At 40.6% G+C, this 51,066-nt stretch carries 51 protein-coding genes and 2 pseudogenes; 50 read left to right on the forward strand and 3 right to left on the reverse strand.

Annotation, left to right across the window (positions count from 1 at the left end; genetic code table 11):
- Positions 1-158 (forward strand): annotated as a pseudogene (locus HT697_RS00940) (choline-binding protein A); the annotation flags it as partial.
- A gap of 152 nt (positions 159-310) precedes the next feature.
- On the opposite strand, the gene HT697_RS00945 reads toward HT697_RS00940, so the two are convergent.
- A complete protein-coding gene (locus HT697_RS00945; protein ID WP_173261770.1) occupies positions 311-1,282 on the reverse strand; it encodes an Rpn family recombination-promoting nuclease/putative transposase in 972 nt (323 codons plus the stop codon).
- 147 nt (positions 1,283-1,429) lie between these two features.
- Between HT697_RS00945 and polA the strand changes: the two genes are divergently transcribed.
- Together polA and HT697_RS00955 are read left to right on the forward strand one after the other, a co-directional pair.
- Positions 1,430-4,063, forward strand: coding sequence for a DNA polymerase I (polA, locus tag HT697_RS00950; protein WP_173261773.1), 2,634 nt, complete (start codon positions 1,430-1,432; stop codon positions 4,061-4,063).
- Between the two features lie 84 nt (positions 4,064-4,147).
- Positions 4,148-4,585, forward strand: a complete 438-nt coding sequence (locus tag HT697_RS00955; protein ID WP_000076477.1) for a CoA-binding protein — start codon at positions 4,148-4,150, stop codon at positions 4,583-4,585.
- Positions 4,586-4,615: 30 nt separating this feature from the next.
- Here HT697_RS00955 and HT697_RS00960 read toward each other — a convergent pair whose 3' ends face one another.
- On the reverse strand, positions 4,616-5,626 hold the full coding sequence (locus HT697_RS00960; protein ID WP_173261778.1) for a YeiH family protein: 1,011 nt from the start codon (positions 5,624-5,626) through the stop codon (positions 4,616-4,618).
- Positions 5,627-6,196: 570 nt separating this feature from the next.
- Between HT697_RS00960 and HT697_RS00965 the strand changes: the two genes are divergently transcribed.
- The 41 genes and pseudogenes from HT697_RS00965 to purB all read left to right on the forward strand — a co-directional run bounded on the left by HT697_RS00965 (position 6,197) and on the right by purB (position 44,015).
- Positions 6,197-7,366 (forward strand): pyridoxal phosphate-dependent aminotransferase, encoded by a 1,170-nt coding sequence (locus tag HT697_RS00965; RefSeq protein ID WP_173261782.1) that lies wholly within the window; start codon positions 6,197-6,199, stop codon positions 7,364-7,366.
- Complete coding sequence (recO, locus tag HT697_RS00970) at positions 7,363-8,133, forward strand: DNA repair protein RecO (protein WP_173261785.1); 771 nt, start codon at positions 7,363-7,365, stop codon at positions 8,131-8,133. Before HT697_RS00965 ends, recO begins: the two co-directional genes overlap by 4 nt.
- A complete protein-coding gene (plsX, locus tag HT697_RS00975) occupies positions 8,130-9,122 on the forward strand; it encodes a phosphate acyltransferase PlsX (protein ID WP_050072407.1) in 993 nt (330 codons plus the stop codon). The genes recO and plsX overlap by 4 nt, the downstream gene beginning before the upstream one ends.
- 5 nt (positions 9,123-9,127) lie before the next feature.
- Positions 9,128-9,361: an acyl carrier protein gene (locus HT697_RS00980; RefSeq protein WP_173219484.1), complete on the forward strand. Its 234-nt coding sequence runs from the start codon at positions 9,128-9,130 to the stop codon at positions 9,359-9,361.
- Between the two features lie 284 nt (positions 9,362-9,645).
- Positions 9,646-10,497, forward strand: a complete 852-nt coding sequence (locus HT697_RS00985) for a C40 family peptidase (RefSeq protein ID WP_240147171.1) — start codon at positions 9,646-9,648, stop codon at positions 10,495-10,497.
- Positions 10,498-10,609: 112 nt separating this feature from the next.
- Positions 10,610-11,779, forward strand: coding sequence for an N-acetylmuramoyl-L-alanine amidase family protein (locus tag HT697_RS00990; protein ID WP_173219491.1), 1,170 nt, complete (start codon positions 10,610-10,612; stop codon positions 11,777-11,779).
- 152 nt (positions 11,780-11,931) lie between these two features.
- Positions 11,932-12,066, forward strand: coding sequence for a ComC/BlpC family leader-containing pheromone/bacteriocin (locus HT697_RS00995; protein ID WP_049551059.1), 135 nt, complete (start codon positions 11,932-11,934; stop codon positions 12,064-12,066).
- A gap of 505 nt (positions 12,067-12,571) precedes the next feature.
- Positions 12,572-13,435 (forward strand): GHKL domain-containing protein, encoded by an 864-nt coding sequence (locus HT697_RS10215; RefSeq protein WP_240149828.1) that lies wholly within the window; start codon positions 12,572-12,574, stop codon positions 13,433-13,435.
- The gene (locus HT697_RS01005; RefSeq protein ID WP_173261791.1) at positions 13,432-14,163 is read left to right on the forward strand and encodes a response regulator transcription factor; all 732 of its coding nucleotides are present in this window, start codon (positions 13,432-13,434) and stop codon (positions 14,161-14,163) included. The genes HT697_RS10215 and HT697_RS01005 overlap by 4 nt, the downstream gene beginning before the upstream one ends.
- A 494-nt stretch (positions 14,164-14,657) precedes the next feature.
- The gene (locus HT697_RS01010; RefSeq protein ID WP_033686096.1) at positions 14,658-14,786 is read left to right on the forward strand and encodes a smi_0059.1 family bacteriocin-like peptide; all 129 of its coding nucleotides are present in this window, start codon (positions 14,658-14,660) and stop codon (positions 14,784-14,786) included.
- A gap of 11 nt (positions 14,787-14,797) precedes the next feature.
- Positions 14,798-14,938: a hypothetical protein gene (locus HT697_RS01015; protein WP_173261794.1), complete on the forward strand. Its 141-nt coding sequence runs from the start codon at positions 14,798-14,800 to the stop codon at positions 14,936-14,938.
- 110 nt (positions 14,939-15,048) lie between these two features.
- Positions 15,049-15,231: a class IIb bacteriocin, lactobin A/cerein 7B family gene (locus tag HT697_RS01020; protein WP_000435077.1), complete on the forward strand. Its 183-nt coding sequence runs from the start codon at positions 15,049-15,051 to the stop codon at positions 15,229-15,231.
- 240 nt (positions 15,232-15,471) lie between these two features.
- The gene (locus HT697_RS01025) at positions 15,472-15,672 is read left to right on the forward strand and encodes an SPPN_00645 family bacteriocin-like peptide (RefSeq protein ID WP_001055966.1); all 201 of its coding nucleotides are present in this window, start codon (positions 15,472-15,474) and stop codon (positions 15,670-15,672) included.
- Positions 15,673-15,864: 192 nt separating this feature from the next.
- Complete coding sequence (gene blpU / locus HT697_RS01030) at positions 15,865-16,095, forward strand: bacteriocin-like peptide BlpU (protein ID WP_173219511.1); 231 nt, start codon at positions 15,865-15,867, stop codon at positions 16,093-16,095.
- A gap of 2 nt (positions 16,096-16,097) precedes the next feature.
- Positions 16,098-16,223 carry a PncF family bacteriocin immunity protein gene (locus HT697_RS10430; RefSeq protein ID WP_007284823.1) on the forward strand — a complete coding sequence of 42 codons (126 nt, stop codon included), beginning with the start codon at positions 16,098-16,100 and terminating at the stop codon, positions 16,221-16,223.
- Positions 16,224-16,827: 604 nt separating this feature from the next.
- The gene (locus tag HT697_RS01035; protein ID WP_173219497.1) at positions 16,828-17,415 is read left to right on the forward strand and encodes a recombinase family protein; all 588 of its coding nucleotides are present in this window, start codon (positions 16,828-16,830) and stop codon (positions 17,413-17,415) included.
- 198 nt (positions 17,416-17,613) lie between these two features.
- Complete coding sequence (locus HT697_RS10435) at positions 17,614-18,843, forward strand: CAP domain-containing protein (protein WP_173219500.1); 1,230 nt, start codon at positions 17,614-17,616, stop codon at positions 18,841-18,843.
- Positions 18,844-18,872: 29 nt separating this feature from the next.
- On the forward strand, positions 18,873-19,919 hold the full coding sequence (locus HT697_RS01045; RefSeq protein WP_050261356.1) for a DUF6287 domain-containing protein: 1,047 nt from the start codon (positions 18,873-18,875) through the stop codon (positions 19,917-19,919).
- Between the two features lie 491 nt (positions 19,920-20,410).
- Positions 20,411-20,539 carry a smi_0059.1 family bacteriocin-like peptide gene (locus HT697_RS01050; protein WP_000658223.1) on the forward strand — a complete coding sequence of 43 codons (129 nt, stop codon included), beginning with the start codon at positions 20,411-20,413 and terminating at the stop codon, positions 20,537-20,539.
- Between the two features lie 11 nt (positions 20,540-20,550).
- The gene (locus HT697_RS01055) at positions 20,551-20,706 is read left to right on the forward strand and encodes a hypothetical protein (RefSeq protein ID WP_001004584.1); all 156 of its coding nucleotides are present in this window, start codon (positions 20,551-20,553) and stop codon (positions 20,704-20,706) included.
- 34 nt (positions 20,707-20,740) lie between these two features.
- The gene (locus HT697_RS01060) at positions 20,741-20,935 is read left to right on the forward strand and encodes a class IIb bacteriocin, lactobin A/cerein 7B family (RefSeq protein ID WP_000180815.1); all 195 of its coding nucleotides are present in this window, start codon (positions 20,741-20,743) and stop codon (positions 20,933-20,935) included.
- 236 nt (positions 20,936-21,171) lie between these two features.
- Positions 21,172-21,339: a class IIb bacteriocin, lactobin A/cerein 7B family gene (locus tag HT697_RS01065; RefSeq protein ID WP_173219503.1), complete on the forward strand. Its 168-nt coding sequence runs from the start codon at positions 21,172-21,174 to the stop codon at positions 21,337-21,339.
- A 3-nt stretch (positions 21,340-21,342) separates the two neighbouring features.
- Entirely contained in the window at positions 21,343-21,558 is a 216-nt protein-coding gene (locus tag HT697_RS10230; protein ID WP_240147170.1) for a bacteriocin immunity protein, read from the forward strand.
- 80 nt (positions 21,559-21,638) lie between these two features.
- On the forward strand, positions 21,639-21,818 hold the full coding sequence (locus HT697_RS01070; protein ID WP_173219505.1) for a hypothetical protein: 180 nt from the start codon (positions 21,639-21,641) through the stop codon (positions 21,816-21,818).
- A gap of 78 nt (positions 21,819-21,896) precedes the next feature.
- Complete coding sequence (locus HT697_RS01075; RefSeq protein WP_173219508.1) at positions 21,897-22,103, forward strand: bacteriocin immunity protein; 207 nt, start codon at positions 21,897-21,899, stop codon at positions 22,101-22,103.
- 496 nt (positions 22,104-22,599) lie between these two features.
- Positions 22,600-22,788 carry a hypothetical protein gene (locus tag HT697_RS10235; RefSeq protein ID WP_033680983.1) on the forward strand — a complete coding sequence of 63 codons (189 nt, stop codon included), beginning with the start codon at positions 22,600-22,602 and terminating at the stop codon, positions 22,786-22,788.
- Between the two features lie 268 nt (positions 22,789-23,056).
- Complete coding sequence (comA, locus tag HT697_RS01080; protein ID WP_173219025.1) at positions 23,057-25,210, forward strand: peptide cleavage/export ABC transporter ComA; 2,154 nt, start codon at positions 23,057-23,059, stop codon at positions 25,208-25,210.
- 12 nt (positions 25,211-25,222) lie between these two features.
- Complete coding sequence (comB, locus tag HT697_RS01085; RefSeq protein WP_173219022.1) at positions 25,223-26,572, forward strand: competence pheromone export protein ComB; 1,350 nt, start codon at positions 25,223-25,225, stop codon at positions 26,570-26,572.
- Positions 26,573-26,741: 169 nt separating this feature from the next.
- Complete coding sequence (purC, locus tag HT697_RS01090) at positions 26,742-27,449, forward strand: phosphoribosylaminoimidazolesuccinocarboxamide synthase (RefSeq protein WP_173219019.1); 708 nt, start codon at positions 26,742-26,744, stop codon at positions 27,447-27,449.
- 56 nt (positions 27,450-27,505) lie between these two features.
- Positions 27,506-31,231: a phosphoribosylformylglycinamidine synthase gene (locus HT697_RS01095; RefSeq protein WP_173219016.1), complete on the forward strand. Its 3,726-nt coding sequence runs from the start codon at positions 27,506-27,508 to the stop codon at positions 31,229-31,231.
- Between the two features lie 93 nt (positions 31,232-31,324).
- The gene (gene purF, locus HT697_RS01100) at positions 31,325-32,767 is read left to right on the forward strand and encodes an amidophosphoribosyltransferase (protein WP_173219013.1); all 1,443 of its coding nucleotides are present in this window, start codon (positions 31,325-31,327) and stop codon (positions 32,765-32,767) included.
- Between the two features lie 223 nt (positions 32,768-32,990).
- Positions 32,991-34,013 (forward strand): phosphoribosylformylglycinamidine cyclo-ligase, encoded by a 1,023-nt coding sequence (gene purM, locus HT697_RS01105; protein ID WP_173219009.1) that lies wholly within the window; start codon positions 32,991-32,993, stop codon positions 34,011-34,013.
- Positions 34,010-34,576, forward strand: a complete 567-nt coding sequence (gene purN / locus HT697_RS01110; protein ID WP_173219006.1) for a phosphoribosylglycinamide formyltransferase — start codon at positions 34,010-34,012, stop codon at positions 34,574-34,576. The genes purM and purN overlap by 4 nt, the downstream gene beginning before the upstream one ends.
- Positions 34,573-35,274 (forward strand): hypothetical protein, encoded by a 702-nt coding sequence (locus HT697_RS01115; RefSeq protein WP_001045459.1) that lies wholly within the window; start codon positions 34,573-34,575, stop codon positions 35,272-35,274. Before purN ends, HT697_RS01115 begins: the two co-directional genes overlap by 4 nt.
- Before the next feature lies 1 nt (position 35,275).
- Entirely contained in the window at positions 35,276-36,823 is a 1,548-nt protein-coding gene (purH, locus tag HT697_RS01120) for a bifunctional phosphoribosylaminoimidazolecarboxamide formyltransferase/IMP cyclohydrolase (protein ID WP_173219004.1), read from the forward strand.
- Between the two features lie 121 nt (positions 36,824-36,944).
- Entirely contained in the window at positions 36,945-38,210 is a 1,266-nt protein-coding gene (purD, locus tag HT697_RS01125) for a phosphoribosylamine--glycine ligase (RefSeq protein ID WP_173219000.1), read from the forward strand.
- A gap of 252 nt (positions 38,211-38,462) precedes the next feature.
- Positions 38,463-38,558 (forward strand): annotated as a pseudogene (locus HT697_RS10240) (phosphoribosylaminoimidazole carboxylase).
- 29 nt (positions 38,559-38,587) lie between these two features.
- On the forward strand, positions 38,588-39,076 hold the full coding sequence (gene purE, locus HT697_RS01130) for a 5-(carboxyamino)imidazole ribonucleotide mutase (RefSeq protein ID WP_038806534.1): 489 nt from the start codon (positions 38,588-38,590) through the stop codon (positions 39,074-39,076).
- Positions 39,063-40,136 carry a 5-(carboxyamino)imidazole ribonucleotide synthase gene (gene purK, locus HT697_RS01135; RefSeq protein ID WP_173218997.1) on the forward strand — a complete coding sequence of 358 codons (1,074 nt, stop codon included), beginning with the start codon at positions 39,063-39,065 and terminating at the stop codon, positions 40,134-40,136. The genes purE and purK overlap by 14 nt, the downstream gene beginning before the upstream one ends.
- Before the next feature lie 22 nt (positions 40,137-40,158).
- The gene (locus HT697_RS01140; protein WP_173213937.1) at positions 40,159-42,546 is read left to right on the forward strand and encodes an AAA family ATPase; all 2,388 of its coding nucleotides are present in this window, start codon (positions 40,159-40,161) and stop codon (positions 42,544-42,546) included.
- A gap of 173 nt (positions 42,547-42,719) precedes the next feature.
- Complete coding sequence (gene purB, locus HT697_RS01145; RefSeq protein WP_173261797.1) at positions 42,720-44,015, forward strand: adenylosuccinate lyase; 1,296 nt, start codon at positions 42,720-42,722, stop codon at positions 44,013-44,015.
- Between the two features lie 257 nt (positions 44,016-44,272).
- Here purB and HT697_RS01150 read toward each other — a convergent pair whose 3' ends face one another.
- Positions 44,273-44,989, reverse strand: a complete 717-nt coding sequence (locus tag HT697_RS01150) for a GntR family transcriptional regulator (protein ID WP_049512623.1) — start codon at positions 44,987-44,989, stop codon at positions 44,273-44,275.
- A gap of 346 nt (positions 44,990-45,335) precedes the next feature.
- Between HT697_RS01150 and HT697_RS01155 the strand changes: the two genes are divergently transcribed.
- The 6 genes from HT697_RS01155 (at position 45,336) to HT697_RS01180 (ending at position 51,011) form a co-directional block, all read left to right on the forward strand.
- Positions 45,336-47,123, forward strand: coding sequence for a beta-galactosidase (locus tag HT697_RS01155; RefSeq protein ID WP_173261800.1), 1,788 nt, complete (start codon positions 45,336-45,338; stop codon positions 47,121-47,123).
- The gene (locus tag HT697_RS01160) at positions 47,120-47,596 is read left to right on the forward strand and encodes a PTS system mannose/fructose/N-acetylgalactosamine-transporter subunit IIB (protein WP_000156958.1); all 477 of its coding nucleotides are present in this window, start codon (positions 47,120-47,122) and stop codon (positions 47,594-47,596) included. Before HT697_RS01155 ends, HT697_RS01160 begins: the two co-directional genes overlap by 4 nt.
- A 27-nt stretch (positions 47,597-47,623) precedes the next feature.
- Complete coding sequence (locus HT697_RS01165; RefSeq protein WP_173261803.1) at positions 47,624-48,529, forward strand: PTS mannose/fructose/sorbose/N-acetylgalactosamine transporter subunit IIC; 906 nt, start codon at positions 47,624-47,626, stop codon at positions 48,527-48,529.
- On the forward strand, positions 48,516-49,337 hold the full coding sequence (locus tag HT697_RS01170) for a PTS system mannose/fructose/sorbose family transporter subunit IID (RefSeq protein ID WP_166728240.1): 822 nt from the start codon (positions 48,516-48,518) through the stop codon (positions 49,335-49,337). Before HT697_RS01165 ends, HT697_RS01170 begins: the two co-directional genes overlap by 14 nt.
- A gap of 3 nt (positions 49,338-49,340) precedes the next feature.
- The gene (locus HT697_RS01175; protein ID WP_080976817.1) at positions 49,341-49,745 is read left to right on the forward strand and encodes a PTS sugar transporter subunit IIA; all 405 of its coding nucleotides are present in this window, start codon (positions 49,341-49,343) and stop codon (positions 49,743-49,745) included.
- A gap of 99 nt (positions 49,746-49,844) precedes the next feature.
- Positions 49,845-51,011 (forward strand): SIS domain-containing protein, encoded by a 1,167-nt coding sequence (locus HT697_RS01180; RefSeq protein WP_049512629.1) that lies wholly within the window; start codon positions 49,845-49,847, stop codon positions 51,009-51,011.
- Positions 51,012-51,066 lie beyond the last annotated feature (55 nt).

Raw genomic sequence — 51,066 nt, forward strand, 5'->3', positions numbered from 1 at the left:
ATGGTACATGGTACTATCTTGAAGCATCAGGGGCTATGAAAGTAAGTCAATGGTTTAAAGTTTCAGACAAATGGTACTATGTTGACGGTTCAGGTGCCCTTGCAGTAAATACTACTGTAAATGGTTACACTGTAAACGGAAACGGTGAATGGGTTTAATTTTAGATAGTTGAATCATGACAGGAGAGAAATCTCCTGTTTTTTTGTGGTATATAATCGCGTGAGGGCTTTGTTGGACAGTAGAAAATAAAAAGTGAACAAGACAATATTTCATTCTTGTTCGCTTTTATGTTATTAGTGATTGTATAATCTTATAACAGTGCCTCAAACTCAGCGACGGTCATGCCCAATTGCTGGCTGGCAACCTCGGAAGTCAGGAGACCTTGGCGGACTAGATTTACTAAACCTACTTTTAATCCCTGTTCAAGCCCCTCCGCACGACCACGTTCAAGACCTCGCTCTAGGCCTTGTTCAATTCCTTCTGCTCGTCCTCGTTCAAGGCCACGCTCTAAACCTTGTTCAATACCTTCCGCCCTAGCTGTTTCCAAGGCATAGTCCTGCGCTAACAATGCCTGTTCTTCACGCATACGTAGTTGACTAAACATCTTCCTGTCCTCCTCAGACCAGCTCTTGTAGTCCAGCAGTTGGTCTGCTTGGCTGATAGCTCGCTCAGGTTCTTGGGTAAAGGGTTTATTCCCGAAAAACTCCAACCACGGCTTGCGAACCTCGTCTTTGCTGGTTTCTCTATATTTTTTTAATTCCAAGAATGCCATCTTGACTAGATGGTTTTCTTGTCCATTGTTTGTAATTGTTAAAGCCTCACCTGTCGTGTCCTCGCGCATACTAAAGCTATGGAAAGCCAAGTCATCTTGGAAGTAATTACTATCTACGATAGCAATAGCGTATACTGGGGCAATGTGTTTGTAGCTCTGGTGAGTATCACCTTCTCGTTGGCGAATTTTTTCAAGATTTTGATTGACCTGACTGCACAAATAAGCCCACAGGCGATTGATGAAAAAATTCTGATGATGGACTTGTATTTCGATGATAACTTGTGTCCCATTGTCTAACTCTGCCAATACGTCTATACTAGTGTAAAAATCCTGAGCCGAGTACGGTAGGGAAGGCAAGACATGAATGTTACTCCCCTCCAAAATGGTTACATTTTTGGCTGGTAAATCCAACATATCACGGATAAATTGACAAGTGATTTCTGGATTGCTAAAGATTTTCTTAGCAACCAAATCATTGGTCGGGCTAATGCCCGGATGACGTACAGTCATATTTCTTCTCCTTTCATTATAGCACATTTTTAAATCTAGGTTTACTAGATTCACTGCTACTATCTATTTATTCGGAAAAAGTTTGAAAAATACTTGCTCTAGCTCTTTCCAATGGTATTTTTCCCTGCTTTCCTTTATAATGGGTGTATGGATAAGAAAAAATTATTATTGATTGATGGGTCTTCTGTTGCTTTTCGGGCGTTTTTTGCGCTCTATCAGCAGTTGGACCGTTTTAAGAATGCGGCTGGTTTGCATACCAATGCGATTTATGGCTTTCAGTTGATGTTGAGCCATTTATTGGAGCGGGTTGAACCTAGTCATATTTTGGTGGCTTTTGATGCGGGAAAGACGACCTTCCGTACAGAGATGTATGCGGACTATAAGGGTGGTCGGGCTAAGACTCCTGATGAGTTTCGTGAGCAATTTCCCTTTATTCGTGAGTTGCTGGATCATATGGGGATTCGTCATTATGAGTTGGCTCAGTATGAGGCGGATGATATCATTGGGACGCTGGATAAGCTAGCTGAGCAGGATGGTTTTGATATTACCATTGTCAGTGGGGACAAGGACTTGATTCAGCTGACGGATGAGCATACGGTGGTTGAAATTTCCAAGAAAGGTGTGGCTGAGTTTGAGGCCTTTACGCCAGAATATCTCATGGAAAAGATGGGCATCACACCGACTCAGTTTATCGATCTCAAGGCGCTCATGGGTGATAAGTCGGATAATATCCCTGGGGTGACCAAAATCGGTGAAAAAACGGGTATCAAGCTCTTGCTGGAGCATGGTTCGCTTGAGGGAATTTATGAAAATATTGATGGGATGAAGACTTCTAAGATGAAGGAAAATCTTATCAATGATAAGGAACAGGCCTTTTTGTCTAAAACACTGGCGACTATTGATACCAAGGCACCGATTGAGATTGGTTTGGAGGATTTGGTCTATAGTGGTCCAGATGTGGAAAATCTTGGGAAATTCTACGATGAGATGGGCTTCAAACAGCTCAAGCAGGCTTTAAATGTGTCGTCAGCTGATGTTGCTGAAAGTTTGGACTTTACTATTGTTGACCAAATTAGTCAAGATATGCTGAGTGAAGAATCTATCTTCCATTTTGAGCTTTTTGGTGAGAATTACCATACGGATGATTTGGTTGGATTTGCTTGGTCTTGTGGGGATAAACTTTATGCTACAGACAAGCTTGAACTTTTGCAAGAGCCGATTTTCAAGGATTTTCTAGAAAAAACACCTCTGAGAGTGTATGACTTTAAGAAGGCTAAAGTTCTCTTGAATCGCTTTGGTGTGGATTTGCAAGCGCCTGCTTTTGACAGCCGTTTGGCTAAATACCTCCTTTCGACTGTGGAGGACAATGAAATTGCGACCATTGCTAGTCTTTATGGTCAGACTTATTTGGTTGATGATGAGACTTTCTATGGTAAGGGTGTCAAAAAGGCCATTCCTAAACGTGAGAAATTCTTGGAGCATTTAGCTCGTAAGCTTGCTGTGTTGGTCGAAACAGAGCCTGTTTTGCTTGAAAAACTCAGCGAAAATGGGCAATTAGAGCTTCTTTATGATATGGAGCAACCTCTGGCTTTTGTCCTTGCCAAGATGGAAATTGCTGGGATTACGGTCAAGAAAGAGACCTTGCTTGAGATGCAGGCTGAAAATGAGCTTGTTATTGAAAAACTGACTCAAGAGATTTACGAGTTGGCTGGTGAGGAGTTTAATATCAACTCTCCTAAGCAATTGGGTGTACTTCTCTTTGAAAAGTTGGGGCTACCTCTAGAATACACTAAGAAAACCAAAACTGGATACTCGACTGCGGTGGATGTCTTGGAACGCCTGGCTCCTATTGCTCCGATTGTTAAGAAAATCCTGGATTACCGTCAAATTGCTAAGATTCAGTCTACTTATGTAATTGGCTTGCAGGACTGGATTTTGGCTGATGGAAAGATTCACACGCGTTATGTGCAGGATTTGACCCAGACTGGGCGTCTGTCTAGTGTGGATCCAAACTTGCAAAATATTCCTGTGCGTTTGGAGCAGGGCCGTCTCATTCGTAAGGCTTTTGTGCCTGAGTGGGAGGATAGTGTCCTTCTCAGCTCGGACTATTCACAGATTGAATTGCGCGTTTTGGCGCATATCTCTAAGGATGAGCACTTGATTAAAGCCTTTCAAGAGGGGGCAGATATCCATACTTCGACAGCCATGCGGGTCTTTGGCATTGAGCGTCCTGAGGATGTGACTCCAAACGACCGTCGTAATGCCAAGGCGGTTAACTTTGGAGTGGTTTACGGGATTTCAGACTTTGGTTTGTCTAATAATTTGGGCATTAGTCGTAAGGAGGCCAAAGCCTATATTGATACCTACTTTGAACGCTTCCCAGGTATTAAAAACTACATGGATGAAGTGGTGCGTGAGGCGCGTGATAAGGGCCATGTAGAGACCCTTTTCAAACGTCGTCGTGAGTTGCCAGATATCAATTCGCGCAACTTCAACATTCGTGGTTTTGCAGAGCGGACAGCCATCAACTCTCCTATACAGGGGTCGGCGGCAGATATTCTTAAGATTGCTATGATTCAGCTGGACAAAGCCTTGGTTGCAGGTGGTTATCAGACTAAGATGCTGTTGCAAGTGCACGATGAAATCGTCCTTGAAGTTCCTAAATTTGAATTGGCAGAGATGAAAAAATTGGTCAAACAAACTATGGAAGAAGCCATTCAACTCAGTGTTCCCCTCATCGCAGATGAGAATGAAGGGGCAACCTGGTACGAGGCTAAATAAAAAGGGAGCTAGTCTTCCTTTTTTGTAGTAGAATTATGCAAGCCTTTTCAAAATGTGTTATACTGATGAAAAAGGAGGATTTTTATGAGTCAAGAATTTATCAATCCAAGTGATGGTGTGATTCGTCAGTATCTCGCAACGAGTAAAACCCTTGCTGTTGTGGGTTTGTCAGACCGTGAGGAAACAACCAGCAATCGAGTGACTAAGGAAATGCAGGCTCGGGGTTATAAAATTATCCCAGTCAATCCCAAGGCGGCAGGTGGAGAAATCTTGGGTGAAAAGGCTTATGCTAGTCTCGCTGAGATTCCTTTTCCTGTAGATATTGTTAATGTTTACCGTCGCAGTGAGTTTTTGCCAGATGTGGCGCGTGATTTTCTCAAGGCTGATGCTAAGATTTTTTGGGCACAGCTAGGACTTGAAAGTCTAGAAGCGGAAGAAATCTTGCGTGCTGGTGGATGTGATGACATCGTGATGAATCGCTGTATTAAGAGAGAACATACACGCTTGATTGAGGAAGCATAAGAAAAGGTAGCTGATGGGCTACCTTTTGTATTAGAAAATGCCGATAAGGGTCTGCATACCAAGACTAGTGAGGATGATGGCAATCCAGCAGATGGCTCCGAGAACAATGGATTTTCCACTGGATTTGACCATAGCTACTAAATTGGTTTTGAGACCGATAGCACTCATGGCCATGATAATAAGGAATTTGGAGAGTTGTTTGAGAGGGGTAAAGAAACTACTGGACACACCTAGAGAGGTAAGTAGTGTAGTGAGGAGAGAGGCAAGGATGAAGTAAAGGATAAAAAGTGGGAAGATTTTTTTCAGTTGCAATCCTTGCTTATTTTTTTGCTCGCGACTTTGCCAGTAGGAGAGAAAGAGAGTGATGGGGATAATAGCTAGGGTGCGTGTGAGTTTGACAATGGTTGCGGATTCGAGGGTATTAGTTTGGTAGAGACTGTCCCAGGCGCTGGCGGTAGCCGTTACAGAGGAAGTATCATTGACCGCAGTTCCTGCAAAGAGGGCGAAGCCTTCATTGGATAGATGAAGCCAGGTACCTAGGGTTGGAAAGATGAGCGCAGCCAAGACATTGAAGAAAAAGATAACGGAGATGGCTTGGGCTACTTCCTTTTCCTTGGCATGGATAACGGGCGCTGTCGCCGCAATGGCAGAGCCCCCACAGATAGAAGACCCCACTCCAATCAAGGTAGCCAGTTTTGTGTCCAGTGCAAAGAAACGCTGGAAGAGGTAGGCAACAATCAAGGCTATTGAAATGGTGGAAAGGATGACAGGGAGTGAAGATTGCCCAACTGCGAAGACTTGCGAGATATTGAGACCAAAACCAAGCAAGATAACGGCATACTGGAGCAATTTCTTGGAACTAAAGGTCAATCCAGCATCCAGTTGTTTATAGGGTGAGAGAAAGGGATGGAGAAGCATGCCTATGAAAATGGCAAAAACGGGCGCGCCAATCACAGGGAAGAATCCTCCTAAGTACCAAGATAGGATGGAAATGAGAAGGCAGGCCAAGATGCCTGCTCCATTTTTTGATAGAAATGACATAAAAACCTCCAAATAGAATCTGTTACCATTATAGACCTGTAAAGAGGAAAAGTAAAATAGAAAGTGGAGCTAACAATTATTTGACAAGTAGTGCTAATTATGTAATAATAATCTTACAAGAACTGTAACGAAGTCTTGGCAAAAACAAAAATACCAGAGCTCCACCTCTGGTATTTCTTTTTGTCCAGTTACATTAAAACTAAACTCAGGTTATATTTTTTTGTCGCGCTTATCTAACCACTTTCTGACTATCCACTCAGAAATGACATTACCGGTAATAGTAATCAGTAATGGTGCTAGAATAGTTGTAACGAAGATTATCAAAACCTCAATACTCGTCGAAAATCTCATGATACGTTGTCATCTTCGGCTTACCTAACTTTAGTTATGCTTTCACCTCGATTCCTAGTCTCATGAGATTTTCATTGAGTATTCTAAAAACATAGTGTGGTAATCAATTTAAATTAACACACTTCAATTTGTCATGCTAGCGTTATTCTATCATGTATTTTTGCGGTCGGGGGGCTTTTGTAGTATAATAGAGATACGTTTTTACAGTAGGAGGTATCTATGGACTTAACTAAGCGCTTTAATAAACAGTTAGATAAGATTCAAGTTTCGTTGATTCGTCAGTTTGACCAGGCTATTTCGGAGATTCCTGGGGTCTTGCGTTTGACTTTGGGGGAACCTGATTTTACAACGCCAGATCATATCAAGGAGGCGGCCAAGCGAGCGATTGATCAGAACCAATCCTACTATACAGGGATGAGTGGTCTGCTGACTCTACGTAAGGCGGCCAGTGACTTTGTTAAGGAAAAGTACCAACTGGACTATGCTCCTGAAAATGAAATCTTGGTTACAATTGGGGCGACAGAGGCTTTATCTGCGACTTTGACGGCTATTTTGGAAGAGGGAGACAAGGTGCTCTTGCCAGCTCCTGCTTATCCGGGTTATGAACCGATTGTCAATCTAGTTGGGGCAGAGATTGTCGAGATTGATACGACTGAAAATGGTTTTGTCTTGACTCCTGAGATGTTGGAGAAGGCCATTTTGGAGCAGGGTGACAAGCTCAAGGCGGTTATTCTCAACTATCCAGCAAATCCGACAGGAATTACCTACAGTCGGGAGCAGTTGGAGGCCTTGGCAGCTGTTTTACGCAAGTACGAGATTTTCGTTGTCTGTGATGAGGTTTACTCAGAATTGACCTACACAGGCGAAGCCCATGTGTCTCTAGGAACGATGTTGAGAGACCAGGCTATTATTATCAATGGTCTATCTAAATCGCATGCTATGACCGGTTGGCGTTTGGGGCTGATTTTCGCTCCTGCGGCCTTCACAGCCCAGTTAATCAAGAGTCACCAGTACTTGGTGACTGCCGCAAATACTATGGCTCAACACGCTGCGGTGGAGGCCTTGACGGCTGGTAAAAACGATGCGGAACCGATGAAGAAGGAATACATCCAGCGTCGAGATTATATTATCGAGAAAATGACTGCTCTTGGTTTTGAGATTATCAAACCAGACGGTGCCTTCTATATCTTTGCTAAGATTCCAGCGGGCTACAACCAAGACTCCTTTGCCTTTCTCAAGGATTTTGCTCAGAAGAAGGCCGTTGCCTTTATCCCTGGTGCTGCCTTTGGGCGTTATGGTGAAGGCTATGTTCGCCTGTCTTATGCAGCCAGCATGGAGACTATCAAAGAAGCCATGAAACGGCTTGAGGAGTATATGAGAGAAGCATGATTCAGTCTATCACGAGTCAAGGCTTGGTGCTCTACAATCGCAACTTTCGTGAGGATGATAAGCTAGTCAAAATCTTTACAGAGCAGGCTGGTAAACGCATGTTTTTCGTCAAACATGCTGGTCAATCCAAACTGGCGTCTGTTATTCAGCCCTTGGTGCTGGCTCGATTTCTCTTACGAATCAATGATGACGGGCTTAGCTACATTGAGGACTATCATGAGGTGATGACTTTTCCCAAGATTAATAGCGATCTCTTTGTCATGGCTTATGCGACCTACGTAGCAGCTCTTGCCGATGCTAGTTTGCAGGACAATCAGCAAGATGCTCCCTTGTTTGCTTTTTTGCAAAAGACCTTGGAGTTGATGGAAGCGGGCTTGGATTATCAGGTTTTGACCAATATTTTTGAAATCCAAATCTTGACTCGATTTGGGATTAGCCTCAATTTTAATGAGTGTGTCTTCTGCCATCGGGTCGGTCAGGCTTTTGATTTTTCTTTCAAATATGGAGCCTGCCTCTGTCCAGATCATTATTATGAAGATGAGAGACGTTGCCATCTCAATCCCAATATCCCTTATCTGCTCAATCAGTTTCAAGCCATTGATTTTGAGACCTTGGAGACCATTTCGCTCAAGCCTGAAATCAAGCAAGAGCTACGCCAATTTATGGATCAACTCTACGAAGAGTACGTTGGTATTCACCTAAAATCAAAGAAATTTATTGATTCCCTATCCGACTGGGGACAATTACTAAAAGAGGAAGACAAATGAAAAAAATCGCAGTAGATGCCATGGGAGGCGATTACGCACCTCAGGCCATCGTTGAGGGTGTCAATCAAGCCTTGGCTGACTTTTCAGATATCGAGGTTCAACTCTATGGAGATGAAGCTAAAATCAAGCAATATCTGACAGCGACAGAGCGCGTCAGCATTATCCATACGGATGAGAAGATTGATTCAGACGATGAACCTACGAGAGCAATTCGGAAGAAGAAAAATGCCAGTATGGTATTGGCGGCCAAGGCTGTCAAAGACGGCGAAGCAGACGCTGTTCTCTCAGCTGGGAATACAGGTGCTTTACTAGCGGCAGGATTTTTCATCGTGGGTCGTATCAAGAATATCGACCGTCCTGGGCTTATGTCAACATTGCCGACTATTGATGGGAAAGGTTTTGACATGCTGGACCTCGGTGCTAATGCAGAAAATACAGCCCAGCACCTCCATCAATATGCGGTTCTAGGTTCTTTCTATGCTAAAAATGTCCGTGGAATTGCGCAACCACGCGTTGGCTTGCTCAATAACGGAACAGAGAGTAGTAAGGGCGACCCGCTTCGCAAGGAAACCTACGAATTACTAGCAGCTGATGAAAGTTTGAACTTTATCGGAAATGTGGAAGCGCGTGATTTGATGAATGGAGTTGCGGATGTTGTCGTGGCAGATGGTTTCACGGGAAACGCTGTGCTCAAGTCTATTGAAGGGACAGCCATGGGAATCATGGGCTTGCTCAAGACCGCTATTACAGGTGGTGGTCTTCGAGCGAAACTAGGCGCCCTCCTTCTCAAGGACAGCCTCAGAGGTTTGAAAAAACAGCTCAACTACTCAGATGTTGGTGGAGCAGTCTTGTTTGGTGTCAAGGCACCTGTTGTCAAGACTCATGGCTCAAGCGATGCCAAGGCTGTTTATAGTACAATCCGCCAGATTCGTACCATGCTAGAAACAGACGTAGTTGCCCAGACTGCGCGTGAATTTTCAGGAGAATAAAAGAGATGACAGAAAAAGAAATTTTTGACCGTATTGTGACCATTATCCAAGAGCGACAGGGAGAGGGCTTTGTCGTGACAGAATCCTTGAGTCTGAAAGACGACTTGGATGCTGACTCAGTTGACTTGATGGAGTTTATCTTGACGCTGGAAGATGAATTTAATATCGAAATCAGCGATGAGGAAATTGACCAACTCCAAAGTGTAGGAGATGTGGTTAAAATCATTCAAGGAAAATAGCAATCGGAGTTCCAAGGCATTTGCTTTGGAATTTTTTATTTGGCTTAATACTATTCGAAAATCTCTTCAAACCACGTCAGCTCTATCTGCCACCTCAAAACAGTGTTTTGAGCAACCTGCGGCTAGCTTCCTAGTTTGCTCTTTGATTTTCATTGAGTATAAGTGACCGTTTAGGAACAGATTTAGTCTTTCTAGGGACAGTAGAAATCTGAGGAGAAATAAGGGATATAATAAAGTCAGAAAAAATCAATCTCCAAAAAGGAGAAAAAGAAAGGATTTTTATGATGAAAAAATATCTTTATTCTAGTTTGTTAGTTCTTGCAGGAGGCGTTCTCCTAGCAAATACTACGGTAGCCTATGCTGATTCCCCATCAGCAAGTGAGAAAGAAGCGATTGCTCAATTAGTTAATCAAGGCAAGATAAAAGCTGAAGAAGCTGATCAAGTAAAATTGATTGGTTTTGAAGATAAAGAAACCCAAGCAGAGGGAAATCAAGAGAAGAAAGCTTTCAATCAATATCGTGATCCGAAAGGAACATGGATGCAAACCAATGGTAAATGGTGGTTTAAATACGGTTCAGGTGGGTATGCTAAAAATTGGGAACAATTAGATGGCAAGTGGTACTATTTTGATGACCAAGGATGGATGAAAGAAAATACTTGGATTCAACCTGATGGTAATTATTACTACTTATCTGCTAGTGGTGCTATGGTAACTGGTTATCAACGTGTGAATGGTACACCATACTTCTTTAGAGACAGTGGTGTATGGGTAGAAAATCGTGGGCAAGCTCTTGGTGAATACGCAGAGACATTTGTAGGAAGAATTCCATATGTTTGGGGTGGGGCAGATTTGAATAGTGGCGTAGATTGTTCAGGATTTACGATGGCTATTCATGCTAAGTTTGATATTAGTATTCCTAGAGTAACCTATGGTCAAGCAACAGGAGGAAGTTATGTAAGTAATGGTTCTCAACAAGCTGGAGATTTGATTTTGTATAATAGTGAAGAGACAAATGACCACGTAGGTATTTATGTTGGTGGTGGAAAGGTAGTTCATGCTCCATATCCAGGTCAATATGTTTCTTATATGAATCAATACGGTATTACTCAAAATACAATTCGTAGATATTGGTAATATTGTCTAATTTTTCACAATATTATTGACTTTGACAATGAAAAGTATTAGAATATAGCTAAATAAAGAGGGGAAGCCCTCTTATAGCTATTCAATAAAGGAGGAAATGGCTATGAAAAAATCTAAACTACTTACACTTGGTTTGCTTGTAGGTGCTGGTTTGCTTTTATCTATCAACCAAGCACAGGCTGCAGATACTTGGGTTAAAAATGGTGCTGACTGGAATCTTTCTCAAGATGGCAGTCTAGCTAAGGATAAATGGGTACAAAATGCTGGCTCATGGTATCACTTCGACAGCACTGGTAAAATGCAGACAGGATGGCTCAAAGACGGTGATACATGGTATTCACTAGCAGATAGTGGAGCTATGCGTACTGGCTGGTACAAGGAAGGTAACACATGGTATTCGCTCGCAAGTAGTGGCGCCATGCGTACAGGTTGGTACAAAGAAGGGTCTACATGGTACTATCTTCATTTTAGTGGTTCTATGATGACAGGTTGGGAGTTCATAGATGGTAAATGGTCTTACTTTGAAAAATCAGGTGCTATGGTCGCAGATAGAGCTGTTCCAGCCAGTGATGGGGAAAGTTATGTCATTGGTAAGGATGGCTATCTAGCAAATAGAAAAGATGCTGGATACAATATTCATGATATTGTCAAACTTGGAGATGGGCAAGAATATTTGCTAAATGCTAAAGGTGACGATGTTATTATTGAAAAAAATGCTTGGTATATCAGACCAGAGTTCAAGAAGTTTTCTAATAAATATGGAGATGAGGTTGCAAATACTACCTTAGCTTTAGTGGATAATAAAGAAGAAGGACAAGAAATTGATCCTAAGGCAGTTGTACAGAACTTCCAAAACTTACCAAATCGCTACTACTTTGATGAAAATGGACATCGTGTGGTTAATATCCCAGCAATGACAACCTATTCAGAGATTAAAAAAGTTGGCAATGATGTCTATTTAGAAAATCCAGGTGCACGACTTCGTCTTGGAGCTACCCACTTTACAATCAATAACAATAAACTATACTATTTAGAAAATGAGCAAGGTAAGCTCAAAACAGGTTACTTTGTATTGATTGATGATGGTATGGCTACAACCCACTATCACATCCTAGCCTATGCGGATCAATCTGGTGAAATTCTTAAGATGAAACGCTTGCCATCAGGAGTTTCAGATTATCTGGATAAAGAAATCGATGGTTTATATGGTGAAAAAATTAAGATTGAATCTCCACACTCAAACGAATATTATAAAGTGGTTGTGGTTAAATAAAAATAACATCTTCACAACTAATCGTTAACGCTCTAACCAATATACCATTTTCAGGAGGCTTTAGATTTCTTGTATTTTAAAAGGAAACTAAAGCCTTTTGTAGATGGAACAGGGGATAGAGTTATCTATGAAATAATGAAAAGGAGTCTGTCATGGAAATGAAAAATACATTTGTAGAATTAGAACAATTTGAAGAGTTAACTCCAGAGGTTTTGGAGGAAGTGAATGGTGGAGGGATTTTTGAAGATATTTACCATTGGCTACATCTACGCCCAGAGCCAAGATAGTATTTTGATTAAAATGTGTTAACTAAACAGATTTATGATTATATTTCTTGAATTTTTATGTTTCATATTGATTTTAATCAATATACTAGCTCCTCCGATTTATCTGGGTGGTCAACTATCTAAATCATTTTATGACAAACGTTCTATATTTCTTTTGGTAGTTTTACATCTAGCTGCTACCTTCGTTTTTCCGAGTTTCTCTCATATTGCTAATTTATTATTCTTTTATATAATATTTTTGATTGTGTTAAAGAAAAAGAAGAAGGAAGCTCTCTTTCTTGCCCTCTATCTATTTGTGTTTTATCAAAGTATTCGATATTTGATTTTGACATTTATAATACGATTGATATTTGACTACTCTGAACTATCTGATTTTTTACACAGTGGATTTAATTCTGTATTTAGTTTGATTTCGTTGTTTTTGTCTGTTGTCATTTTAAGACGATGGGGAATTGATTTCAATATATTATTTTTAGATAAATTTCAATCGTTAGTGATGAAAAGTATGTGGATTTTATTCTTATTGTTTGGTTTCAGACTGTTTTCATCCATCATGTCTGGGGGATGTAATCCTTTCTACGTTCGTTTTGACACGACCATTTCTCTCCTGATTTTCATTCTCTTTTTCTCTTGGCTCTTTTATATCAAGCATTTAGAGCAGGTTTATCGTGATGAGCAGACCATTCAGAGACAGGAAGATGAAAATCGTTCCTTGCAAGGGATGGTGGACAAGCTGGGTCATCTCTATGATGAGGTTCGAGGTTTCCGTCATGATTTTGCGGGAATTGTCGCCAGCATGGAGCCTGCTATAGCTAATCAAGACATGGCTGAGGTCTCTACCATTTATCAAGATGTCTTTCTAAAGACCAATGAAAAGCTGAGGAAGGCAGATTACACGGCCTTTAATCTTCATAATATCCATGACATAGCCATTCGTAATACCTTGGCAAAAGCCATGATTGTGGCCGATAATCAAGGAATTCATTTTAGTTTGGAGACGGTGGGGGTTGTCGAAGAGCTGGCATTGCCGATGTTGGAGGCTATCCGTATCCTCTCTATCCTCACGACAAATGCCTTAGAAGCAGCCAGTGAGTCTGAAAATCCGCAGATTCGGGTTGCTTTGTTGGCAGGTGATAGGAGTGTCCGTTTTATCATTGAAAACACTCGTAAGAAAGAAGAACTGAATCCTAGCATTCTCAGTCAAAAGGGTTATTCGACCAAGGGTAACCACAGTGGACTGGGCTTAGCGACCTTGGAGGATATGGTTTTTCATTATGATTTAAACTTAGATACTCAGCTAGGAGAGACGACTTTTAGACAAGATTTAGAATTGCCATTTAAGGATGAGAAACGAGGGGGAGAGAAATGAGAATTTTAGTTTTGGAAGATGATAGAGTCCAGCAGGGGCGTATAGAGCAGACTTTACTAGATATCGGTCGCTCTCGCAATTTAAGATTGGAAATTGATATTGCTAAAAGCTATGGAGATGTTGAAAAGTATTCTCAGTATTTTGACCATTACCAACTCTATTTATTGGATTTAGAGATTGATGGAGAGCGTGAACGGGGCTTTCAAGTTGCTCAACAGGTTCGGGAGCGAGATCCCTTTACAAGCATTGTCTTTGTGTCCACGCACTCGGAGGCCTTGCCTCTAGCTTTTCGCTATCACTTGTCTGCCTTGGATTTTATTTCCAAGGATCAGCCTGAGGAGGATTACCGTCATCAGCTGGAGCGCTGTCTGGACTATGTACTGGCAGTAGATAAGAGGGAAAATATGCGTCTCTTCACCTATAGTTTTGAGGGAAGACGGGGCTTCACTCTGCCCTACCATGAGATTTTAGCCTTTGAAACCTCAGTAGAATCCCACCGTATCAAGGTCTATTATGCCAATCATTCTATCAAGACCATTTATGGTAGTCTCAAGGATATCGCTACTAAGGCTGAAAAAGATTACTTTGTCTATGCCAATCGCAATACTTTAGTCAGTTTACAAGCAATTGAAGAGATGACTGCCACAGAAGTGACCTTGTTAGAAGGCTTGCACTTCCCCGTATCACGAACAGCCAGAAGAACACTTAAAAAACATCTCAATGTCTAATATCTGTTAGACTTGGATGAGTTTATCAATAAGAATGTCGGAAAATTTTCTGATATTCTTATTTTTTTGACTTTTTTTCGAATAGATAAGTAAGAGGAAAAGGAAAGGAGCCTAGTTCATGTTTATATCAATGTTCTACCCATGGTTCACTGAGTTATTTTTTAAATAAATTTAATTTAGTTGTACATTTTCGAAATTTTTTTCGAATAGATAAGTAAGAGGAAAAGGAAAGGAGCCTAGTTCATGTATCTACCAATTTTCTATTCATGGTATATTAAATTATTTTTGAAATAAAATTTAATTTAGTTGTACATTTTCGAAATTTTTTTCGAATAGATAAGTAAGAGGAAAAGGAAAGGAGCCTGGCTTATGTATCTACCGATTTTCTATTCATGGTACATTAAATTATTTTTGAAATAAAATTTAATTTAGTTGTACATTTTCGAATTATTTTTCGAATAAATAAGTGAGACGAAAAAGAAAGGAATAAAATAATGAAAGAACATTACTATGGATTTGTTGAGCTAACTTCGGAAGAATTGACCGATATTCAAGGTGGAGAAAGTTGGGCGAAGACCCTTGCAGATTGGTACCTTGGATTTCGTAGGGGTTTAGGTTTTTAGGAGGATAAGCGATGAATGAAATGAATGATAAGTATACTGTTGAGGTATTAAAGGAAAGCGACTTAGCCTTGCTGGTGGGTGGTAGTGAGGCAAGTTACCAACATGGTTTAATGGTGGGGTTCATTTTACGTCGTGCATTATTTGGATTCTAAGATAATATTTAGAGAGTGAAGCTTACCTACAACAATGAACAGAATATATGAAAAAGGAAATACAAATAACTACCTTTTTCAATTGTTAAGAATCAAAAAAGGAGAATAAGATGGAACAAATTAAAAATATGGAAAATAATTTTCATGTAATGAGTCATGAGGAATTGGCCGATGTAGAAGGAGGCTTGCTATTTGGTCTGGTAGTAGTTGGAGGAGTCGCAATTGCAGGAACATTTTTATTGGGTGCGGTAGATGGTGCTTCAGGAGCACATGCTAAGCGTCGTGGACGTTAACAGGGAAGGATGAGCGCTAATGGAACGCATAATAGAAAGTTGGATTACTAGGGTAGAGAATTTTTACAGTTTGCAGTCAATTCCTGTAAAAGTATTCATTTTCATAGTTGGAGTAGTTGGGATTTATGCTTTAGGGACATTACTTTTAGGACCGGTTTATTGGGCGGGGCAGAAGTTTGGCGAAACAATTTACAATTATTTGTTTTAATAAAAAATTATAGATAAAGAGGAACAGACATAATGAATATGATAAAAATTGAAGAAAAATTTACAAGTCTTACAGAAAAAGATTTGGCAACAGTAGAGGGTGGTCGAGTGTCATGGAGAGGTAATATTAACATCGATGTCCACAAAGTGATTGATAGTACGGGAAGATTTTTCGGTGGTATCTATAATGCTGGTAGATCATTTGGGCGAAATGTTTACAATGCATTTTATTAATATAGTTTATTAAAATGAATATCATATATTATATTTTTGAATTCGTTTTCGAATAGATAAATAAGAGGAATACAGGGAATGATTATTTCAGTAATTCAAGATTTGGATGAAACAATTTAATAAACACTGCTATACCAAACTTATCAAGTTTGTAACAAGACAAATATTAAAAATAAAAAAGAGGTATTCGTTATAAATACAAAAACGATGTCACAATTTGAACTTATGGATACTGAGATGCTTGCTTGCCTTGAAGGTGGCGGATGCAATTGGGGAGATTTTGCCAAAGCAGGTGTTGGAGGAGGAGCAGCACGAGGTCTTCAGCTAGGAATTAAAACAGGAACATGGCAAGGTGCAGCAACTGGTGCTGCGGGAGGAGCTATACTTGGAGGTGTGGCATATGCAGCGACATGTTGGTGGTAATTATGGATTTTAAAAGTTTTATTATTGGTTTAGTAGTTGGTATATTTGGTCCTTATATGGATGATTTAATTAGAAAAAAATTTTTAAAGTCTTCGGAGAAGAAAACAGAAAAATTTGTCAAAAAATAATCAGAACGATAAATGATGAATCTGATTCAAAATTATCTTGCACATGTAAAGAGGACCATCTCTCCTCTTATCAGGTAAATAGGAGTCTTGTAGTAACGAATCAAAAAAAGGAGTAACTATGAATCGTAATTTAGAACGGTGTTATCTATTCTGACTATGAATAGATCATACCAGAGGTGGCTTAGAAATAGCAGGGACATTGGAAATTGTAGTAATAAATAGGATGTCACAAATGTTACTATCAATGATTTATTTGTTCCAAGCTTGCCTAGGGTGTCAGTAAAAAATCATTTTCCTTTCAATAGCATATTTTTAGTAGGTAGGACGCTTGTTCTGCCTATTTTTTTGCTGAAAAGTACAGTTGAAGTGTCTATTTGCATCATTTGGAGTTTTACATGTATTTTTGATAAAAAATAGGCATAGAAATTAGGAAAGTTGAAGAAAAGGAATGAAGAAGGTCTTAGTTTGTGATTTTTTACATACTTTTAAGGCTTGATGAACCAGTTTGAACTAATATATAATTGCTAGAAGTTGAATACACTACTCCTTGAGGGCATTTTGCCCTTTTTTATATTTTACAATAAGTGTAAAAAGGAGAGTTTTTATGCGTTACGGTTATGTTCGAGTATCTACAAAAGAACAAAATATTGATAGGCAATTTTCAGCCTTAGTAGAAAACAAATTATCAAAAGAAAATATTTTTATTGATTACGTTTCAGGAAAAGATTTTGACAGAATGGAATATCAAAAATTATTAGCTACCTTGAAAGAGAATGATGAATTGGTTATTAAATCAATTGATAGGTTGGGAAGAAACTATGATGAAATTTTAGAACAATGGCAAGCAATTACTAAGAAAAAGAAAGTAAATATAACTGTTTTAGATTTCCCCTTATTAAATACAAAGAATAGCAATGATAATATCACAGGAAAACTAATCTCCGATATCGTTTTACAAGTCCTATCTTATGTGGCACAGTTTGAAAGAGAACAAATCAAACAAAGACAAATGGAAGGAATACGGGAAGCACAGAAAAAAGGGAAGAAATTCGGTAGACCAAAATTGGTTGTCCCGAATAATTTCCCTGATGTGATAGCTCAATATAAGAAAAAAGAAATAACCTTACGAGAAGGTGCAGACATCTTAGGAGTATCAAAAAGCACCTTTCATAATTGGATAAAAAATTCATAGTTCTTGTCAAAAAACCTAGGATTTTTTGGACAGAAAATACAGTCTATTTTAGAAGCGTTTTCGTTAGAAAAAAGGTTCTAAAATCCAGCATTTTGACCAATTATTATTACACTTTCATTTTATCAAGTTTGTCCAAAAAAGTCTAGATTTTAGGACAAACTGATTATTTTACAATAAATAAAAATAGGGGGACACGAAATGGACACCAAAGCTAAAAAGTTCACACTTGCAACGATTTCAGCTCTATCACTTCTTGGGGTAGGAATTGTTACATCACAATCAGTAGCTGCTAATGATAGGCTGGTTTCCACTCAAGCAATCAATGGTCAATCCTACAATATCTTAAACTCTGAGGTCACTAGTACTTCTTCTGGTACTACTCTAGTTGGGATTGAAGGGACTTTCTTAACGCCAGATAAACAGGCTATCTTAGATCGTATCAATGCTATTCGAAAAGAGGCAGCAGATGAAGGTCTAGTTACTAGCTATGTTCCGATCAAATGGTCAACTGAACTAGAAAAAACAGCCTTCGTTCGGGCAGCAGAAGCTTCTGTAACCAGGCATCATAAACGTTTATCTAATAAAGATATTTGGAGTGCCTGGTCTTCAGGAAATTTCTCCCTAGCAGAAAACTTGGCTTGGAACTATGACGGATTTATGACAGCTATTAATCAATGGTATGAGGAAAAAGCCGATTATGTTAAATCTCGTAGTGGGGCAAGTGTCTCTGGTCAAACTGGACACTACGAATCCTTAATCAATCCAGAATTAACTTATATGGGACTTGCAGCCTTTGAGAATCCTAAAAATAGTTGGATTACCATTGCACAAAGTTTCGGAACAGCATCTGGTGGCTCTGAAGAATTAGCTGGCGGTTATGGAAAAGCCATTCAATACACAGAAGTCGATTCTTCTCAAATTCAAACATTTGCGACCAAGGCGAATCTTTTTGACAAAGATTTGAAGGCTATCGGAACTCATACCAGTAAGAAAACAAAACAAGGTAAGTCTAACGGGACTAATAAACCAGGTTTCTTTTTTCAAATGCAAGATATTGGTAGGGGTATGGGTTTTTGGCGACAATCGGGCTCTCGTTGGTGGTTTATGCAACTTGATGGGTCTTACCCTTACAATCAGTGGGCAAAATTAGATAATATCTGGTATCACTTCGATAGTTCAGGTTGGATGCAAACTGGCTGGATAAAAGACAACGGCACGTGGTACTATCTCGACGGTTCAGGTGCTATGAAGACTGGTTGGTTCAAAGATAATGGTAGCTGGTATTATCTTGATAGCTCAGGGGCTATGAAAACAGGCTGGATGAAGGTATCTGGTAAATGGTACTATGCCTATAGCTCTGGTGCACTCGCAATCAATACAACTACACCTGACGGTTATCGTGTCAATTACAACGGTGAGTGGGTATAAAAACAATTTCAAATTGTAAGATTAAACATATGAAAAAATTATTTCTATTCAGTATCAGTATTTTAGCTATCTCCATTTTAACAGCTTGCCAACCTCAGAGTAAAAACACTTCCTCAGAAAGTTCTGAAACAACTACTTCTAGTAGCAGTTCGCCTACTTCCACATCAGAAGAGAAGAAAAATGATTACACCCTATATAATCCTGTCCTTAAAGAATATGCCAAAGTATTAGATGATTCATCAGCTTCACCTAAAGAGCTCAATTCAAAAGCAAACTTAAAAAATACTTATCCTAAAGAATACTCTGGACTACAATACAGCTTGTATGATTTAGACCAAAATGGTACGGACGAACTTTTGGTTGCCCTTAAAACGGATTCTAACTATTACGATTTATTAGATATTCGAACTCTTAAAAATGACGAAGTTATTCGACTGACCAATGCAGAAAACAATCTGGACTTTATTGGAGAGCGAGTACATTTTAATCCTTTAGAAAATGGCTATTTCCAATTATCTACCCGAGTATCTATTAATCAAATCCAACTTAAACTATACAAGTTCAATCAGGATGGAACACGATTAGACTTAGTTATCGAATCAGATACAGAAGAGGGACTGGGCACAAAACCACCTTCCCTTGACATAAGATCTTTCTCTTGGAAATCTGTCACAAGTCTCATAAGTGAAGAATCTTCCTTTCCGTCAGAAAGTAAAGGGATGGATATTTCTGCAATTCAAAATGGAGATTTTTCTAGTGTCTCAGGAACTTGGAGGAATCGTTCAGGTATTGAATTTACTTTCGACAAAAATGGTTTAGTAAGTGATAAGTCCAAAATTTCAATTGAACATGCTAAAGAAATTGACCACTATCTTAAGGCAAATTCTGTTTCTAAAGATGGAGGTGCTGGTGCAGCTATTGCCTTTTTACCAGCAGGAATCCCTATAACCATGTCTGTCACCTCTTCTTCAGATAATGGCTATACTGACTCGTCTGATATTACACAAGACCGCTTATGGTTTGGACACCAACTTATCAATGGTAGTACCGAGGGATTTTTTTACAAGGTAGAATAGTTTTAATAGACTTACAAATTTATCAATAAGAATGTCGGAAAATTTTCTGATATTCTTATTTTTTTGACTTCCTTTTCGAATAGATAAGTAAGAGGAAAAGGAAAGGAGCCTAGTTCATGTTTATATCAATGTTCTACCCATGGTTGACTGAGTTATTTTTTAAATAAATTTAATTTAGTTGTACATTTTCGAAAATTTTTTCGAATAGATAAGTAAGAGGAAAAAGAAAGGAGTCTGGTTTATGTATCTACCAATTTTCTATTCATGGTACATTAAATTATTTTTCAAATAAATTTTGATTTAGTTGTTTATTTTCGAATTCTTTTTCGAATAAATAAGTGAGAGGAAAAGGAAAGGAGTTTGCTTCATGTATCTACCAATTTTCTATCCATGGTTTACTAAATTATTTTTCAAATAAATTTAATTAGTTGTACATTTTCGAATTGTTTTTCGAATAGATAAGTAAGAGGAAAAAAGAAAGGAATAAAATAATGAAAGAACATTACTATGGATTTGTTGAGCTAACTTCGGAAGAATTGACCGATATTCAAGGTGGAGAAAATTGGGTGAAGACCCTTGCAGATTGGTACATTGGATTTCGTAGAGGTTTTGGTTTTTAGGAGGATAAGAGATGAATGAAATGAATGATAAGTATACTATTGAAGTATTAAAGGAGAGCGACTTAGCTTTGCTGGTGGGTGGTAGCAAGGAAAGTTATCAACGGGGTCTAATTACAGGTCTATTGTTACGCGGTATATTTATTGGAACCCCATTTTTTAGAAGATAAGATTTAGAAAAAATAGAACAAGAGGAGAAAAAAGATGACAAATTTTGACAAAATGGAACAGAACTTTGTAGCTCTTACAGAAGAAGAGTTGATGGATGTGGATGGGGGAGCATTGCCTCTTGTAATCGCCGGAGTGTCTATCTGGAAGATAGGTGCAGCAGTAGCAGGTGGAGCAGCAGCGCTTTTTGCTGGAGGAGCAGCTTTGGGGTATTATGCGAATAGACCATAATCTGATTATAGTCAGAGAGGCATTTCTATGTTTTTAAAAAAAGAAGTGATATTACTAGGGGTATTGTTATCGCTACGTATTATTTTTACTATCGTTCAAATTTTAATTGACTATAAAATATTATCTGGACAGTATAGTATAAATTTTATGGATATTTCAGAAGTATTTACTTATCCAATACTCATTTTAATCATTTACATAGCAATAAAATATAATACAAAGGAGTAATGACGAACATGAACTTAGAACAATTTTATCAATTATCTGACGATGAATTAGTGGGAACAAAAGGTGGTTTTGGTCTTGTGGAAGCAGTTGGGATTGCAGGAGTACTGAATGCTGCTGTACAAATTTTTAATGCTGGTTACAAATTTGGTTCAGATTTTGCTCGTCGTGGGCGTTAGATAATGAACAGTCGCAACCTTAATCTCAATACATTGTTACCTAAACTAGCCACTATATTTCCTTTGTTGGGAATAATTCTTAATGTCGCGCTTCATGTGATTCGTACAGGTTCGTTAGTATCCTTTAATTGGCAAGGGACTTTAGTTGGGTTGCTTTTCTCAGCATATTTTGGTATTTTTCGCAAAGATTTGTCAAAAAATAATCAAAACTATAAATGAAGAACATGAATCAAAAGGATTTTGTGCATATGAATGGTAGCGTTTTTCCGCCATTCTTGTCAGGTAATTAGGAGTTTCTTATGAAAACATTTTTATTAGGCTTTGCTGAGGGTTATTTTACCGTATCGCTCATAATCTACATCGTAACGTATTTGATGTTGAAAAATCCAATCAATACCCTATTTTATCCAGAAATTTACCCCGTTTTATTTGGGCTCTTTTATCTAGGATATAAGGCCAATAAAAAGCAAGTAGAGTGAGCAGCTAAGAATGATTTGTTAGTCTGAGCTGAAAATGGCTAGGGTAGAATCTAAGAATGCATCACATTGGAGTTTAATATGAAATTTGTTAAATCAATACTGAAAGTTTGGCCTGAAATTATGGTATTACTTAGTTCAATGTCTTATATCATCATCAGATTAGTAGCTGACATGAATAAAGTATCTTTACCTACTTGCTTTGATAATTTCAATATACCAACGATTGCATTATTTATGATGGTCTTCATTCTTTTATATAGAAGTAAAGAAAAAAAGAATAGATAAATTTGAAGCAGTAGACGCTCTATAGGGAATAGGTGTCTTATAGTAACGAATCAACAAAAGGAGTAACTATGAATCGTAATTTAGAACGGTGTTATCTATTCTGACTATGAATAGATCATACCAGAGGCGGCTTAAAAATAGCAGGGACATTAAAAATTGAAGTAACTTTAAATAGGATGTCGTAAAGGTTACTATCAATGATTTATTTGTTCCAAGCTTGCCTAGGGTGTCAGTAAAAAATCATTTCCCTTTCAATAGCATATTTTTAGTAGGTAGGACGTTTGTTCTGCCTATTTTTTGCCAAAAAAAGTGTAGTTGAGGTGTTTATTTGGAGTTTTATACTCTTCGAAAATCAAATTCAAACCACGTCAGCGTCGCCTTACCGTACTCAAGTACAGCTTGCGGCTAGCTTCCTAGTTTGCTTTTTGATTTTCCTTGAGTATTACATGTATTTTTGATAAAATAGTTATAGAAATTAGGAGAGTTGAAGAAAAAAATGAATAAGATTTTAAAATATTTTTTAGTATTTGTTTTTCTATTTTTGATGAATATTTTCATCTTTAAGATACTAGCAACTCTGGGATTTCAGCTGACAATGAGTGAAAAGAGTTATATTGTTCCACCGCTGTTTTCGATTATCGTTTTATATATGATTGACAAAAGAATTAGGAAGAAAAAGAAATAAATATATATTTTAGGCGTGACGTTTGTTCTGCCTATTTTTTTATCCTAAAAGTGCATTTGGGAGGGAGATAGGCGCATTTGGGAAGGAAGTCCAGTTTTTGTTTGAGGATTGGGGTAAGATAGTTGTTATCAGATGAGTTTATACTCTTCGAAAATCAAATTCAAACCACGTCAACGTCGCCTTGCCGTATATATGTGACTGACTTCGTCAGTCCTATCTACAACCTCAAAACNNGATTTTCATTGAGTATTAGGAAAAGGAGATGAATATGAAATTTGGGAAACGTCACTATCGTCCGCAGGTGGATCAGATGGACTGCGGTGTAGCTTCATTAGCCATGGTTTTTGGCTACTACGGTAGCTATTATTCTTTGGCTCACTTGCGAGAATTGGCCAAGACGACCATGGATGGGACTACGGCTTTGGGCTTGGTCAAGGTGGCAGAGGAGATTGGTTTTGAGACGCGAGCAATTAAGGCGGATATGACGCTTTTTGACTTGCCAGATTTGACTTTTCCTTTTGTTGCCCATGTGCTTAAGGAAGGGAAATTGCTCCACTACTATGTGGTGACTGGGCAGGATAAGGATAGCATTCATATTGCCGATCCAGATCCTGGGGTGAAATTGACCAAACTGCCACGTGAGCGTTTTGCGGAAGAATGGACAGGAGTGACTCTTTTTATGGCACCTAGTCCAGACTATAAGCCTCATAAGGATCAAAAGAATGGCCTGCTCTCTTTTATCCCTATATTAGTGAAGCAGCGTGGCTTGATTGCCAATATCGTTTTGGCAACACTCTTGGTAACCTTGATTAACATTGTGGGTTCTTATTATCTGCAGTCTATCATTGATACCTATGTGCCAGATCAGATGCGTTCGACGCTGGGGATTATTTCTATTGGGCTGGTCATCGTCTATATTCTTCAGCAGATTTTGTCTTACGCTCAGGAGTATCTCTTACTTGTTTTGGGGCAACGCTTGTCGATTGATGTGATTTTGTCCTATATCAAGCATGTTTTTCACCTGCCTATGTCCTTCTTTGCGACACGCAGGACAGGGGAAATCGTGTCTCGTTTCACAGATGCTAACAGTATCATCGATGCGCTGGCTTCGACCATTCTTTCGATTTTCCTAGATGTGTCAACGGTTGTCATTATTTCTCTTGTTTTATTTTCACAAAATACCAATCTCTTTTTCATGACCTTATTGGCACTTCCTATCTACACAGTGATTATCTTTGCCTTTATGAAGCCGTTTGAAAAGATGAATCGGGATACCATGGAAGCCAATGCGGTTCTGTCTTCTTCTATCATTGAGGACATCAACGGTATTGAGACTATTAAGTCCTTGACCAGTGAAAGTCAGCGTTACCAAAAGATTGACAAGGAATTTGTGGATTATCTGAAAAAATCTTTTACCTATAGTCGGGCAGAGAGTCAGCAAAAGGCTCTGAAAAAGGTTGCCCATCTCTTGCTCAATGTCGGCATTCTCTGGATGGGGGCTGTTCTGGTTATGGATGGCAAGATGAGTTTGGGGCAGTTGATTACCTATAATACCTTGCTGGTTTACTTTACCAATCCTTTGGAAAATATCATCAATCTGCAAACCAAACTTCAGACTGCGCAGGTTGCCAATAACCGTCTGAATGAGGTTTATCTGGTAGCTTCTGAGTTTGAGGAGAAGAAAACAGTTGAGGATCTGAGCTTGATGAAGGGAGATATGACCTTCAAGCAGGTTTACTACAAGTATGGCTATGGTCGAGATGTCTTGTCAGACATCAATTTGACCATTCCCCAAGGTTCTAAGGTGGCTTTTGTGGGAATTTCAGGGTCAGGTAAGACGACCTTGGCCAAGATGATGGTTAATTTTTACGACCCAAGTCAGGGAGAGATTAGTCTGGGTGGTGTCAATCTCAATCAGATTGATAAAAAGGCTCTGCGTCAGTATATCAACTATCTGCCTCAACAGCCTTATGTCTTTAACGGAACGATTTTGGAGAATCTTCTCCTTGGGGCCAAGGAAGGGACGACTCAAGAGGATATCTTACGGGCGGTCGAGTTGGCAGAGATTCGGGAGGACATTGAGCGCATGCCACTGAATTACCAGACAGAATTGACTTCGGATGGGGCAGGAATATCAGGTGGTCAACGTCAGAGAATTGCTCTGGCGCGTGCTCTCTTGACAGATGCGCCGGTCTTGATTTTGGATGAGGCGACCAGCAGTTTGGATATTTTGACAGAGAAGCGAATTGTCGATAATCTCATGGCTTTAGACAAGACCTTGATTTTCATTGCTCACCGTTTGACTATTGCTGAGCGGACAGAGAAGGTTGTTGTCTTGGATCAGGGCAAGATTGTCGAAGAAGGAAAGCATGCTGATTTGCTTGCACAGGGTGGATTTTACGCCCATTTGGTGAATAGCTAGAAAGAGGAGAGGATGAAACCAGAATTTTTAGAAAGTGCGGAGTTTTATAATCGTCGTTACCATAATTTTTCCAGTCGGGTGATTGTCCCCATGTCCCTTCTGCTTGTGTTTTTGCTTGGATTTGCAACATTTGCAGAGAAGGAGATGAGTTTGTCTACTAGAGCTACTGTTGAGCCTAGTCGTATCCTGGCAAATATCCAGTCAACTAGCAACAATCGTATTCTTGTCAATCATCTGGAAGAAAATAAGCTGGTTAAAAAGGGAGAACTGTTGCTTCAATATCAGGATGGGGCAGAGGGTGTCCAAGCGGAGGCCTATGCCAGTCAGTTGGACATGCTCAAGGATCAAAAAAAGCAATTGAAGTATTTGCAGAAGAGCTTGCAAGAAGGGGAGAACCACTTTCCAGAGGAGGATAAGTTTGGCTACCAAGCCACCTTTCGCGACTACATCAGTCAAGCAGGCAGTCTTAGGGCTAGTACATCGCAACAAAATGAGACCATCGCATCCCAGAATGCAGCAGCTAGTCAGACTCAAGCCGAAATCGGCAACCTCATCAGCCAAACAGAGGCTAAAATTCGCGATTACCAGACAGCTAAGTCAGCTATTGAAACAGGCGCTTCCTTGGCCAGTCAGAATCTAGCCTACTCTCTCTACCAGTCCTATAAGTCTCAGGGTGAGGAAAATCCGCAAGCTAAGGCACAAGCAGTTGCGCAAGTTGAAGCACAGCTTTCTCAGTTAGAATCCAGTCTTGCTACTTACCGTGTTCAGTATGCAGGTTCAGGTACCCAGCAAGCCTATGCATCAGGTTTAAGCAGTCAATTGGAATCCCTTAAATCCCAACACTTGGCAAAGGTTGGTCAGGAATTGACCCTTCTAGACCAGAAAATCTTGGAGGCAGAGTCAGGTAAGAAAGTTCAGGGAAATCTTTTAGACAAGGGGAAAATTATGGCAAGTGAGGATGGGGTGCTTCATCTTAATCCTGAGACCAGTGATTCTACCATGGTAGCAGAAGGTGCCCTACTAGCCCAACTCTATCCGTCTTTGGAGAAAGAAGGGAAAGCTAAACTCACAGCCTATCTTAGTTCAAAGGATGTAGCAAGGATCAAGGTCGGTGATTCTGTTCGCTATACGACGACTCATGATGCTAAGAATCAACTTTTCCTAGATTCTACTATTACAAGTATTGATGCGACAGCTACTAAGACCGAGAAAGGGAATTTCTTTAAAATCGAGGCGGAGACTAATCTAACTTCGGAGCAGGCTGAAAAACTTCGGTACGGGGTGGAAGGTCGCTTGCAGATGATTACGGGCAAGAAAAGTTACCTACGTTATTATTTGGATCAATTTTTGAACAAAGAGTAATGTTCGTGTTTTTAGAGTTAAATGATTTTAAAACTGTGAGAAAGATTCTTCTTGCAGTTTTTTCTTTATGATTTTTGAGGTTACTACGTTATTTATTCGGTTAAATTCTTGTAATTTTAGGTTTTTTATGGTAGAATGTGCTCAAGTAATACGAAAGGCGAACTTTAAAATGTCAAAACAATTGATCTATTCGGGAAAAGCTAAAGATATCTATACAACTGAGGATGAAAATCTTATTATTTCAACTTACAAGGATCAGGCGACTGCTTTCAATGGTGTTAAGAAGGAGCAGATTGCGGGCAAGGGAGTATTGAATAATCAGATTTCATCTTTTATTTTTGAGAAATTAAATGCGGCTGGTGTGGCAACTCACTTTGTGGAGAAACTTTCAGATACGGAACAACTCAATAAAAAGGTTGAGATTATTCCTTTGGAAGTCGTGCTTCGCAACTATACTGCTGGTTCCTTTTCAAAACGTTTTGGTGTGGATGAGGGAATCGCCTTGGAGACTCCGATTGTCGAGTTTTATTACAAAAATGATGACTTGGATGATCCATTCATCAATGACGAGCATGTGAAATTCCTACAGATTGCGGATGACCAGCAAATCGCTTACTTGAAGGAAGAAACTCGTCGAATCAATGAACTCTTGAAGGTCTGGTTTGCTGAGATTGGGCTTAAGTTGATTGACTTTAAGCTAGAGTTCGGTTTTGACAAGGATGGCAAGATTATCTTAGCAGATGAATTTTCACCAGATAACTGTCGCTTGTGGGATGCGGATGGCAACCACATGGATAAGGATGTTTTCCGTAGAGGATTGGGAGAACTAACAGATGTTTACGAGATTGTCTGGGAAAAGTTGCAGAAATTGAAATAACAACCTCAAGGCTGTTTGGGAACATTGCAAGAGCTGAAATAAAGGAATAAGGATTGATGGATAAACGTATTTTTGTTGAAAAAAAGGCTGATTTTCAGGTTAAGTCAGAGAGTTTGGTGAGAGAACTCCAGCATAACTTGGGACTGTCAACTTTGAAAAGTATTCGCATTGTGCAAGTTTATGATGTATTTGATTTGGCAGAGGACTTGTTTGCACCTGCAGAGAAACACATCTTCTCTGAGCAGGTGACAGACCACGTCTGGGACGAAGTTGCTGTACAGGCGGATCTGGCTAACTATGCTTTCTTTGCTATTGAAAGCCTACCTGGGCAATTTGACCAACGTGCAGCTTCTTCACAGGAAGCCTTGCTTTTGCTGGGAAGTTCGAGTGATGTGACAGTTAATACAGCCCAACTTTATTTGGTCAATAAAGATATTGATGCGACTGAGTTAGAAGCGGTCAAAAACTACTTGCTTAATCCAGTTGATTCTCGTTTCAAGGATATCACGACAGGGATTGCCAAGCAGGAATTTTCTGCGTCAGACAAGACTATTCCCAAATTGACTTTCTTTGAAAGCTATACAGCAGAAGACTTTGCTCGCTACAAGGCTAAACAAGGGATGGCCATGGAAGTGGATGATTTGCTCTTTATTCAAGACTACTTTAAGTCAATCGGGCGCGTGCCGACGGAAACAGAACTCAAGGTTTTGGACACTTACTGGTCTGACCACTGCCGTCATACGACTTTTGAGACAGAGTTGAAACACATCGACTTTTCAGCTTCTAAATTCCAAAAACAATTGCAGTCAACCTATGACAAGTATATTGCCATGCGTGAGGAGTTGGGGCGTTCTGAAAAACCTCAAACCTTGATGGATATGGCGACTATTTTTGGTCGTTATGAGCGTGCTAATGGACGTTTAGACGACATGGAAGTGTCAGACGAAATCAATGCTTGCTCAGTAGAAATCGAAGTGGATGTTGATGGTGTGAAAGAGCCATGGCTCCTAATGTTCAAGAATGAAACTCACAACCACCCAACGGAAATTGAGCCATTTGGTGGGGCTGCTACCTGTATTGGTGGAGCCATTCGTGACCCATTGTCAGGACGTTCATATGTTTACCAAGCCATGCGGATCTCAGGTGCTGGTGATATTACAGCACCGATTTCAGAAACTCGCGCTGGGAAACTGCCACAACAAGTCATTTCTAAAACAGCGGCTCATGGTTATTCTTCATACGGTAACCAGATTGGGCTTGCAACAACCTACGTTCGTGAATATTTCCACCCAGGTTTCGTTGCTAAGCGTATGGAACTTGGTGCCGTTGTTGGTGCGGCTCCCAAGGGCAATGTTGTCCGTGAAAAACCGGAAGCGGGCGATGTCATTATCCTCCTCGGTGGTAAGACTGGGCGTGACGGTGTCGGTGGTGCGACGGGTTCTTCTAAAATTCAAACGGTTGAGTCTGTAGAGACTGCTGGTGCTGAGATTCAAAAAGGGAATGCTATCGAAGAACGCAAGATTCAACGCCTTTTTCGTAATGGCAATGTCACTCGTGTTATCAAGAAATCTAATGACTTTGGTGCTGGTGGTGTCTGTGTGGCTATCGGTGAATTAGCAGACGGTCTTGAAATTGATCTTAACAAGGTGCCTCTTAAATACCAGGGCTTGAATGGTACCGAAATTGCCATCTCTGAATCACAAGAACGGATGGCGGTTGTGGTGCGTCTTGAAGACGTAGATGCCTTTGTTGAAGAATGTAACAAAGAGAATATTGACGCTGTTGTGGTTGCGACAGTCACTGAAAAACCAAATCTGGTTATGCACTGGAATGGTGAGACAATTGTGGACTTGGAGCGTCGTTTCCTTGATACCAATGGTGTACGTGTCGTTGTCGATGCAAAGGTTGTGGACAAGGATGTCAAACTCCCAGAAGAGCGTACAACAAGCGCTGACACACTGGAAGCAGATACCCTTGCGGTTCTATCTGACCTCAACCATGCGAGTCAAAAAGGCTTGCAGACCATCTTTGACTGTTCGGTCGGTCGTTCAACGGTTAATCACCCACTTGGTGGTCGCTACCAACTCACACCAACTGAGGCATCTGTACAGAAATTGCCAGTCCAACACGGTGTGACTCATACTGCGTCTGTCATGGCTCAAGGGTTTAATCCTTATATTGCAGAATGGTCTCCATACCACGGTGCTGCTTATGCGGTTATTGAAGCAACTGCTCGTTTGGTTGCTGCTGGTGCCAACTGGTCTAAGGCTCGCTTCTCTTACCAAGAGTACTTCGAGCGCATGGACAAACAAGCTGAGCGTTTTGGTCAGCCAGTAGCAGCTCTCCTAGGCTCTATCGAGGCACAAATTCAGCTTGGTTTGCCATCTATCGGTGGTAAGGACTCCATGTCTGGTACTTTTGAAGAATTGACAGTACCGCCAACCTTGGTCGCTTTTGGGGTGACGACGGCAGATAGCCGGAAGGTACTTTCTCCTGAGTTCAAGACTGCTGGGGAAAACATCTACTACATCCCAGGTCAAGCTCTTGCTGCAGAGATTGATTTTGACTTGATTAAGTCAAATTTTGCTCAGTTTGAAGCCCTTCAAAAGGCTCATAAAGTGACATCTGCATCAGCTGTCAAATACGGTGGTGTGGTTGAAAGTTTGGCTCTTGCTACTTTTGGAAATCATATTGGTGCAGAGGTAACCTTGCCTGAACTTGAAAGTTCTTTGACAGCACAATTGGGCGGATTTGTCTTTACCTCTCCTGAAGAAATCACTGGAGTAGAGAAAATCGGTCAAACAAGTGCAGACTTTACACTCCTTGTCAACGGTGTGAAGCTAGATGGACACAAGCTTGACAGTGCCTTCCAAGGAAAACTGGAAAAAGTTTACCCAACAGAGTTTGCCCAAGCCAAAGAACTAGCTGAAGTACCAGCTGTGGTATCAGATGTTGTGATTAAAGCAAAAGAAAAGGTTGAAAAACCTGTGGTCTATATCCCAGTCTTCCCAGGAACAAACTCAGAGTATGATTCAGCTAAGGCATTTGAAAAAGAAGGCGCAGAGGTCAACTTGATGCCATTTGTGACCTTGAATGAAGAGGCTATTGTCAAGTCAGTTGAAACTATGGTTGACAACATCGGCAAGGCTAACATTCTCTTCTTTGCCGGTGGATTCTCAGCTGCGGATGAACCAGATGGTTCAGCCAAGTTCATTGTCAATATTCTGCTCAATGAAAAAGTCCGTGTGGCTATTGATAGCTTTATCGCGCGTGGTGGCTTGATTATCGGTATCTGTAATGGATTCCAGGCTTTGGTCAAATCAGGTCTTCTTCCATACGGGAATTTCGAGGATGCTAACAGTACTAGCCCAACCCTCTTCTACAATGATGCCAACCAACACGTGGCCAAGATGGTGGAAACCCGTATTGCCAATACCAACTCACCATGGTTAGCTGGTGTGCAAGTAGGCGATATCCACGCTATTCCTGTTTCACACGGTGAAGGGAAGTTTGTCGTGACGGCTGAAGAATTTGCGGAGCTCCGTGACAATGGTCAAATCTTTAGCCAATACGTTGACTTTGACGGCAAACCAAGTATGGACTCTAAGTACAATCCAAATGGTTCTGTCCATGCTATCGAAGGAATTACCAGCAAGAACGGCCAAATCATCGGTAAGATGGGGCACTCAGAACGTTATGAAGACGGTCTCTTCCAAAACATCCCAGGAAATAAAGACCAGCACCTGTTCGCGTCAGCGGTTAAATACTTTACTGGAAAATAAGACTTACAGATTTTCTAATAGATAGTGGCAGTAATGTAAAAATCATGTAGATTTAGCTCTTGGTGCTACACAAATAAAAATTAGGTATAAAAAATGACATACGAAGTAAAATCTCTTAATGAAGAATGCGGTGTTTTCGGTATCTGGGGACATCCAGATGCTGCTAAATTGACCTATTTTGGTCTCCACAGTCTTCAACACCGTGGTCAGGAGGGGGCAGGAATCCTCTCCAATGATCAAGGGAAACTAAAGCGACATCGCGATATGGGTCTTCTATCAGAAGTCTTCAGAAATCCTGCTAACTTAGATAAATTGACAGGAACTGGTGCGATTGGGCATGTGCGTTATGCGACTGCTGGCGAAGCTTCTGTAGATAACATCCAGCCCTTCCTCTTCCGTTTTCACGATATGCAGTTTGGGTTGGCTCATAATGGAAATCTGACCAATGCGGCCTCTCTCAAGAAAGAATTGGAAGATAGAGGAGCGATTTTCAGCGCGACTTCGGACTCGGAAATCTTGGCTCACCTCATTCGTCGCAGTCATAATCCTAATCTAATGGGCAAAATCAAGGAGGCGCTCAGTCTAGTTAAAGGTGGTTTTGCCTATATCTTGCTGTTTGAAGACAAGTTGATTGCGGCTCTTGATCCCAATGGTTTCCGTCCGCTTTCTATCGGGAAAATGGCCAACGGAGCGGTGGTTGTTTCCTCTGAAACTTGTGCTTTTGAGGTCATTGGTGCTGAATGGATTCGTGATTTGAAGCCAGGTGAGATTGTGATTATTGATGACAAGGGTATCCAGTATGACAACTATACAGATGATACTCAGTTGGCGATTTGTTCTATGGAGTATATCTATTTTGCCCGCCCTGATTCTAACATTCATGGTGTCAATGTCCATACGGCTCGTAAACGTATGGGTGCCCAATTGGCGCGTGAATTCAAGCATGAGGCGGATATCGTGGTCGGTGTGCCCAATTCTTCCCTCAGCGCGGCTATGGGATTTGCGGAAGAGTCCGGGCTACCAAATGAAATGGGGCTCATCAAGAACCAATACACCCAACGTACCTTTATCCAACCGACTCAAGAATTGCGGGAGCAAGGGGTGCGGATGAAACTCTCTGCTGTTTCAGGCGTTGTAAAAGGCAAGCGTGTGGTTATGATTGATGACTCTATTGTACGTGGAACAACCTCTCGTCGGATCGTTCAACTCTTGAAAGAAGCGGGTGCGACTGAGGTTCACGTTGCCATTGGTAGTCCAGCGCTAGCTTATCCATGTTTCTACGGGATTGATATCCAGACACGTCAGGAGCTGATTGCGGCTAATCATACGGTCGAAGAAACTCGCCAAATCATTGGTGCGGACAGTCTGACTTATCTTTCTGTTGAGGGGTTGATTGATTCAATTGGTATTGAAACAGATGCGCCAAATGGTGGTCTCTGTGTCGCTTACTTTGACGGTGACTACCCAACACCTCTCTACGACTATGAGGAAGACTATCGTAGAAGTTTGGAAGAAAAGACCAGTTTTTACAAATAGACAATAGATTCTCCATTAAAGGAAAGGAAGAGGAGATAGAATGACAAATAAGAATGCTTATGCTTCACGTCTCACTACTGACTAAAAGCTAAAGTATTTGTCAGTAGACGCTTTGTCCTATAGGATCAAAGCTAGAGCCCTGACTAGTATTTTTAGATAAAATAATTGTTTATCTAGAAATACGTCGCAATCTTTCCCCCAAAAAAAGAAAAGGAAAAATAAAATGGCAAATAAAAATGCGTACGCTCAATCTGGTGTGGATGTTGAAGCGGGTTATGAAGTTGTTGAACGGATTAAAAAGCACGTGGCTCGTACGGAGCGTGCAGGTGTCATGGGAGCTCTGGGTGGCTTTGGTGGTATGTTTGACCTTTCAAAAACAGGTGTCAAAGAACCCGTCTTGATTTCAGGAACTGATGGTGTCGGAACCAAGCTCATGCTGGCTATCAAGTACGACAAGCACGATACCATCGGTCAGGACTGTGTAGCCATGTGTGTCAATGATATCATCGCTGCGGGTGCGGAGCCCCTCTATTTCCTTGACTACGTAGCGACAGGGAAGAATGAACCAGCTAAGCTAGAACAAGTTGTCGCTGGTGTGGCAGAAGGTTGTGTGCAGGCAGGTGCTGCCCTCATTGGTGGGGAAACGGCTGAAATGCCTGGCATGTACGGCGAAGATGACTATGACTTGGCTGGTTTTGCGGTTGGTGTGGCTGAAAAATCTCAAATCATTGACGGTTCAAAGGTGGCAGAAGGAGATGTTCTTCTCGGACTTGCTTCAAGTGGGATTCATTCCAATGGTTACTCTCTCGTCCGTCGTGTCTTTGCGGATTACACAGGTGAGGAAATCTTGCCAGAATTGGAAGGCAAGCAACTCAAGGAAGTTCTTCTTGAGCCGACTCGTATCTATGTCAAGGCTGTCTTACCACTCATCAAGGAAGGGTTGGTCAACGGCATTGCCCACATCACAGGTGGTGGCTTTATTGAGAATGTCCCTCGTATGTTTGCAGCTGACTTGGCTGCTGAGATTGATGAAAGCAAAGTTCCAGTGCTTCCAATTTTCAAAGCCCTTGAAAAATACGGTCAGATTAAACACGAAGAAATGTTTGAAATCTTCAATATGGGTGTGGGACTTATGCTAGCAGTTAGCCCTGAAAATGTAATTCGTGTCAAGGAGTTGTTGGATGAACCAGTCTATGAAATTGGTCGTATCGTCAAGAAAGAAAACGAAAGTGTCATCATCAAATGAAAAAAATAGCGGTTTTTGCCTCTGGTAATGGCTCAAATTTTCAGGTGATTGCCGAAGAATTTCCAGTAGAGTTTGTCTTTTCAGACCATCGTGACGCCTATGTGCTTGAGCGTGCAGAGCAGCTCGGCGTTCTGTCCTATGCTTTTGAACTCAAGGAGTTTGAAAGCAAGGCAGACTACGAAGCAGCTATTGTCGAACTCTTGGAAGAACACCAGATTGACTTGATTTGCCTAGCAGGCTACATGAAAATCGTTGGGCCAACCTTATTGGCGGCTTATGAAGGTCGGATTATCAACATTCATCCAGCCTACTTGCCAGAATTTCCAGGAGCTCATGGGATTGAGGATGCTTGGAATGCTGACGTTGCTGAGAGCGGCGTGACCATTCACTGGGTGGATTCAGGTGTGGATACAGGCAAGGTTATCAAACAAGTCCGTGTGCCACGGTTAGCTGATGATACCATTGACAGTTTTGAAGAACGGATTCATGAAGCAGAGTATAAGTTGTATCCAGAGGTGCTGGATAGTTTGGGAGTGGAAAGGATAAATAAGAGAATTTTATGAATAAAGTAGTTGATGATTTGTTGAAAAATATAAAAGAATTTGAAGCATCCTTTAATGAATATGAAAAACAATTTTATCCTGAAATACGGAAAGAGAGACAAAGGTTGATGATATACTTTATCTTATGGATACTGTTTATCATAGGAGCTGCAATTGTATTCCAATTTTTCCCTAAATTTGTTTGTTTGAGGAATATTCTTATTTTTCTTACCATAATTTTTACAGTATTAGTTTTATTTTATACTATAAAATTTGATGAAGTTTCAGTTGGGGTGCCTAGTAAATTTACCAAATTATGTGATAAAGTCAAGTATAGATTGAAATATCTTTACGGAGATAATGCTAAAGAAGTCGCTGATATGTTGGTTAATGATTTAAGCGAGAAAAGAAATAGTCAGCTACAAAAATATGAAAATATAGTTAAAGCTATAGGTACTATTGGGAAAGTTTTGGTAACAGCAACTATTACTCTGGCTTTAAATAGATTATTCGTTGAAGATAAAACAAACATTTCTGGCGAAACGTTTGGAAATATAATTATTATTGTAGCTATAATGGTAATTTTAATCAAACTTATAGATAGTGGGATTAAAAAAATTATTAAATATCCTGTATTTGGAAAGGCTTCAAAAGAAGTGTATTTAACAGATATTTTATACGAAGTGAAGTATATGATATTAGAAAAGGAAGATAACTAACATGACTAAACGCGCCTTAATCAGCGTCTCAGATAAAGCGGGCATTGTTGAATTTACCCAAGAACTCAAAAAACTTGGTTGGGATATTATCTCGACAGGTGGGACAAAGGTTGCCCTTGACAATGCTGGGGTGGAGACTATTGCGATCGATGATGTGACGGGCTTCCCAGAGATGATGGATGGCCGTGTTAAGACCCTTCATCCAAATATCCACGGTGGGCTCCTCGCCCGTCGTGATTTGGATAGCCACTTGGAAGCGGCCAAGGAGAACCAAATTGAGCTTATCGACCTTGTAGTGGTCAACCTTTATCCTTTCAAGGAAACGATCCTCAAACCAGACGTGAGGTACGCTGATGCGGTTGAGAACATCGATATCGGTGGGCCATCTATGCTTCGCTCGGCAGCGAAGAATCATGCCAGCGTGACGGTTGTGGTAGACCCTGCTGACTATACAGTGGTTTTGGACGAGTTGTCAGCCAATGGTGAAACGACTTACGAAACGCGTCAACGTTTGGCAGCCAAAGTTTTCCGTCACACAGCGGCTTATGACGCCTTGATTGCAGAGTATTTCACAGCTCAAGTCGGAGAAAGCAAACCTGAAAAGCTCACTTTGACCTATGACCTCAAACAAGCTATGCGTTACGGTGAGAATCCTCAACAAGATGCGGATTTCTACCAAAAAGCTTTGCCAACAGACTATTCGATTGCTTCAGCGAAACAGCTCAACGGGAAAGAATTGTCATTTAACAATATCCGCGATGCTGACGCTGCCATTCGTATTATTCGCGATTTCAAAGAACGCCCAACGGTTGTAGCTCTCAAACACATGAACCCATGTGGGATTGGTCAAGCTGATGACATCGAGACTGCTTGGGACTACGCTTATGAGTCTGACCCAGTGTCTATCTTTGGTGGGATTGTCGTTCTCAACCGTGAGGTGGATGCTGCGACAGCTGAGAAGATGCACGGCGTTTTCCTTGAAATCATCATTGCACCAAGCTATACGGATGAAGCGCTAGCCATTTTGACCAACAAAAAGAAAAACTTGCGTATCCTTGCCTTGCCATTTGATGCTCAAGAGGCCAGTGAAGTGGAAGCAGAATACACAGGTGTAGTTGGTGGACTTCTGGTGCAAAATCAAGACGTAGTGAAAGAAAGCCCAGCTGATTGGCAAGTGGTGACCAAACGTCAGCCAACTGAGACAGAAGCGACAGCTCTTGAGTTTGCTTGGAAGGCTATCAAGTATGTCAAATCAAACGGAATCATTGTAACCAATGACCACATGACACTGGGTGTTGGTCCAGGTCAAACTAATCGTGTGGCCTCTGTTCGTATTGCCGTTGACCAAGCCAAAGACCGCCTTGACGGCGCTGTGCTTGCTTCGGATGCCTTCTTCCCATTTGCGGATAATGTGGAAGAAATCGCCAAAGCAGGGATCAAGGCCATCATCCAGCCCGGTGGCTCAGTCCGTGACCAAGAGTCTATCGAAGCTGCGGATAAATATGGCTTGACCATGGTCTTCACAGGAGTGAGACATTTTAGACATTAAGAAAACGAAAGGGAAGAAAACAGTTTCTTTCCTTTTTTGCGTAAAAATGCGGAGTGAAATAAGATTAAAACGAACGTTTATGGTATAATGTTATTAAATAATTCGCAAAAGAGGTTGTGAGATGAAGCTGTTAGTTGTAGGTTCAGGTGGTCGTGAACATGCGATTGCTAAGAAGTTACTTGAGTCAAAAGACGTTGAAAAAGTATTTGTAGCTCCTGGGAATGATGGGATGACTCTGGATGGTTTGGAGTTGGTAAATATCTCCATTTCCGAACATTCTAAATTGATTGAGTTTGCAAAAACCAACTATATTGCTTGGACCTTTATCGGGCCAGATGACGCCCTTGCGGCTGGTATCGTGGATGATTTCCATGCAGCGGGTCTCAAAGCCTTTGGTCCGACAAGATTGGCAGCGGAGCTGGAGTGGTCCAAGGATTTTGCCAAGGAAATCATGGTCAAATATGGCGTTCCGACAGCAGCCTATGGCACATTCTCGGATTTTGAGGAAGCCAAGGTCTATATCGAAAAACAGGGTGCGCCTATCGTGGTCAAGGCGGATGGCTTGGCGCTTGGGAAAGGTGTCGTCGTTGCGGAGACAGTCGAGCAAGCGGTCGAAGCAGCTCACGAGATGCTTTTGGACAATAAATTTGGTGACTCAGGTGCGCGTGTAGTTATTGAGGAATTCCTTGAAGGAGAGGAATTTTCACTCTTTGTCTTTGTCAATGGCGACAAGTTCTATATCATGCCGACAGCGCAAGACCACAAACGTGCCTATGATGGTGACAAAGGGCCTAACACGGGTGGTATGGGTGCCTATGCGCCAGTTCCACACTTGCCACAGAGTGTAGTTGACACAGCGGTTGAGACTATTGTCAAGCCAGTTCTTGAAGGGATGATCAAAGAAGGCCGTCCGTATCTTGGCATCCTCTACGCAGGGCTTATCCTGACAGCAGAAGGTCCTAAAGTCATCGAGTTCAATGCTCGCTTTGGAGATCCTGAAACACAGATTATCTTGCCTCGTTTGACATCTGACTTTGCACAAAATATTACAGATATTCTGGATAGCAAGGAGCCAAACATCACCTGGACGGATAAGGGTGTGACTCTGGGTGTGGTTGTCGCATCCAAGGGTTACCCGCTAGAATATGAAAAGGGTGTTGCATTGCCAGCAAAAACCAATGGCGGCATTATCACCTACTATGCAGGTGCTAAGTTTGCGGCAAATAGCAGAGCACTGCTATCAAACGGTGGACGTGTCTATATGCTCGTTAACACAGCAGATACCGTCAAAGAGGCTCAAGATACCATCTACCAAGAACTCACCCAACAAAAAACAGAAGGCCTCTTCTACCGAACAGATATCGGAAGCAAGGCGATAAAAGATTAACAGATACTAACTTTGTTATGGCGAGCGAAAGCGAGCCAAAATAGAATAATCGTCGCAGTAGTGGAACTCCTAGTAGCTTTGCTACTAGGAGCGGAAAACTGGAGACCTAGGCTCCAGTTTTAGTAATGGAACGCCCTAGGCGGTCGCTTACGTCCGCACTACATTAGACGATTATCAAAAAGAAAAATAAAAATTCACAAAATACGTTAATGACCGTATGGTTTGCGAGCGTTAGCGAGCTAATATAGAACAATCGCCGCCGTTCAGGGAAATTAGAAGACCTTGGGCTTCCAATTTAGGCATGAGACACCTTTGATGGCTGCTGCCGTCCCTCACAACCTAAGGTGATTGTTGAAAAACAGGAAAAAGGAGAAGAAATGAAACCCGTAATTTCCATTATCATGGGCTCAAAATCCGATTGGGCAACCATGCAAAAAACAGCAGAAGTCTTAGACCGCTTCGGTGTAGCCTACGAAAAGAAAGTTGTCTCTGCCCACCGTACACCAGACCTCATGTTCCAACATGCCGAAGAAGCTCGTAGTCGTGGCATCAAGGTTATCATCGCAGGTGCTGGAGGTGCAGCCCATTTGCCAGGTATGGTCGCTGCTAAAACAACCCTTCCAGTCATTGGTGTGCCAGTCAAATCTCGTGCTCTTAGTGGAGTGGATTCACTCTATTCTATCGTTCAGATGCCGGGTGGCGTACCTGTTGCGACAATGGCTATCGGTGAAGCTGGTGCGACAAATGCGGCTCTCTTCGCCCTCCGTCTTCTTTCAGTAGAGGATCAAGCTATCGCGACAGCTTTGGCAGATTTTGCAGAAGAACAAGGAAAAATCGCAGAGGAGTCTACCAATGAGCTCATCTAAAACAATCGGAATTATCGGTGGCGGTCAGCTGGGTCAGATGATGGCGATCTCAACTATCTATATGGGGCACAAGGTCATTGCGCTGGATCCTGCTGCGGATTGCCCAGCCTCTCGTGTGGCGGAAATCATTGTGGCGCCTTATAACGATGTGGATGCCCTTCGTCAGCTAGCTGAGCGTTGCGATGTCCTGACTTATGAATTTGAGAATGTAGATGCTGACGGTCTTGATGCTGTTATCAAGGATGGGCAACTCCCTCAAGGGACCGACCTGCTTCGCATCTCCCAAAACCGGATCTTTGAGAAAGACTTCCTCTCAAACAAGGCTCAAGTCACTGTAGCACCTTACAAGGTTGTGACTTCTAGCCAAGACTTGGCAGATATCGACCTGTCGAAAAACTATGTCCTCAAGACGGCAACAGGTGGTTATGATGGCCATGGACAAAAGGTCATTCGCTCGGCAGAAGACTTGGAAGAAGCCAATGCACTAGCCGATTCAGCAGACTGTGTTTTGGAAGAATTTGTCAATTTTGACCTTGAAATTTCTGTCATTGTATCAGGAAATGGCAAGGACGTGACGGTTTTCCCAGTTCAGGAAAATATCCACCGAAACAATATCCTTTCAAAAACTATTGTGCCTGCTCGCATTTCTGAAAGTTTAGCCGAGAAAGCCAAAGCTATGGCAGTGAGAATCGCTGAGCAACTCAACTTGTCTGGAACCCTTTGCGTGGAAATGTTTGCGACAGCTGATGATATCATTGTCAACGAGATTGCCCCACGACCACACAACTCTGGGCACTACTCTATTGAAGCTTGCGACTTCTCCCAGTTTGATGCCCATATTCTGGGTGTTCTGGGGGCACCATTGCCAGCTATCAAACTGCATGCTCCAGCCGTCATGCTCAATGTCCTCGGCCAGCATGTCGAAGCTGCTGAAAAATATGTCACAGAAAATCCAAGCGCCCACCTCCACATGTATGGTAAAATAGAAGCGAAGCACAACCGCAAGATGGGACATGTGACTTTATTTAGTGATGAACCAGATAGTGTGGGAGAGTTTTAGGGGAGAGGGGTCTAAAGAAAAAATGTTTGAAAAAATTAAAGGAATTAATATAAAATCAGGTATTTTTGAAGATGAAACAAAATTAGAACTCTTTGAAGGAAATTTTGAGGGAACAAATCCAGTACAAAACGATAGGGCAAGTTTATTGTTTGGAAGGAATGGTTCAGGGAAAAGTACCATTGCTCGAGGAATAAATCAATTAAAAAATGGTGAGTTTGGAACAGATAGAGTATCATTTATTGATAAAAATAATAATAATATTGTACTTAGTGATACTGAACGAAAATCGATATTTGTTTTCAATGAACACTATGTTGATCAGAAAGTCAAAATTGCTCAAGAAGGGTTAGATACAATTGTAATTTTAGGTGAACAGGTTGATATCGATGAGGAACTGGATAGATTAAGAACGCAGTTATCAGAATCACAAATTGAATCTCAAGATTATTATGCTGAATATGAAGAATATTTAGATGAAAAAAATGAAAAATCTCCAGACTTTTGGAAAAAGGAAATGACAGATTCTTTGAAAGGAGTAGGCAACTGGGCCGAAAGAGATAGGGAGATAAAAGGAAATCGAGCTGCATCTCCCGTTCATAATAATACCTTTCAAAATTTTGTTGATTTACAACCAATCTTAGATAAAAATGAGTTAGAGGTTGAATTCAACAATAAAAAAGCTAGATATTTTTCAATAAGAGATTCCGCAGTTACTATAAATAATGAACTATCTTTACCTGATATTAATTTTGATAGCAATGAATTATCAACTTTATTGTCTGAAAAAATCGAAGAACCTGAGTTGAATTCTAGGGATAAGTATTTACTGACATTATTATCTGATTCCACAAAAGGTGAACGTCATTTGAGAGAAGTTAAAGATTTCTTTGAAGATGAACATCAAAAAAAATGTCCTTTTTGTACTCAATCAGTATCAGAAGATGTTAAAGTTGAACTCACGAATGGCATAACTAAACTACTATCAAGAGCAGTCGAAGAACACCAATCCGCATTGAGAGGTAAAAAAATTGATGAGATTAATCAAGATTTTTCTGGTTATGAACAGATAGATCCAATATTAATTCAGTCTTATCAAAATAGTATTAATGCTTTGAATGCTAAATTTAACGAAATTAACTCAATAATCGATAAGAAGATTGATAATCCATATAATATAGTTGAGTTACCTAATATAAGCTTTTCTCAAGAATTAAGTCAAGCAGAGCATGATATTGAAAAAATTAACCAAGCAATTATCAAACATAATTCAGAAATCTCGGATATTCAAAAGTTAAAAGTAGATCTCCTTCAAATAAATAATGAATTAGCTTTTTATGAAATTCAAGATGCATACAAAAAGTTTCAAGAGAAAACAAATAAAAAAGCAATTTGTGAAAATAATTATAATAGCAGTAGTAAACGAGTAAAGGATTATGAGAAGCAGATTTCTGATTTAGAAGACAAGAAACTTAATATAGATATTGCAGTTGATGAAATTAATAAAAGTTTAAATTACATATTTTTTTCAAAAAATCGGTTAGCTATACAGAATCAAAACGGAAAATACTATCTGTTATCAAGAGGTAAGTCTGTGGTCCCCAGTAGGGTTTCCGTAGGGGAACGAAATGCGCTGGCATTATGTTATTTCTTTACTGAGATAATTCAACAGAGAGAGTTAGCAGATGCTTATAGTCATGAATATTTTATTGTTATTGACGATCCAATTTCTAGTTTTGATATGGAAAATAAAGTTGGAATAACCTCGTATTTAAAATACTGTTTAACTAGATTTTTTAAGGGGAATAGTAATACTAGAGTTTTACTAATGACCCATGATAAACAAACAATATATGACTTTGATATCTTTTTGAAAGAGATAATGGAATCCTGTAAAGAAGAGGAAGGTGGACAAAAATCTAAATACAAGAAGTTAGAATTGGTTTCTGGTAAATTACAAGAATTCAAAACTAGTACTCACGATTATACAGAACTACTTGAAATAGTCTTCGGTTATGCATTGGGAAATAGTACACCTACTTCGGAAAGTTTTGTTGGGAATGCAATGAGAAAAATTTTAGAAGCCTATGGTAGTTTTAATTATAAGAAGGGAATTGCCGAGCTAACAACAGATCCTTTAATTGTTGAAAAAATTGATAAAGAATACAGAACTTATTTTGAGAATCTTATGTATAGACTGGTTTTAAACGGTGAAAGTCATTTTAAGGATCCGGTTAAAACTTTGAGTATTGATTTCTTTGATACCATTTCTGATGAAGAACGAAAAAAAACAGCTAGAGATTTACTAGTTTTACTTTATCTTTTAGATGATTTACATGTTTTAAAACATTTAGAGGGTGTATCAAATGCGGAAAATAGACTTGAACAATGGAAGTGTGAGATTTTAGAATAAGAGAATCATACCATTTGACTTATTGCAATGGTTGAAGTTTGCATGATAGCTGATTAGAGTAATCAAAGGATTATTACTTCCTAATTTTATTTTCTACAAACCCTAATTTAGCATCTAATAATGCAAAGTTTCCTGAGCCTCATAGATAAAAAAGATTTTTAAGGAGAAACAACATGATCAACCGTTACTCTCGCCCGGAGATGGCGAACATTTGGAGTGAAGAAAATAAATACCGTGCTTGGCTTGAGGTAGAAATCCTCGCTGATGAGGCATGGGCTGAGTTGGGGGAAATCCCTAAGGAAGATGTAGCTTTGATTCGTGAAAAGGCGGACTTTGACATCGACCGTATTTTGGAGATTGAGCAAGAGACTCGCCACGATGTGGTTGCCTTCACACGTGCGGTTTCTGAGACTCTTGGTGAAGAGCGCAAGTGGGTTCACTATGGTTTGACTTCTACCGACGTGGTGGATACGGCCTACGGTTACCTCTACAAGCAGGCCAACGATATCATCCGTCGTGACCTTGAAAACTTTACCAACATCATCGCTGACAAGGCTAAGGAACACAAGTTCACCATCATGATGGGTCGTACCCACGGTGTGCACGCTGAGCCTACAACCTTTGGTCTTAAATTGGCGACTTGGTATAGCGAAATGAAGCGCAATATCGAGCGTTTCGAGCATGCGGCTGCTGGTGTGGAAGCTGGTAAGATTTCTGGTGCGGTTGGGAACTTTGCTAATATCCCACCATTTGTAGAGCAATATGTCTGCGACAAATTGGGTATTCGTGCCCAAGAAATCTCTACACAGGTGCTTCCTCGTGACCTTCACGCTGAGTACTTTGCGGTTCTTGCCAGCATCGCAACTTCTATCGAACGTATGGCGACTGAGATTCGTGGTTTGCAAAAATCTGAACAACGCGAAGTAGAAGAATTCTTTGCCAAAGGTCAAAAAGGTTCATCTGCTATGCCTCACAAACGCAACCCTATCGGTTCTGAAAATATGACAGGTCTTGCGCGTGTTATCCGTGGTCATATGATTACAGCCTATGAAAACGTTGCTCTCTGGCACGAACGAGACATTTCCCACTCATCAGCTGAACGCATCATCACACCAGATACAACTATCTTGATTGACTACATGCTCAACCGCTTTGGAAATATTGTCAAGAACTTGACGGTCTTCCCAGAAAATATGATCCGCAATATGAACTCGACATTTGGTTTGATTTTCAGCCAACGTGCTATGTTGACCTTGATTGAAAAAGGGATGACCCGTGAGCAAGCCTATGACTTGGTACAACCAAAAACAGCCTACTCTTGGTACAACCAAGTAGACTTCAAACCACTGCTAGAAGCAGATCCAGAGGTGACATCACGCCTCACACAAGAAGAAATCGACGAGATCTTCAACCCTCTTTACTACACTAAACGAGTGGATGATATTTTTGAACGTCTTGGATTAGGATAATTAGAAAAAATCGAATTTCTATTACTCCATTTATAGGAGTAGCAGAACTTCGATTTTTCTTTTTTATTAAAGTGCTTTAGAAAAAAATAACCAATATTTTATAATATGTTGAATATAGAATAGTATACTGTGACTTCTAAAATATTACTAGAAATTGATTTGAATTTCCTAATCGATTTGTCCATATTCTATTTCAATCTACTATGTTATATAATAAGCATAGAAAAAGCCCAAGCGCTTAGGCTCAGGCTTTCTTCTTAGTGATCACGATCACATGAGATGAATTTAATCTTGTAATAATCAGATCGTTTGTAAGTTTCACTGTATCCTAAAACTTGACCAGTTGATTCGAGTTTGGTGATTTTAGTTTGTAGGACAGTAGGGAATTGTTCGTCGACTCCGAGGACTGAAGCCGCATGTTCTGGAGTTGGAAAGACTATTTCATTGATTTCTTCAAAGTGTTCATCATTCATGTGAATGTGGTAGTCTAACTTGAAACGGTTATAGATAGAACTATAGTATTCAAGGTTTGGATAATTTGCGTTGATGTATTGTTCTGGGATGTAGGATGTATGGTAGATATAAACGACACCGTTTGATTCGCGGATACGTTCAATCTTGTAGTAAAATTGATCGCCGCGTAGACCCAATTTTTCCAAGTAAACGAGCTTGTTTCCGCGTTCAATTGAAAGAACAGTTACCTTATCATCTTTAGCATTAAAGAGTTCAATATCCGAAAACTCTACAAGCTTGTGTTTGCGTGCACGTGAAACGAAGGTTCCTTTTCCTTGTTGGCGGACAATATAGCCATCTTTAGCAAGGTCGTTTAAGGCGCGGACAACTGTGATAGAACTGACATCGTACATTGAAATGAGTTCTGCTTCAGTGTAAAATTTATCTCCACTGCTAAACTGCCCAGAGATGATTTTATTTTTTAATTCGTCTTTTATGTATTGATATTTGGGAATTGCCATATTTTTACCTCTATTTTCCTTCTCCACAGAAAATTTTACCATAAAAGCGAAAAAAATAGTAGTCTTTTGAATAAAAAATTAGAAAAATAGTTTGAAAAATTAAGGTACATAAGCATTACTCATATTTTATAAATGTATTTTATACAAAATTATTTTAGGTCCCATATTCTGAATGTAAAGAGCGTTTGAAATGGGTCTGAAAACGTTTGAAACTAATTGAACGTGTGTATAATGGTAAAATTACAGTAAATATTCCGACAATTTCTATTGACAATTCAAACAGATTGGTTTATAATTACTATAACAACGAGTGAAAGCGCAAACTTTGCAATCAAAAGGTAGTTTTATGACACGATTTGAGATACGAGACGATTTCTATTTAGATGGGAAACCGTTCAAGATTTTGTCCGGCGCCATTCATTATTTTAGGATTCCTCCAGAGGATTGGTATCATTCGCTCTATAACTTGAAGGCTCTTGGTTTTAATACGGTAGAGACTTATGTGGCTTGGAATTTACACGAGCCTCGTGAGGGTGAGTTTCATTTTGAAGGAGCTCTGGATTTGGAGCGATTTCTCCAGACAGCGCAAGACTTGGGTCTCTACGCTATCGTTCGTCCGTCACCCTTCATCTGTGCGGAGTGGGAATTCGGTGGTTTACCAGCCTGGCTCTTAACCAAGGATATGAGGATTCGTTCATCAGATCCAGCCTATATTGAGGCTGTCGGTCGCTACTATGACCAGCTCTTGTCACGATTGGTTCCACATTTGTTGGACAAGGGTGGCAATATCCTCATGATGCAGGTTGAAAATGAGTATGGTTCTTATGGAGAAGATAAGGCTTATCTAAGAGCAATTCGACAGTTGATGGAAGAGCGTGGCGTAACCTGTCCTCTATTTACATCAGATGGTCCATGGAGAGCTACTCTGAAAGCTGGAACTTTGATCGAAGATGATCTCTTTGTAACAGGAAACTTTGGTTCTAAGGCACCTTACAACTTTTCACAGATGCAGGAATTCTTTGATGAGTATGGCAAGAAATGGCCACTCATGTGTATGGAGTTCTGGGATGGCTGGTTCAATCGTTGGAAAGAACCGATTATCACACGGGATCCAAAAGAGTTGGCAGAAGCTGTTCGAGAGGTTTTGGAACAAGGCTCCATCAATCTTTACATGTTCCATGGTGGGACAAACTTTGGTTTCATGAATGGTTGCTCGGCTCGAGGAACTTTGGACCTGCCACAAGTTACATCTTATGATTATGATGCCCTTCTGGATGAAGAAGGGAATCCAACTGCTAAATATCTGGCAGTCAAGAAGATGATGGCAACACATTTCCCAGAGTATCCGCAGTTGGAACCACTCTACAAAGAGAGTATGGAGTTGGATGCTATTCCACTGGTTGAAAAAGTTTCCTTGTTTGAAACCTTAGATAGCTTGTCAAGTCCTGTAGAAAGTCTCTATCCTAAAAAGATGGAGGAGTTGGGACAAAGCTATGGCTACCTACTCTATCGAACAGAAACAAACTGGGATGCAGAAGAAGAAAGACTTCGTATCATTGATGGTCGAGATAGGGCCCAGCTGTATGTCGATGGTCAGTGGGTTAAAACCCAATATCAGACAGAGATTGGGGAAGATATTTTTTATCAAGGTGAAAAGAAAGCGCTGTCTAGGATTGATGTCTTGATAGAAAATATGGGGCGTGTCAACTATGGACACAAGTTCTTAGCGGATACGCAACGTAAGGGAATTCGGACAGGGGTTTGTAAGGATTTGCACTTCTTACTAAACTGGAAACACTATCCACTCCCACTAGACAATCCTGAGAAAATTGATTTTTCAAAAGGATGGACTCAAGGACAACCAGCCTTTTATGCTTATGACTTTACAGTCCAAGAGCCAAAAGATACTTACCTAGACTTATCTGAGTTTGGTAAGGGAGTTGCCTTTGTAAACGGGCAGAATCTAGGACGTTTTTGGAACGTCGGCCCAACCCTCTCGCTTTATATCCCTCATAGCTATCTCAAGGAAGGTGCCAACCGCATCATTATCTTTGAAACAGAAGGTCAATATAAAGAAGAGATTCATTTAACTCGTAAACCTACACTAAAACACATAAAGGGGGAAAACTTATGACAATTGTAGGATGCCGTATCGATGGACGTTTGATCCACGGACAAGTAGCCAATCTTTGGGCTGGAAAACTAAATGTTTCACGCATTATGGTTGTAGACGACGAAGTTGTCAACAACGATATTGAAAAGAGTGGTTTGAAACTTGCGACACCACCAGGTGTGAAATTGAGTATTTTGCCAATTGAAAAAGCGGCAGCCAATATTCTTGCTGGTAAGTACGATAGCCAACGTCTCTTTATCGTGGCTCGTAAACCAGACCGCTTCCTTGGCTTGGTCGAAGCAGGTGTACCACTTGAAACCCTTAATGTTGGGAATATGTCTCAAACACCAGAAACTCGTTCTATTACACGTTCTATCAACGTAGTAGACAAGGATGTGGAAGATTTCCACAAACTGGCAGAAAAAGGTGTTAAACTTACTGCTCAAATGGTTCCAAATGATCCAATTTCAGACTTTTTGAGCTTATTAAAATAGGAAAAAATTTTTTAGGAGGTCATTGTTATGATACAATGGTGGCAAATTTTACTTCTCACTTTGTACTCAGCTTATCAAATCTGTGATGAGTTGACGATCGTTTCATCTGCAGGTTCCCCTGTATTTGCTGGTTTCATTACTGGTTTAATCATGGGAGATGTGACTACGGGTCTGCTTATCGGTGGTAACTTGCAACTGTTCGTTCTTGGGGTTGGTACCTTCGGTGGTGCTTCTCGTATCGACGCAACTTCTGGTGCGGTTCTTGCGACAGCCTTCTCTGTTTCACAAGGAATTGATGCACCGCTTGCAATTACTACAATCGCTGTACCAGTAGCATCTCTCTTGACTTACTTCGACGTTCTTGGACGTATGACAACTACTTTCTTCGCTCACCGTGTGGATGCTGCCATCGAACGCTTTGACTATAAAGGTATTGAACGCAACTACCTACTTGGTGCGATTCCTTGGGCTTTATCTCGTGCCCTTCCAGTCTTCTTTGCGCTTGCTTTTGGTGGTGCCTTTGTACAACATGTAGTAGACTTAGTGACAGAATACCAATGGATTGCAGATGGTTTGACACTCGCAGGACGTATGCTTCCAGGTCTTGGATTTGCAATCTTGCTTCGTTACCTTCCAGTTAAACGTAACCTTCACTATCTTGCTATGGGATTCGGTTTGACAGCTATGTTGACTGTTCTTTACTCATATGTAACAGGTCTTGGTGGCGCTGTTGCTGGTATCGTAGGTACTCTTCCTGCTGAAGTTGCTGAAAAAATTGGTTTCGTGAACAACTTCAAAGGTTTGTCTATGATTGGTATTTCTATCGTAGGTATTTTCCTTGCAGTGCTTCACTTCAAAAATAGCCAAAAAGTAGCTGTAGCAGCACCTTCTACACCATCAGAAAGTGGGGAAATCGAAGATGACGAATTCTAATTACAAACTTACAAAAGAAGATTTTAATCAAATCAACAAACGTAGCTTGTTTACTTTCCAATTAGGTTGGAACTACGAACGTATGCAAGCCTCTGGTTACCTTTACATGATCTTGCCTCAATTGCGTAAAATGTATGGGGATGGCACTCCTGAATTGAAAGAAATGATGAAAGTTCATACTCAATTCTTCAATACTTCACCATTCTTCCATACCATTATCGCTGGTTTTGACCTTGCCATGGAAGAAAAAGATGGTGTGGGTTCAAAAGACGCCGTTAACGGTATCAAGACAGGTTTGATGGGGCCATTCGCTCCTCTTGGAGATACAATCTTTGGTTCACTTGTACCTGCTATCATGGGGTCAGTCGCAGCAACTATGGCTATCGCTGGCCAACCTTGGGGTATCTTCCTTTGGATTGCAGTTGCAGTAGCGTATGACATCTTCCGTTGGAAACAGTTGGAATTTGCCTACAAAGAAGGGGTTAACCTTATCAACAACATGCAAAGTACCTTGACAGCTTTGATTGACGCTGCATCTGTACTTGGTGTCTTCATGATGGGTGCTCTTGTAGCAACAATGATTAACTTTGAAATTTCTTACAAATGGGCAATCGGTGAAAAGATGATTGACTTCCAAGACATCTTGAACCAAATCTTCCCACGTTTGCTTCCAGCAATCTTTACAGCCTTTATCTTCTGGTTGCTTGGTAAGAAAGGTATGAACTCTACTAAAGCTATCGGTATTATTATCGTACTTGCTTTGGCTCTTTCTGCCTTTGGTAAATTTGTACTTGGAATGGGCGCATAATTTATGGCTAAATCATTAATTTTGGTGAGTCATGGTCGCTTCTGTGAAGAACTTAAAGGTAGCACTGAAATGATCATGGGTCCACAAGACAATATTCATGCAGTGGCTCTTCTTCCAGAAGATGGACCAGAAGAATTTACTGCAAAATTTGAAGCTGCTATTGAAGGATTGGATGATTTCCTAGTCTTTGCGGATCTTCTCGGTGGAACACCATGTAACGTGATAAGCCGTTTGATTATGGAAGGTCGTGACATCGAACTTTATGCAGGGATGAATCTTCCAATGGTGATTGAATTTATCAATGCGAGCCTTACAGGCGCAGATGCGGACTATAAGAGCCGTGCTGCAGAAAGCATTGTGAAAGTCAATGATTTATTAGCGGGCTTCGATGATGACGAAGATGAATAAGATGTGACAACGTGAACATCGTCAGAACAACTTATATAGAATATACATGGGAATGGGGCTTACTCCCATTCCCATATTTAATAGAAAAAGAGGAACTCAATGCTACATTATACAAAAGAAGACTTGCTCGAATTGGGTGCAGAAATCACTACACGTGAAATCTACCAACAGCCTGATGTATGGAAAGAAGCTTTTGAATCTTATCAAGAACAACGTGAAGAAATTGCAGCCTTCCTACAAGGGATTGCTGATAAACATGACTATATCAAGGTTATCTTGACAGGTGCGGGGACTTCTGCTTATGTGGGAGATACTTTGGTACCATACTTTAAGGAAGTCTATGACGAACGCAAATGGAATTTCAATGCTATTGCGACCACAGATATCGTTGCCAATCCAGAAACTTATTTGAAAAAAGATGTGGTAACTGTCCTTGTATCTTTCGCTCGTAGTGGAAATTCACCTGAAAGTGTGGCAACTGTTGATTTGGCCAAATCCTTGGTGGATGAGCTTTATCAAGTGACGATTACTTGTGCAGCAGATGGTAAATTGGCTCTTCAAGCCCATGGCGATGACCGCAATCTTTTGCTTTTGCAACCAGCTGCTTCTAATGATGCTGGATTTGCCATGACTTCCAGCTTTACGTCTATGATGTTGACAGCTCTCTTGGTCTTTGATCCTACAGAATTTGCTGTGAAAGCTGAACGTTTTGAAGTTGTATCTAGTCTTGCCCGTAAAATCCTAGACAAGGCAGAAGATGTCAAAGAGCTTGTTGATTTAGACTTTAACCGTGTCATCTATCTAGGCGCTGGTCCTTTCTTTGGACTTGCTCATGAAGCTCAGCTCAAGATTTTGGAATTGACAGCTGGCCAAGTTGCGACCATGTATGAAAGCCCAGTCGGCTTCCGTCACGGTCCAAAATCTCTTATCAACGAAGATACAGTTGTTTTGGTCTTTGGTACAACGACAGACTACACTCGTCAGTACGACTTGGACTTGGTTCGTGAAGTTGCAGGTGACCAGATTGCTCGTCGTGTTGTGCTTTTGAGTGATCAAGCCTTTGGTCTTGAAAATGTCAAAGAAGTGGCCCTTGGTTGTGGCGGTGTCTTGAATGATATTTACCGTGTCTTCCCTTACATCGTTTATGCCCAACTCTTTGCCCTATTGACTTCACTCAAGGTAGAAAATAAACCTGATACACCGTCTCCTACAGGTACAGTAAACCGTGTGGTACAAGGTGTTATCATCCACGAATATCAAAAGTAAGACTCTTCGAAAATCTCTTTAAATCATACTAGTGTTGCCTTGCCGTAGGTATGGT

This window comes from Streptococcus sp. 1621, from assembly GCF_013276615.1.
GTDB lineage: Bacteria > Bacillota > Bacilli > Lactobacillales > Streptococcaceae > Streptococcus.

Bases quoted from the DNA above. Each gene is read 5' to 3' on its own strand.
- HT697_RS00945 (WP_173261770.1), bottom strand. From the start codon at position 1,282: ATGACTGTACGTCATCCGGGCATTAGCCCGACCAATGATTTGGTTGCT.
- polA (WP_173261773.1), top strand. From the start codon at position 1,430: ATGGATAAGAAAAAATTATTATTGATTGATGGGTCTTCTGTTGCTTTT.
- HT697_RS00955 (WP_000076477.1), top strand. From the start codon at position 4,148: ATGAGTCAAGAATTTATCAATCCAAGTGATGGTGTGATTCGTCAGTAT.
- HT697_RS00960 (WP_173261778.1), bottom strand. From the start codon at position 5,626: ATGTCATTTCTATCAAAAAATGGAGCAGGCATCTTGGCCTGCCTTCTC.
- HT697_RS00965 (WP_173261782.1), top strand. From the start codon at position 6,197: ATGGACTTAACTAAGCGCTTTAATAAACAGTTAGATAAGATTCAAGTT.
- recO (WP_173261785.1), top strand. From the start codon at position 7,363: ATGATTCAGTCTATCACGAGTCAAGGCTTGGTGCTCTACAATCGCAAC.
- plsX (WP_050072407.1), top strand. From the start codon at position 8,130: ATGAAAAAAATCGCAGTAGATGCCATGGGAGGCGATTACGCACCTCAG.
- HT697_RS00980 (WP_173219484.1), top strand. From the start codon at position 9,128: ATGACAGAAAAAGAAATTTTTGACCGTATTGTGACCATTATCCAAGAG.
- HT697_RS00985 (WP_240147171.1), top strand. From the start codon at position 9,646: ATGAAAAAATATCTTTATTCTAGTTTGTTAGTTCTTGCAGGAGGCGTT.
- HT697_RS00990 (WP_173219491.1), top strand. From the start codon at position 10,610: ATGAAAAAATCTAAACTACTTACACTTGGTTTGCTTGTAGGTGCTGGT.
- HT697_RS00995 (WP_049551059.1), top strand. From the start codon at position 11,932: ATGGAAATGAAAAATACATTTGTAGAATTAGAACAATTTGAAGAGTTA.
- HT697_RS10215 (WP_240149828.1), top strand. From the start codon at position 12,572: ATGTGGATTTTATTCTTATTGTTTGGTTTCAGACTGTTTTCATCCATC.
- HT697_RS01005 (WP_173261791.1), top strand. From the start codon at position 13,432: ATGAGAATTTTAGTTTTGGAAGATGATAGAGTCCAGCAGGGGCGTATA.
- HT697_RS01010 (WP_033686096.1), top strand. From the start codon at position 14,658: ATGAAAGAACATTACTATGGATTTGTTGAGCTAACTTCGGAAGAATTG.
- HT697_RS01015 (WP_173261794.1), top strand. From the start codon at position 14,798: ATGAATGAAATGAATGATAAGTATACTGTTGAGGTATTAAAGGAAAGC.
- HT697_RS01020 (WP_000435077.1), top strand. From the start codon at position 15,049: ATGGAACAAATTAAAAATATGGAAAATAATTTTCATGTAATGAGTCAT.
- HT697_RS01025 (WP_001055966.1), top strand. From the start codon at position 15,472: ATGAATATGATAAAAATTGAAGAAAAATTTACAAGTCTTACAGAAAAA.
- HT697_RS10430 (WP_007284823.1), top strand. From the start codon at position 16,098: ATGGATTTTAAAAGTTTTATTATTGGTTTAGTAGTTGGTATATTTGGT.
- HT697_RS01035 (WP_173219497.1), top strand. From the start codon at position 16,828: ATGCGTTACGGTTATGTTCGAGTATCTACAAAAGAACAAAATATTGAT.
- HT697_RS10435 (WP_173219500.1), top strand. From the start codon at position 17,614: ATGGACACCAAAGCTAAAAAGTTCACACTTGCAACGATTTCAGCTCTA.
- HT697_RS01045 (WP_050261356.1), top strand. From the start codon at position 18,873: ATGAAAAAATTATTTCTATTCAGTATCAGTATTTTAGCTATCTCCATT.
- HT697_RS01050 (WP_000658223.1), top strand. From the start codon at position 20,411: ATGAAAGAACATTACTATGGATTTGTTGAGCTAACTTCGGAAGAATTG.
- HT697_RS01055 (WP_001004584.1), top strand. From the start codon at position 20,551: ATGAATGAAATGAATGATAAGTATACTATTGAAGTATTAAAGGAGAGC.
- HT697_RS01060 (WP_000180815.1), top strand. From the start codon at position 20,741: ATGACAAATTTTGACAAAATGGAACAGAACTTTGTAGCTCTTACAGAA.
- HT697_RS01065 (WP_173219503.1), top strand. From the start codon at position 21,172: ATGAACTTAGAACAATTTTATCAATTATCTGACGATGAATTAGTGGGA.
- HT697_RS10230 (WP_240147170.1), top strand. From the start codon at position 21,343: ATGAACAGTCGCAACCTTAATCTCAATACATTGTTACCTAAACTAGCC.
- HT697_RS01070 (WP_173219505.1), top strand. From the start codon at position 21,639: ATGAAAACATTTTTATTAGGCTTTGCTGAGGGTTATTTTACCGTATCG.
- HT697_RS01075 (WP_173219508.1), top strand. From the start codon at position 21,897: ATGAAATTTGTTAAATCAATACTGAAAGTTTGGCCTGAAATTATGGTA.
- HT697_RS10235 (WP_033680983.1), top strand. From the start codon at position 22,600: ATGAATAAGATTTTAAAATATTTTTTAGTATTTGTTTTTCTATTTTTG.
- comA (WP_173219025.1), top strand. From the start codon at position 23,057: ATGAAATTTGGGAAACGTCACTATCGTCCGCAGGTGGATCAGATGGAC.
- comB (WP_173219022.1), top strand. From the start codon at position 25,223: ATGAAACCAGAATTTTTAGAAAGTGCGGAGTTTTATAATCGTCGTTAC.
- purC (WP_173219019.1), top strand. From the start codon at position 26,742: ATGTCAAAACAATTGATCTATTCGGGAAAAGCTAAAGATATCTATACA.
- HT697_RS01095 (WP_173219016.1), top strand. From the start codon at position 27,506: ATGGATAAACGTATTTTTGTTGAAAAAAAGGCTGATTTTCAGGTTAAG.
- purF (WP_173219013.1), top strand. From the start codon at position 31,325: ATGACATACGAAGTAAAATCTCTTAATGAAGAATGCGGTGTTTTCGGT.
- purM (WP_173219009.1), top strand. From the start codon at position 32,991: ATGGCAAATAAAAATGCGTACGCTCAATCTGGTGTGGATGTTGAAGCG.
- purN (WP_173219006.1), top strand. From the start codon at position 34,010: ATGAAAAAAATAGCGGTTTTTGCCTCTGGTAATGGCTCAAATTTTCAG.
- HT697_RS01115 (WP_001045459.1), top strand. From the start codon at position 34,573: ATGAATAAAGTAGTTGATGATTTGTTGAAAAATATAAAAGAATTTGAA.
- purH (WP_173219004.1), top strand. From the start codon at position 35,276: ATGACTAAACGCGCCTTAATCAGCGTCTCAGATAAAGCGGGCATTGTT.
- purD (WP_173219000.1), top strand. From the start codon at position 36,945: ATGAAGCTGTTAGTTGTAGGTTCAGGTGGTCGTGAACATGCGATTGCT.
- purE (WP_038806534.1), top strand. From the start codon at position 38,588: ATGAAACCCGTAATTTCCATTATCATGGGCTCAAAATCCGATTGGGCA.
- purK (WP_173218997.1), top strand. From the start codon at position 39,063: ATGAGCTCATCTAAAACAATCGGAATTATCGGTGGCGGTCAGCTGGGT.
- HT697_RS01140 (WP_173213937.1), top strand. From the start codon at position 40,159: ATGTTTGAAAAAATTAAAGGAATTAATATAAAATCAGGTATTTTTGAA.
- purB (WP_173261797.1), top strand. From the start codon at position 42,720: ATGATCAACCGTTACTCTCGCCCGGAGATGGCGAACATTTGGAGTGAA.
- HT697_RS01150 (WP_049512623.1), bottom strand. From the start codon at position 44,989: ATGGCAATTCCCAAATATCAATACATAAAAGACGAATTAAAAAATAAA.
- HT697_RS01155 (WP_173261800.1), top strand. From the start codon at position 45,336: ATGACACGATTTGAGATACGAGACGATTTCTATTTAGATGGGAAACCG.
- HT697_RS01160 (WP_000156958.1), top strand. From the start codon at position 47,120: ATGACAATTGTAGGATGCCGTATCGATGGACGTTTGATCCACGGACAA.
- HT697_RS01165 (WP_173261803.1), top strand. From the start codon at position 47,624: ATGATACAATGGTGGCAAATTTTACTTCTCACTTTGTACTCAGCTTAT.
- HT697_RS01170 (WP_166728240.1), top strand. From the start codon at position 48,516: ATGACGAATTCTAATTACAAACTTACAAAAGAAGATTTTAATCAAATC.
- HT697_RS01175 (WP_080976817.1), top strand. From the start codon at position 49,341: ATGGCTAAATCATTAATTTTGGTGAGTCATGGTCGCTTCTGTGAAGAA.
- HT697_RS01180 (WP_049512629.1), top strand. From the start codon at position 49,845: ATGCTACATTATACAAAAGAAGACTTGCTCGAATTGGGTGCAGAAATC.